52 protein-coding genes (1 of these 52 running past the window's edge) are annotated in these 57,671 nt (G+C 43.4%); 32 read left to right on the top strand and 20 right to left on the bottom strand.

Going from position 1 to position 57,671, the window contains the following annotated elements:
• The 5 genes from ureC to JMX96_RS13110 all read left to right on the top strand — a co-directional run.
• Positions 1-645, top strand: partial view of an urease subunit alpha gene (gene ureC / locus JMX96_RS13130; protein ID WP_201569570.1) — the 3' end only. Its footprint begins 1,545 nt before the window's first position; only the last 645 of its 2,190 coding nucleotides appear in the window; its start codon lies beyond the left edge, outside the window; the stop codon is at positions 643-645.
• A 161-nt stretch (positions 646-806) separates the two neighbouring features.
• A complete protein-coding gene (gene ureE / locus JMX96_RS13125) occupies positions 807-1,433 on the top strand; it encodes an urease accessory protein UreE (RefSeq protein ID WP_201569568.1) in 627 nt (208 codons plus the stop codon).
• A complete protein-coding gene (locus tag JMX96_RS13120; protein WP_227677053.1) occupies positions 1,423-2,217 on the top strand; it encodes an urease accessory protein UreF in 795 nt (264 codons plus the stop codon). The genes ureE and JMX96_RS13120 overlap by 11 nt, the downstream gene beginning before the upstream one ends.
• Positions 2,218-2,274: 57 nt before the next feature.
• Entirely contained in the window at positions 2,275-2,964 is a 690-nt protein-coding gene (ureG, locus tag JMX96_RS13115) for an urease accessory protein UreG (RefSeq protein ID WP_201569566.1), read from the top strand.
• 50 nt (positions 2,965-3,014) lie between these two features.
• Positions 3,015-3,767 (top strand): HupE/UreJ family protein, encoded by a 753-nt coding sequence (locus JMX96_RS13110; protein ID WP_201569564.1) that lies wholly within the window; start codon positions 3,015-3,017, stop codon positions 3,765-3,767.
• A 198-nt stretch (positions 3,768-3,965) separates the two neighbouring features.
• Here the strand turns inward: JMX96_RS13110 and tig are convergent, their stop codons facing one another.
• On the bottom strand, positions 3,966-5,309 hold the full coding sequence (gene tig / locus JMX96_RS13105; protein WP_160023344.1) for a trigger factor: 1,344 nt from the start codon (positions 5,307-5,309) through the stop codon (positions 3,966-3,968).
• A gap of 524 nt (positions 5,310-5,833) precedes the next feature.
• Positions 5,834-6,487, bottom strand: a complete 654-nt coding sequence (rdgB, locus tag JMX96_RS13100) for an RdgB/HAM1 family non-canonical purine NTP pyrophosphatase (RefSeq protein ID WP_201569562.1) — start codon at positions 6,485-6,487, stop codon at positions 5,834-5,836.
• A 552-nt stretch (positions 6,488-7,039) separates the two neighbouring features.
• Here rdgB and JMX96_RS13095 point away from each other — a divergent pair.
• Positions 7,040-7,669, top strand: a complete 630-nt coding sequence (locus JMX96_RS13095) for a superoxide dismutase (protein ID WP_201569560.1) — start codon at positions 7,040-7,042, stop codon at positions 7,667-7,669.
• A 135-nt stretch (positions 7,670-7,804) separates the two neighbouring features.
• Here the strand turns inward: JMX96_RS13095 and JMX96_RS13090 are convergent, their stop codons facing one another.
• From JMX96_RS13090 to JMX96_RS13075, 4 genes are all read right to left on the bottom strand, one after another.
• Entirely contained in the window at positions 7,805-8,545 is a 741-nt protein-coding gene (locus JMX96_RS13090; RefSeq protein WP_201569558.1) for an SDR family oxidoreductase, read from the bottom strand.
• Positions 8,546-8,821: 276 nt separating this feature from the next.
• Entirely contained in the window at positions 8,822-9,562 is a 741-nt protein-coding gene (locus JMX96_RS13085) for a DUF4145 domain-containing protein (RefSeq protein WP_201569556.1), read from the bottom strand.
• Between the two features lie 60 nt (positions 9,563-9,622).
• A complete protein-coding gene (locus tag JMX96_RS13080; protein WP_201569554.1) occupies positions 9,623-10,441 on the bottom strand; it encodes a DUF72 domain-containing protein in 819 nt (272 codons plus the stop codon).
• A 71-nt stretch (positions 10,442-10,512) separates the two neighbouring features.
• Positions 10,513-11,589: a polyprenyl synthetase family protein gene (locus tag JMX96_RS13075; protein WP_201569552.1), complete on the bottom strand. Its 1,077-nt coding sequence runs from the start codon at positions 11,587-11,589 to the stop codon at positions 10,513-10,515.
• A gap of 866 nt (positions 11,590-12,455) precedes the next feature.
• Here JMX96_RS13075 and fadB point away from each other — a divergent pair.
• The 4 genes from fadB (at position 12,456) to JMX96_RS13055 (ending at position 17,753) form a co-directional block, all read left to right on the top strand.
• The gene (gene fadB / locus JMX96_RS13070; protein ID WP_101205329.1) at positions 12,456-14,615 is read left to right on the top strand and encodes a fatty acid oxidation complex subunit alpha FadB; all 2,160 of its coding nucleotides are present in this window, start codon (positions 12,456-12,458) and stop codon (positions 14,613-14,615) included.
• Positions 14,616-14,851: 236 nt separating this feature from the next.
• On the top strand, positions 14,852-16,024 hold the full coding sequence (gene fadA / locus JMX96_RS13065) for an acetyl-CoA C-acyltransferase FadA (RefSeq protein WP_057761795.1): 1,173 nt from the start codon (positions 14,852-14,854) through the stop codon (positions 16,022-16,024).
• Positions 16,025-16,309: 285 nt separating this feature from the next.
• Entirely contained in the window at positions 16,310-16,885 is a 576-nt protein-coding gene (locus JMX96_RS13060; RefSeq protein ID WP_101205330.1) for an isochorismatase family protein, read from the top strand.
• Positions 16,886-17,123: 238 nt separating this feature from the next.
• On the top strand, positions 17,124-17,753 hold the full coding sequence (locus JMX96_RS13055; RefSeq protein WP_201569550.1) for an HD domain-containing protein: 630 nt from the start codon (positions 17,124-17,126) through the stop codon (positions 17,751-17,753).
• 94 nt (positions 17,754-17,847) lie between these two features.
• On the opposite strand, the gene asd is transcribed toward JMX96_RS13055, so the two are convergent.
• Entirely contained in the window at positions 17,848-18,684 is an 837-nt protein-coding gene (asd, locus tag JMX96_RS13050; protein WP_101205332.1) for an archaetidylserine decarboxylase, read from the bottom strand.
• A gap of 274 nt (positions 18,685-18,958) precedes the next feature.
• On the opposite strand from asd, the gene dtd reads away from it, so the two are divergent.
• The 3 genes from dtd (at position 18,959) to phoR (ending at position 21,378) form a co-directional block, all read left to right on the top strand.
• Positions 18,959-19,411 carry a D-aminoacyl-tRNA deacylase gene (gene dtd, locus JMX96_RS13045; RefSeq protein ID WP_201569548.1) on the top strand — a complete coding sequence of 151 codons (453 nt, stop codon included), beginning with the start codon at positions 18,959-18,961 and terminating at the stop codon, positions 19,409-19,411.
• Between the two features lie 112 nt (positions 19,412-19,523).
• A complete protein-coding gene (phoB, locus tag JMX96_RS13040) occupies positions 19,524-20,228 on the top strand; it encodes a phosphate regulon transcriptional regulator PhoB (protein ID WP_057761786.1) in 705 nt (234 codons plus the stop codon).
• Positions 20,229-20,286: 58 nt separating this feature from the next.
• Entirely contained in the window at positions 20,287-21,378 is a 1,092-nt protein-coding gene (phoR, locus tag JMX96_RS13035) for a phosphate regulon sensor histidine kinase PhoR (RefSeq protein WP_201569546.1), read from the top strand.
• A gap of 107 nt (positions 21,379-21,485) precedes the next feature.
• Here the strand turns inward: phoR and JMX96_RS13030 are convergent, their stop codons facing one another.
• A complete protein-coding gene (locus JMX96_RS13030; protein WP_201569544.1) occupies positions 21,486-22,076 on the bottom strand; it encodes a M23 family metallopeptidase in 591 nt (196 codons plus the stop codon).
• 197 nt (positions 22,077-22,273) lie between these two features.
• Between JMX96_RS13030 and JMX96_RS13025 the strand changes: the two genes are divergently transcribed.
• Positions 22,274-22,996, top strand: a complete 723-nt coding sequence (locus JMX96_RS13025) for a putative quorum-sensing-regulated virulence factor (RefSeq protein ID WP_201569542.1) — start codon at positions 22,274-22,276, stop codon at positions 22,994-22,996.
• Between the two features lie 48 nt (positions 22,997-23,044).
• Here JMX96_RS13025 and JMX96_RS13020 read toward each other — a convergent pair whose 3' ends face one another.
• Entirely contained in the window at positions 23,045-23,890 is an 846-nt protein-coding gene (locus JMX96_RS13020) for an alpha/beta fold hydrolase (RefSeq protein ID WP_227677056.1), read from the bottom strand.
• 423 nt (positions 23,891-24,313) lie between these two features.
• On the opposite strand from JMX96_RS13020, the gene JMX96_RS13015 reads away from it, so the two are divergent.
• The gene (locus JMX96_RS13015) at positions 24,314-24,997 is read left to right on the top strand and encodes a TIGR00730 family Rossman fold protein (protein ID WP_201569538.1); all 684 of its coding nucleotides are present in this window, start codon (positions 24,314-24,316) and stop codon (positions 24,995-24,997) included.
• A 131-nt stretch (positions 24,998-25,128) separates the two neighbouring features.
• On the opposite strand, the gene JMX96_RS13010 is transcribed toward JMX96_RS13015, so the two are convergent.
• Positions 25,129-26,748, bottom strand: a complete 1,620-nt coding sequence (locus tag JMX96_RS13010; protein WP_201569536.1) for an FAD-dependent oxidoreductase — start codon at positions 26,746-26,748, stop codon at positions 25,129-25,131.
• Positions 26,749-27,305: 557 nt separating this feature from the next.
• On the opposite strand from JMX96_RS13010, the gene JMX96_RS13005 reads away from it, so the two are divergent.
• On the top strand, positions 27,306-27,743 hold the full coding sequence (locus JMX96_RS13005; protein ID WP_227677052.1) for a hypothetical protein: 438 nt from the start codon (positions 27,306-27,308) through the stop codon (positions 27,741-27,743).
• Between the two features lie 154 nt (positions 27,744-27,897).
• Here the strand turns inward: JMX96_RS13005 and JMX96_RS13000 are convergent, their stop codons facing one another.
• Both JMX96_RS13000 and JMX96_RS12995 read right to left on the bottom strand, forming a co-directional pair.
• Positions 27,898-28,989: a GNAT family N-acetyltransferase gene (locus JMX96_RS13000; RefSeq protein WP_201569534.1), complete on the bottom strand. Its 1,092-nt coding sequence runs from the start codon at positions 28,987-28,989 to the stop codon at positions 27,898-27,900.
• 232 nt (positions 28,990-29,221) lie between these two features.
• Positions 29,222-29,821 carry a YceI family protein gene (locus JMX96_RS12995; RefSeq protein WP_201569532.1) on the bottom strand — a complete coding sequence of 200 codons (600 nt, stop codon included), beginning with the start codon at positions 29,819-29,821 and terminating at the stop codon, positions 29,222-29,224.
• A gap of 503 nt (positions 29,822-30,324) precedes the next feature.
• Between JMX96_RS12995 and JMX96_RS12990 the strand changes: the two genes are divergently transcribed.
• Positions 30,325-30,603, top strand: coding sequence for a type B 50S ribosomal protein L31 (locus JMX96_RS12990; RefSeq protein ID WP_057761772.1), 279 nt, complete (start codon positions 30,325-30,327; stop codon positions 30,601-30,603).
• Positions 30,604-30,714: 111 nt separating this feature from the next.
• Here JMX96_RS12990 and JMX96_RS12985 read toward each other — a convergent pair whose 3' ends face one another.
• From JMX96_RS12985 to JMX96_RS12970, 4 genes are all read right to left on the bottom strand, one after another.
• Positions 30,715-31,575 carry an SGNH/GDSL hydrolase family protein gene (locus JMX96_RS12985; protein ID WP_201569530.1) on the bottom strand — a complete coding sequence of 287 codons (861 nt, stop codon included), beginning with the start codon at positions 31,573-31,575 and terminating at the stop codon, positions 30,715-30,717.
• Positions 31,569-32,966 (bottom strand): nicotinate phosphoribosyltransferase, encoded by a 1,398-nt coding sequence (locus JMX96_RS12980; RefSeq protein ID WP_201569528.1) that lies wholly within the window; start codon positions 32,964-32,966, stop codon positions 31,569-31,571. The genes JMX96_RS12985 and JMX96_RS12980 overlap by 7 nt, the downstream gene beginning before the upstream one ends.
• A 210-nt stretch (positions 32,967-33,176) precedes the next feature.
• Positions 33,177-34,244, bottom strand: coding sequence for a bifunctional nicotinamide-nucleotide adenylyltransferase/Nudix hydroxylase (locus JMX96_RS12975; RefSeq protein ID WP_201569526.1), 1,068 nt, complete (start codon positions 34,242-34,244; stop codon positions 33,177-33,179).
• 139 nt (positions 34,245-34,383) lie between these two features.
• Positions 34,384-35,373, bottom strand: coding sequence for an alpha/beta fold hydrolase (locus tag JMX96_RS12970; RefSeq protein WP_201569524.1), 990 nt, complete (start codon positions 35,371-35,373; stop codon positions 34,384-34,386).
• Positions 35,374-35,959: 586 nt separating this feature from the next.
• Here JMX96_RS12970 and nfuA point away from each other — a divergent pair.
• Both nfuA and JMX96_RS12960 read left to right on the top strand, forming a co-directional pair.
• Entirely contained in the window at positions 35,960-36,643 is a 684-nt protein-coding gene (gene nfuA, locus JMX96_RS12965) for a Fe-S biogenesis protein NfuA (RefSeq protein ID WP_057761762.1), read from the top strand.
• A gap of 255 nt (positions 36,644-36,898) precedes the next feature.
• On the top strand, positions 36,899-38,236 hold the full coding sequence (locus JMX96_RS12960) for an O-acetylhomoserine aminocarboxypropyltransferase/cysteine synthase family protein (protein ID WP_227677051.1): 1,338 nt from the start codon (positions 36,899-36,901) through the stop codon (positions 38,234-38,236).
• Positions 38,237-38,347: 111 nt separating this feature from the next.
• Here JMX96_RS12960 and JMX96_RS12955 read toward each other — a convergent pair whose 3' ends face one another.
• Together JMX96_RS12955 and rsmI are read right to left on the bottom strand one after the other, a co-directional pair.
• Positions 38,348-39,367 carry an adenosine kinase gene (locus JMX96_RS12955; RefSeq protein WP_201569522.1) on the bottom strand — a complete coding sequence of 340 codons (1,020 nt, stop codon included), beginning with the start codon at positions 39,365-39,367 and terminating at the stop codon, positions 38,348-38,350.
• A 53-nt stretch (positions 39,368-39,420) separates the two neighbouring features.
• The gene (gene rsmI / locus JMX96_RS12950; protein ID WP_227677050.1) at positions 39,421-40,377 is read right to left on the bottom strand and encodes a 16S rRNA (cytidine(1402)-2'-O)-methyltransferase; all 957 of its coding nucleotides are present in this window, start codon (positions 40,375-40,377) and stop codon (positions 39,421-39,423) included.
• A gap of 143 nt (positions 40,378-40,520) precedes the next feature.
• Here rsmI and JMX96_RS12945 point away from each other — a divergent pair, with 143 nt between their 5' ends.
• From JMX96_RS12945 to hisC, 8 genes are all read left to right on the top strand, one after another.
• Positions 40,521-41,003 carry a YraN family protein gene (locus JMX96_RS12945; RefSeq protein ID WP_201569520.1) on the top strand — a complete coding sequence of 161 codons (483 nt, stop codon included), beginning with the start codon at positions 40,521-40,523 and terminating at the stop codon, positions 41,001-41,003.
• Positions 41,004-41,273: 270 nt separating this feature from the next.
• Positions 41,274-42,074 carry a BON domain-containing protein gene (locus tag JMX96_RS12940; protein WP_201569518.1) on the top strand — a complete coding sequence of 267 codons (801 nt, stop codon included), beginning with the start codon at positions 41,274-41,276 and terminating at the stop codon, positions 42,072-42,074.
• Positions 42,075-42,311: 237 nt separating this feature from the next.
• Positions 42,312-43,307: an alpha/beta hydrolase gene (locus tag JMX96_RS12935; protein ID WP_201569516.1), complete on the top strand. Its 996-nt coding sequence runs from the start codon at positions 42,312-42,314 to the stop codon at positions 43,305-43,307.
• 164 nt (positions 43,308-43,471) lie between these two features.
• Positions 43,472-43,723: a BolA family protein gene (locus tag JMX96_RS12930; protein WP_305080078.1), complete on the top strand. Its 252-nt coding sequence runs from the start codon at positions 43,472-43,474 to the stop codon at positions 43,721-43,723.
• Between the two features lie 111 nt (positions 43,724-43,834).
• Complete coding sequence (murA, locus tag JMX96_RS12925) at positions 43,835-45,103, top strand: UDP-N-acetylglucosamine 1-carboxyvinyltransferase (RefSeq protein WP_101205352.1); 1,269 nt, start codon at positions 43,835-43,837, stop codon at positions 45,101-45,103.
• Positions 45,104-45,197: 94 nt separating this feature from the next.
• Positions 45,198-45,890, top strand: coding sequence for an ATP phosphoribosyltransferase (gene hisG / locus JMX96_RS12920; protein ID WP_057761746.1), 693 nt, complete (start codon positions 45,198-45,200; stop codon positions 45,888-45,890).
• A 253-nt stretch (positions 45,891-46,143) separates the two neighbouring features.
• Positions 46,144-47,439, top strand: a complete 1,296-nt coding sequence (gene hisD, locus JMX96_RS12915) for a histidinol dehydrogenase (RefSeq protein ID WP_201569514.1) — start codon at positions 46,144-46,146, stop codon at positions 47,437-47,439.
• Between the two features lie 74 nt (positions 47,440-47,513).
• Positions 47,514-48,647: a histidinol-phosphate transaminase gene (hisC, locus tag JMX96_RS12910; RefSeq protein WP_201569512.1), complete on the top strand. Its 1,134-nt coding sequence runs from the start codon at positions 47,514-47,516 to the stop codon at positions 48,645-48,647.
• 153 nt (positions 48,648-48,800) lie between these two features.
• Here the strand turns inward: hisC and JMX96_RS12905 are convergent, their stop codons facing one another.
• Both JMX96_RS12905 and JMX96_RS12900 read right to left on the bottom strand, forming a co-directional pair.
• The gene (locus JMX96_RS12905; RefSeq protein ID WP_201569510.1) at positions 48,801-50,534 is read right to left on the bottom strand and encodes an anthranilate synthase component I family protein; all 1,734 of its coding nucleotides are present in this window, start codon (positions 50,532-50,534) and stop codon (positions 48,801-48,803) included.
• Positions 50,535-50,537: 3 nt separating this feature from the next.
• A complete protein-coding gene (locus JMX96_RS12900) occupies positions 50,538-51,773 on the bottom strand; it encodes a beta-ketoacyl-ACP synthase II (protein WP_102091614.1) in 1,236 nt (411 codons plus the stop codon).
• 499 nt (positions 51,774-52,272) lie between these two features.
• Here JMX96_RS12900 and JMX96_RS12895 point away from each other — a divergent pair, with 499 nt between their 5' ends.
• The 5 genes from JMX96_RS12895 to JMX96_RS12875 form a co-directional block, all read left to right on the top strand.
• A complete protein-coding gene (locus tag JMX96_RS12895; RefSeq protein ID WP_201569508.1) occupies positions 52,273-53,394 on the top strand; it encodes an EcsC family protein in 1,122 nt (373 codons plus the stop codon).
• 411 nt (positions 53,395-53,805) lie between these two features.
• Positions 53,806-54,180: a 30S ribosomal protein S12 gene (rpsL, locus tag JMX96_RS12890; RefSeq protein ID WP_011281154.1), complete on the top strand. Its 375-nt coding sequence runs from the start codon at positions 53,806-53,808 to the stop codon at positions 54,178-54,180.
• A gap of 218 nt (positions 54,181-54,398) precedes the next feature.
• Positions 54,399-54,872 (top strand): 30S ribosomal protein S7, encoded by a 474-nt coding sequence (gene rpsG / locus JMX96_RS12885; RefSeq protein ID WP_057761735.1) that lies wholly within the window; start codon positions 54,399-54,401, stop codon positions 54,870-54,872.
• A gap of 343 nt (positions 54,873-55,215) precedes the next feature.
• The gene (gene fusA / locus JMX96_RS12880; RefSeq protein WP_057761733.1) at positions 55,216-57,342 is read left to right on the top strand and encodes an elongation factor G; all 2,127 of its coding nucleotides are present in this window, start codon (positions 55,216-55,218) and stop codon (positions 57,340-57,342) included.
• Positions 57,343-57,565: 223 nt separating this feature from the next.
• Positions 57,566-57,671: GTP-binding protein (locus tag JMX96_RS12875; RefSeq protein WP_087553676.1), on the top strand; the 106-nt coding region annotated here is incomplete at its 3' end.

Below are 57,671 nucleotides of genomic sequence, written 5' to 3'. Positions count from 1 at the left end.
CGTACTTGGCAAACCGCGCACAAAATGAAAGTTCAACGTGGCCATCTAGCGCCAGATGCAACGGCGAACATTGAGGATGAGCAACAGTACATCACTTTGACAGATTATGACCAAAGCGTGGACAACGATAACTTCCGTATCAAACGCTATATCGCAAAATATACGATAAACCCTGCGATTACTCACGGTATTAGCGATATGGTTGGTTCAATCGAAGTGGGTAAATGGGCAGATATGGTGCTATGGTCGCCCAAGTTTTTTGGGGTAAAGCCTGAGTGCATCATTAAAGGTGGACTCATCGCTGCGGTGCCGATGGGCGATATCAACGCCTCTATTCCTACTCCTCAGCCTGTACATTATCGTCCTATGTTTGCGACATATCCAAAATCAGTCGCCCAAACTAGCATCACCTTTATGTCGCAAGCGGCGATCGACAAACAAGTGGATAAGCAGCTCGGGCTGACCAAAGTAATTCAGCCAGTACACGGTATTCGTAAAATTCGTAAAAGCGATATGCGCTTTAACAGCTACTGCCCAGATATGGATATCAATCCTGAGACCTATGAAGTACGTGCGGATGGTAAAACACTGACCTGTGAGCCAGCTGATGTACTACCCATGGCACAGCGTTACTTTTTATTTTAGAGCTTATGATATACGTTTATAAGAGCTCTAGGACAGTGAGCCATAAACTATGTACACCAATAGTCAGTTGGTTTCTTGAGTGAGATCGCGTCTTTATTCCTAATACTTTTACCATCAATACTATTGACAATAGTTTGAGCAACAACAGCCAGAGAATAATAATGAAAATATTTAATACCCGTTTAAGTACGCTTAGCGATATCCAAAAAGCACAATTGGCAGAACAGTATCAAGCCGATGATTATCTACTGTTAGACTTTGATACTCGTCAGCATTCCCGCTTTAGAGCGATTACTGTTTCAGGCGAGGCGATTGGTGTCGATCTGCCTCGTACAGGCGGATTAAAAGGTGATGATGTCCTTATCAATGAATCAGGGGAGTTGATGCAAGTTATCGCCAAGCCACAAGCGGTGACTAAGGTGACGGCTGCTAATGATTTTCTACTAATGAAAGGCGCTTATCATTTGGGCAATCGTCATGTGCCATTGATGTTTGACCACAGTTTTGATCAGGGTAATGCAGGCTATGCGCTATATTTTGAAAACGATCATGTGCTCGCTCAAATGCTAGAAAATCTTGGTTTACATATCGAGTCTACGTCAGTGCCATTTGAGCCTGAGACAGGCGCTTATCAAACGGGCCAAGGGCATGCGCATGGCCACTCTCACTCACATGCACATAGTGACTCTCATAGTCATAAGGAAAGTCATGACCATAGCCACAGCCACGGACATCAACATAGTTATAGTCATCATGATGCGCCTGTAGGTCATTCAAATGATGGTTAATACCGGTGCTCAGCCTACTCAATCTGCCCAACTTGGACAGCTACTGATGCTGGCATCGAGCAATTTGCCGATTGGTAGTTATACCTATTCGCAAGGTGTGGAGTCAGCTATTGAGTCAGGGGTTGTCTCTGATGAAGCCAGTACGCTTACATTTATGCAGGACTATCTAGCGCTTGCAGTGATTGGCTACGAGTTGCCCGTATTAGGGCTAATAATGTGCGCGCTCAGCCAAGGTCATGAAGCGCTAGCGGCAAATCTGGCACATGATTATCATGCTGGTCTCGAGAGTAAAGAGTTTGTACTGGAGTCGCAGCAATTGGCACAGGCAATGGTGTCTTGGCTCAACGAAGTCCTGAGTCTTGGCATACCGGCCGAAATACCTGAAGATGGGTTTTTACCGCTATTTGCTCATGTTGCTCAGCATTGGCAACTGCCACTAGCGCAGTCGATGACTACTTATGGATTTGCGCAATTAGAGAATATGGTGCTCGCCGCTGTCAAGACAGTGCCGCTAGGACAAATGGCAGGTCAGCGTATTCTGTGGCAATTGCAAAGCGATCTGGGTGCTCAGGTCGAAGCTCTAAGCGATGATGTGCAACAGGCTTTCGATGCTTTAATCACATCGATAAATACTATGGATACCTTAAATAAGAGTGAAGAGTCGGACTGTCAGCAGCTATGTCAAGACCTCTATGAATCATTTAGTATCTCTAATAACTTGCCCAATTTGGCTATTCTCTCAAGTATGCACGAGGAGCAATACAGTCGGTTGTTCCGCTCATAACTGTACCTTTATTTCTATTTATACTTATTAATATACAAACTGTTTTAGGAAATTAATATGTCTCTAACTCCGCTCAAAACAAAAAATTCTCACGCTGCATCAGACCTACAGACTGATAGCGACAGCCAGAAACCGTCTTCTGCCTTATCGTGCTTACGCCTTGGTATTGGTGGTCCAGTTGGTAGTGGTAAGACTGCTTTGACATTAAGACTATGCCAAAACCTGCGTGATACGGTCAATATGGCAGTGGTGACCAATGACATCTATACCAAAGAAGATTCAGAGTTTTTGACCCGCAATGATGCTATGCCCGCTGAGCGTATCCGCGGTGTAGAGACGGGCGGCTGTCCGCATACAGCTATTCGCGAAGATGCTTCTATTAATCTGACTGCGATTGCTGAGCTACAAGCGACTTTTGAAGGGTTGGAGTTGATTATCATTGAGTCAGGTGGCGACAATCTAGCCGCAACGTTTAGTCCAGAGCTGTCTGACTTAACCTTGTACGTCATTGATGTCTCTGCAGGCGATAAGATACCTCGTAAGGGCGGCCCTGGCATTACCAAGTCTGATTTGTTGATTATCAATAAGACCGACCTTGCACCAATGGTTGGTGCGTCGCTTGAAGTGATGGAACGCGATGCCAAAAAAATGCGTGGCGACAAACCTTTTGTATTTAGCAATATGAAAACAGGTGATGGGCTAAATGAGATTATTGCCTTTATAAAAGAACATGGCATGCTTGCCTAGAGAGCAGATGAGCTTTTACCATTAAAATATAAAGAATAAGGAAAAACCGCATGACACAGTGTACAAAGGATCTCAACACCGAAAACTCTCGCTTTTCACCAGCGTTCTCAGCTCGTCATATCGTGTCTGGTTCGGCTGTGATGATGACCTCATTAATGCTACCGTCATTGACGCAGGCGCATTCAGGTCATATTCACTCGACTACCGCGCAAGCGCCATCGTTTTTGGGTACGTTGCAAGCAGGACTGATGCATCCAGTAACTGGCCTTGATCATTTGTTTTTGGCAGTCGGCATGGGCATGTTGTTTTATGGTCTACAAAAGCAGCGCTTAGGCATGATGTCATTGACGGCAGGGTTGTCATTAGGCGCGATATTGGGCACGGCTGGCGTACTGATTGGCGGTATCGCATTTGCTGCATCATCTGGGCTAATTGAAGTGGCGATATCACTGTCGGTGGTCGTATTGGCTATGGTCTTGATGAGCCAAAAAAGTAGACAAGAGGCATTCTCTGCGCAGACTCATACAGCACGCACGCCAAGCATTCAGCAGGTGTCATTGTTTGGTTTTGGTGGTTTGGCCGTCTTTCATGGCATGGCACATGCGCTGGAAGTACCAGCAAATGCTGGCGTGAGTGGTCAGCTGGGATTTTATGCAGGGATGATGGTCACGATGCTAGCGCTATATGCAGTTGGTACGCTGATTAGTCAGCAGTTGCAGCAACGCTTTAGTGATAGCTTGTGGTTGCAGCGCGGGCTGGTACTGCTAGGATTGAGCGCCGTATTCGCACCCGTTTTGGTATAAAGCGCGCTTTATAGTACAAGTACGATGCTTGTAGATTCGATGTTTGTAGGTTCGATGTTTGTAAAGTCGATAGTTGTAGCTGATTTTATCTAGTTAACGAACGCCATAAAAAATGCGCCCCCGATCAAAAGGTCGGGGGCGCATTTTAGTTTTGATAACCGACTACAGCATATCTAAAAAGACAGCTTGTCGTATCAATTACATTGCTTGCTGCTGTTGTTGCTGAGCAGCTAGCAAGTCTTGGTAGCTAACTTCTTTGTCAGTTACTTTACCTTGTGCGATCAAGTAATCTACTACTTGGTCTTCTAGTACAACAGACTCAATGTTAGCGCGCTGCTGCTTGTCATTGGTGTAGTACTCGATAACTTCTGCTGGATCTTCGTAGTTTTCAGCGGCTTCTTTGATGAAGGTTTCTACACGCTCTTGATCTACTTCTAAGCCTTTGGTATCGATAACACGGGCAACGATGATGCCAAGACGGGCAGCACGTAGCGCTTGCTCTTCAAATAGCTCATTTGGCAGCATGTCTTTATCGAAGCTATCAGCATTCGCACCGAACTGCTGAGAAAAACGTTGCATCATCATGTTGCGTTGACGCTCGATTTCTTGCTCTAGCATCGCGTTTGGTACGTCAAACTCATTCTTTTCTAGCAATGCGTCAAAAGTCGCTTGCTTAACTTGGCTACGCGCAGCGTTTTTGATTTCGCGTTCCATGTTTTTGCGTACGTCTTCTTTCAATTTCTCAACGCCGCCTTCTTTTACGCCGAATAGCTCTAGGAACGCATCATCAATTTCAGGTAGCTTAGATTTTTCAACCAGTTTTACGTTGATTTTGAACTGAGCTTCTTTACCAGCTAGGTTCTCAGCTTGGTAATCTTCTGGGAAAGTGACGTCGATAGTTTTTTCTTCGCCAGCTTTCATGCCTTTAATACCAGCTTCAAAACCTGGAATCATTTGGTTGCTACCGATAACCAATTTGAAGTCTTCAGCAGAGCCGCCTTCGAATTTTTCGCCGTCGATAGAGCCTTCAAAGTCAAAAGTCACTTGGTTGTCTTTCGCAGCCATGCCCTTTTTCTCAACGAATTCTTCACGTTGCTTTTGTAGGTTTTCGATCATGGTGTCAACGTCTTCTTCACTGACTTGTGCAGTGTGACGCTCAACTTCGATCTCATCGATACCTTGTACGTCAACTTCTGGGAAGATTTCAACAGTGGCTTGATATACCAAGAAATCGTCTTCAAGTTTTACGTCGTCGATGTTAGGCATGCCAACAGCGCGGATGTCTTCAGATTTGATCGCTTCAAATACAGTATCACGGATGACATCGTTGATAACTTCTTGTTGAATGCCAGCACCGTACTGAGAGCGGATGTGTGACATAGGGACGTTACCTTTACGGAAACCGTCAATCTTGGCAGTTTTCGCAACTTGGCGAATACGGCCTTCAACTTTGTTTTGAATTTTTTCAACGGGCACTTTAACCGTTAGCTGGGTTTCTTTATTAGATAGCTTGTTGGTTGTGACTTGTAAATCTGTAGCCATATTAATTACACCTTTAGGATTAAGTAGTACGTTTGATTAATGAAATAGTACTTAGGGTTAAATTGTAATAGACAGACCGCGCCTCAAATTACGGGCATGTACGACGGGCTGCCGTTGAAATAAATAGGGGATAGCGATAGCGCACAACGTCAAATTTAGTGCCAGTAGCAATCGCCGCTGATACTAAAAGGTGAACCTGCTGAGGTTGTCCATGCTATCAAATATCGATAATAAACCGTTAATGCACCGCATAATAACGCTTTTTGGTGAATTATACAGCCAAATAACGGATTTCAACAAAATTTTAAAAGTAGAACAGTATAATCTATCTGTTTATTAAAGTAAAAATTATCTCTTTGATGGCATGTTTCCTTATGTTGCTTGCTCTTATATGGCTTAATTTTATATAAAAATTTAGCCATATTCATAATCAATAAATTAGATAACGGACAAGAAACAGCGATAAGGTTGCAAGCGCATTATGAGTATCAAGTGCGCTTATAGATAGAATAGCTATAAGGTACTTATAAAGGTAGCTGCGCCAATAGCTGCTGGATTGCCTGACCACGATGGCTGATACTGTTTTTATCAGCAGCGCTCAGACTAGCCGCACTGGCTTGCAAGTTAGGTAACCAAAACAGTGGATCATAGCCAAAACCGCCGTCACCATGTGGCGTATCCAAGATTTCGCCATGCCATAATCCTTGGGCGACAATCGGTAACGGATCATCAGCATGACGCACCATTGCCAGTACGCAAACGAACATACCTTTGATCGGAATATCCGGCTCTGCTGCGCGGATAGGCTGCAAGTCAGCGATGAGCTTGGCATTGTTTTTACTATCGTTGCCATGCTCACCAGCATAGCGAGCAGAGTAGATACCTGGCGCATTACCTAGTACAGGCACGCAAAGTCCTGAATCATCAGCAATCGCAGGCAGTCCACTGATACGGCTCGCATGACGGGCTTTGATAATGGCGTTTTCTACAAAGCTTAAACCATCCTCGATGGCGTCTTTGATATCGAGTTGACCTTGCGGGACAATCGTCACGTCCAAGTTCGCTTCGGCAAATAGCCGTTTAAACTCAGCCAATTTGCCTTTATTGTTGCTAGCCAATACCCATTGGTTGCCAGATGTCGGATGGGTAACAGTTAACGAGGTATCAGTGGTGCTCATAGAGTCAGTCCATTATATTAAAATGATGAAAAATTATTATTCGAGTAAGTTTTATTTATCTTCTGTAGTGCTAATTGGTAAATTATTTGTCGATTGAAGTAGTTATGCTAATAATGATAACGCATGAGTTTGGAGTGAATGCAGTTACCGCGTAATAAATAACCAATCGCTATACAGATTGTACGGGCTATAACATTTGGTAACTGATATTATTGGTCACTATTGCTATAATAGATACCAAGCTACAGTGAATTATATCTTATAGCTTGTGAATATTAAGTTAATAAAAGTCTATAAAGTCAGAGACTTGGCTTTTTGGCGAAGAATAATAGCAATAAGTAACCGCTAGGTTAATTTTGGATTCATAATGATACGTGATATTGTATTGAGCAGTACCGTGTATCAAGCGATAAAGTTCATTTCAAACAATAAACTCAGCCAATTTAGTCCGCTATTTTATAGTGTTTTTTGCGGTGTAAAAATAGCGTAAAATTCAGTTTCTATAACCAAGTTTTTATAAACTAACGGCTAAACAGCAAGGATAAAATAATTATGTCAAACATTACTTTACCAGACCTACCATATGCAAAAGACGCACTAGAGCCACATATCAGTGCCGAAACGCTAGAGTACCATCATGACAAGCACCATGCTGCTTATGTAAACAAGCTAAAAGACATGTTGCCAGGTTCTGGTCTAGAAGACAAAACATTGCCAGAAATCATCGTAGCGACTGCTAACGATGACAGCAAGCAAGGTATGTTCAACCAAGCAGCTCAAGTATGGAACCACACGTTCTACTGGAACTGCATGACGCCAACAAACGGCGGTGGCGAACCTACTGGCGATCTAAAAGCAAAAATCGAAGAAGATTTTGGTAGCTACGACAAGTTCCGTGAAGAGTTCAAAAACGCAGCATTGACTCAGTTTGGTTCAGGTTGGGCATGGCTAGTTGCTGATAAAGTCGGTGGCAAATTGTCAATCGCCAAAACGGCTAACGCTGACACCCCACTTGCACATGACCAAGTAGCGGTATTGACTTGTGATGTATGGGAACACGCGTACTATGTAGATTACCGTAACCGTCGTCCTGACTATGTTGACACGTTCCTAGACAAGCTAGTGAACTGGGACTACGCAAACGCAAAATATAAAGGTCAAGATGCTGGCGTTGAAGAGTAATCTTTAACGACTAAGTATTTGATTAAAAAAAGGACACCGTGAGGTGTCCTTTTTTTTGTGATAACTTTCTATAGTAGCTTTCTATTTTGATATTTGATTAAAACATATTTTTGATAGAGCATCGCCATTACGATATTAGGCGATACCGCCGTTTGCACCGATATTTTGTCCAGTAACCCAAGCCGCTTCTTCACTGACCAAAAACGCCACTACACGAGCGATATCAACTGGTTCACCGATACGGTTAAACGGTGACATGCTAGCAAGTCTCTCTACCGTGTCATCCGCCTTACCTTGATGAAATAGCTCAGTGTCAGTAGGGCCGGGAGATACTGCATTGACCGTGATGTTGCGCTCGCCGACCTCTTTGGCAAATATACGGGTCAGCTGATCGACTGCACCTTTGGTCGCACAGTAAGTGCCATAACTAGGTAACAGCATGCGAGTGGTTGTACTTGAGAGGTTTACCACACGGCCACCGTCATTGAGTTTAGTTGCAGCTTCACGCAATGTATTAAACGTACCTTTTACATTGATAGCAAATATACGGTCAAAGTCTTCATCGGTGGTCTCGGCAATAGGTTTATTAATCATTATACCTGCGCTATTGACCAAAATATCTGGCTTACCAAACGCGCTGATAGTGGCATCGAACATTGCTTCGACTTGTTTGGTATTGCTAACATCAGCTTGCACGGCAATGGCTTCACCGCCTGCTGATTTAATCTGGCTTACGATATCATTGGCTGCTACGTCATCATTTGCATAATTAATGACGGTTTTAGCCCCTGATTCTGCAAGTGATAAGGCTATTTGCGCGCCGATACCTTTTGATGAACCGGTTACAATCGCGACTTTATTTTTTAGTGTTGTCATCGATACTTTCTCCAATATTATGAGTGAATATCAGTACGCTTATATGGCGTTTTGACTGATGTCTCTTGATTAGTAGGATATAAGTTACCAGTGTGCCAAACCAATAAGTAGAGCGATTCTGTATGCTTGTTTTGGATAAATTTATCTATTGTGTCTATGTAGATGCAAGGTGCGTAAATAAGGATGTTCGTTGAAGAGTAGTATTTAGCTACTAAGGGTTTGTATGAGAAAAAGGACATGGTGAGGTGTCCTTTTTTGGTTAGTATTTAAAACAATTCATTTCTGCTTATCTCTTTGTTTAATATGCTCTTGCGTCTCTAAAGGAATTAAGTCTGCATATAGTTTTTCTAGTTCTTTTGGTTTAGTTATCAGCTCATCAGCAATAAAATTTAAAATACTGAACAACTTCTGAGCAATTTCAGCATTATCATCTAAATTTATTTGACCAGGATGAACAGCGTTATTCCCTATGACTCTTAACAAATCTAAAGCTTGCTGTATTGTAGGACTTAAGCCTTCTGATACCAGTTCTTTTATATCATCGTTGATTTTCTTTCCATCTTTCCCTATTTGCTTTAACAGCATTTGTAGAGCTAAACGCAAAAGGGCAGTTGCTCCTTTCGGTGAATCAATCAAAATATTAGAAGCTTCAAGGTATAGATTCTTAATATCTTCATCTAAGTCTTCGTTAGGAGGTGGAACTGTGGTTTTCTTCGGATAAACAATTTCCTCGTTCACCCACAATGTAAAATTATTACATGATGCGCAAGTTGCAATTGAGAAGCCTCTAGGTACGAACTTATAAAGACTGGATTGCAAAGGATTTTTAATACCTCTTAGAAAAACTAAAATTGCTTCTTGAGTATAATCGCGTACTTGATTTCTATAATCTAGATAGAGATTATTGATAATTCCGTTAGCTGTGCTACCTGCTTTATGCGCGTCAAACCATTTTTGAGTAGCAACAGTATTACAGTGTGGGCACTGAAACTTAATACTTTCATACCTAGGTAACATTGGTTATTCCTTGTGTTATTTATATAGGAAATCATACTCTGAGAGAAAATCATAACTTGATCACAAAACCTCAAACCCAAACTTACCCAACGTTTCTCGCAGCATCGCAATATTATAGTAAGCGTGTGCATTGACAGTGTTTTGAAAGAAGATATAGAGCGTATCAAAGTGCTGACGCTGATTGGCAATCGCTTGCGCCCAGTCCTGCATCTCAGCTTCACTATAGCGATAGTCATGACGATCAGCCGCGCTCATCGCATCCCACCAGCCCGTATTATTGCCATGCATACGTAGGTAGCCAGTGCGTTCAGTGAATATCAACCGTGACGGCGGTAATCCGCCTACCTTGGGATAATCGACGCTACACCAAATGAGACCTTGCTGCTGGAAACTATCGACCACTTGCGGTGTGTGCCAGCCGTTATGACGAAACTCAATAGCGAGTGGATAGTCTTGAAACCAACTGACGAGGTTCGCTAAATAGAGACGGTGCTCGCGAGTACGATCAAAGCCATGCGGAAACTGTAATAGTAAAGGCGCTAAAGCATTTGCTTCGATAAGTGGAGATAAAGCGTTTAGAAATGCCTGTGCGTGTTCGGCAGTGCCTTTACGTGCATGAGTAAAGTCTTGATGCAGTTTGACGGCGAACTTCAACTGACTATCCGCCTGTGTATAAGCTTTATCGACCATCCCAGCAAAGGCTTTTTGTCCGATGGGCGCATAAAATGTACTGTTGATTTCGACTGCGCCGTATTGTTTGGCGTATTCACATAAGAAGTCGGTTTTTTTGGTGCTGGTGGGATACAGCGTACCGAGCAAATCGGTATCGCTATAGCCACCAGTGCCGAGGTAAATGCGCGGGGTAGGGGAACTGTCCATGTTGACCACTCACTGCCGTTTTGGGTAATAAAATTTATTACGATATCTGCTTTCGCCTGCTATTTGACAAGCTACTTTTTACGTGACCAGAGCCATTCAATCAGTGCCAGTAGCGCATCATTAGCTGTGCCAATGTTATCTTCATTGTCGCTGAGCTCACGATTACTTAGTTCATGAGAAATGGCTGCGCGTCCCTCGTTAAATAGCGATTGCGCATAACTGGTGGCATTATCGACACCCATCAGTTTTACATAGGTAGATTTGTCTAGTTTTTCATCGCTACCCGCAGGCTTACCAAGCGTATCAGTCGTCATGGTGACGTCTAGCACATCATCTTGGACTTGAAAGGCTAGACCGATATGTTGCGCGCACTCTTGTAGTGCCATACGCTGCGGGGCCGTTGCACCAGCACAGACGCCGCCCATGAGCATCGCCGCTTCTATCAACGCCCCTGTCTTGTCACGATGGATGGCTTCTAAATCATCCTGCGCGATACTGATGCTGGCTTCGGCATTAAGGTCTAGCATTTGACCCGACACCATGCGTCTGGCGCGCGGCGCAAATATTGCTATGAGCTGACTTGCGATATTTGCATCAAACGGCGCAAAGGTTGGCATCTCTGCGGTCAATACTTCAAATGCTAGCGTCTGCAATACATCTCCTGCCAGCAGAGCCGTCGCTTCATCAAAAGCGATATGAGCAGTAGGCTGACCACGGCGAAGCTCATCATCGTCCATACACGGCAAATCATCATGTACCAACGAATAAGTATGCAGCAGCTCTACCGCCAATGCAGCACGGCGCGACATATCATAGTCTGAGTCGTTTTCTAGTAGCGTGTCCAGATCAGCATCGAGAGTATCGATATCATTATTAGGCTCGTCTGTACGTTCGTTATTGCTGCTATTAATACTGGCAAAAGCGCTGGCAACCATCAGTGGGCGTACCAGTTTGCCTTGACCCGTCATCACATAACGGCAGGCATCTACCAGTGGGCTAGGCAGCTTGGCATAAGTAAATAATACCTCGATATCTTGCGCCAATTGCTCGCGTACAGCACCATGAAACTGCTCAGTGCTTTGAAAAGAGACAAAGTTAGAAGGGATGAAGCCAGTAGAGGTAGTGCTAGAAGTAAGGGAAACAGTCATAATCCAACCATTTATCAGGGATACAGTAAAACTTATTAGGGATAAGGAAAAAACGCTATTAGTGTAGCATGATAGGTCATATCGCTTATGTGACACACGGTATCAATTGATTATTTTTTGCATTTTTCTACCGAAGTCTATTCGAAAGTAGAGCAATCTTAGCTGCAATATAACGATAAGATTTCGTTACCGATGGATGATGTCACTCTCTGGTTGAATATGTTCTGATAAAAGAGCAAGCTAGGCTGGCACGTTAATCTTATTACCGTAGAAAAATGGTACTGAATGCTGACACTGAATAGCTAGCACTGACCAAGTAGCATTTATTAAGTAGCGCTAACGGATTGTCGTTCCAAAGATGGCATGCATGAAGTCAACAACACGAAATAAATCTAAATTAACAATTCAGTATACATTTATTCACTAAAACACTTTTAGCGTAAGGTAAATGCCTGCAAGTGATTTAAGAGTGACTTGCGAGTATGGTATTAGCTTGTGACAGTTAGGGGCATAATCCCCTACACTAATTGACGTGAAAATGGTCTGATGGTGACCCTACTGGGTTTTTTCTCAGGATGTTCAATCGTCGATACCGAGTGTTAGACCAAGTCTCAGTCAATATTTTGAACATCAGTACCTGCAACAGCAGTATATAAATGAAGCGTCATATGATGTCATGCAAGAGACGCAAAATACGTGCATCATGATGAGCGCTGGATAATAAAGACATCTTCACTTGTGAGCTGGTTATATGTTTGTCTTTATAACATGACAAGCGCACAGTGCTATTACCCATTTTACTAACAGTAACTGGCTATTTATTTTAATTCAAAACGTAGCTTTCGTTATATAGAAAGGAGTTTCAAATGGTATACCAAGGAAATCGCATCACGGTGACAATGCTAGAGGATGGCATCGCCAACATGCAGTACAACGCCGAAAATGAGAGCGTGAACAAATTTGATGCCGAAACCAATAAGCAGTTTGGTGAAGCAGTTAGTGCGTTAGAAAAAGCCGACAACGTAAAAGGTCTTATCGTTACTTCAGCCAAAGGCGTGTTTATCGCTGGTGCTGACATCACAGAATTCGTCGGTTCTTTCAAAAAATCAGAAAGCGAGATCAAAGATTGGGTCGTTCATGTTAATGACGCTTTCAATCGTTTTGAAGACCTACCATTCCCTAAAGTTGCGGCTATCAATGGCGCCGCAATGGGCGGCGGTTGTGAGATGACCTTGGTTTGTGAATACCGTGTCATGAGTGACAAAGCCATCATCGGTCTGCCAGAAACTCAGCTAGGTATCTTCCCAGGTTTCGGCGGTACAGTTCGTAGTACGCGTATCATCGGTATCGATAATGCGCTTGAGCTGATCGCGACTGGTAGCCCAAAGAAAGCATTGGCAGCATTGAAACTAGGCTTGGTTGACGCGACTGTACCTGCTGACGACTTACAAGATGCAGCAATTGATCTAGTCAAAAAATGTATCTCAGGTGAGCTTGATTGGAAAGCAAAACGTGAAGAAAAACTGGCTCCAGTTAAGCTAAACCAGCTTGAGCAAGCGATGGCGTTCAACAGTGCCAAAGGTGCTATTTTCGCTAAAGCCAATCCTAAGCAATACCCAGCACCAGCAATCGCTATCGAAACGATTGAAAAGCACGTTAATTTATCACGTGACAAAGCAATCGAAGTAGAAGCTGCTGGTTTTGCAAAAGCCGCTAAGACGCCACAAGCAGAGAGCTTGGTTGGTCTATTCTTAAACGATCAGCTAGTCAAAAAACTGGCCAAAAAACACAGCAAGCAAGCACATGACATCAGCGAAGCCGCTGTACTAGGCGCTGGTATCATGGGTGGCGGTATCGCTTATCAAGCAGCCAGCAAAGGCTTGCCAATCATCATGAAAGACATCAAGTCTGAGCAATTAGACCTTGGTATGGGCGAAGCGAGCAAACTGCTTGGCAAAATGGTAGAACGCGGCAAGATGACCCCAGCAAAAATGGGTGAAACCTTAAGCCGTATCCGTCCTACTTTGAACTATGGTGATTTTGCTGAGACTGATATCGTTATCGAAGCTGTCGTAGAAAATCCAAACGTGAAGCGTGCGGTACTAAAAGAAGTAGAAGGCTTGGTAAAAGACGACTGTATCCTAGCGTCAAACACCTCGACTATCTCTATTACGTTCCTAGCAGAAGCGCTTGAGCGTCCAGAAAACTTCGTCGGTATGCATTTCTTCAACCCAGTACATCGTATGCCATTGGTCGAAGTTATTCGCGGTGAGAAGTCATCTGAAGAAGCTATCGCGACTACCGTTGCACTTGCTTCTAAAATGGGTAAAGTGCCAGTAGTAGTTAACGACTGCCCAGGTTTCTTGGTAAACCGTGTATTGTTCCCATACTTTGGCGCGTTTGACTTGCTACTTAAGCAAGGTGCTGACTTTGCTCATGTCGATAAAGTTATGGAAAAATTCGGTTGGCCAATGGGCCCTGCATACCTAATCGACGTGGTCGGTCTAGATACAGGTGTACATGGCGCAGCAGTCATGGCTGACGGTTTCCCTGATCGCATGAAGCCTGATTATAAAGGTGCTATCCAGCATCTATATGACAATGAGCGTCTAGGTCAGAAAAACGGTATCGGTTTCTATAAATACGAAATGGACAAGCGCGGCAAGCCAAAGAAAGTTGCTGACGAAGCGACTTACGAGTTGCTAAAAGCCACGACTGATAGCGAAAAGCAAACGTTTGACGATCAAGCAATCATTGATCGCACTATGATTGCCTTCTGCAACGAAACCGTTCGCTGCTTAGAAGACAACATCGTAAGCACCCCAAGCGAGGCCGACATGGCGATGATTATGGGCGTAGGTTTCCCTCCATTCCGTGGTGGCCCATGCCGTTATGTTGACCAAATGGGTCTAGATAACTACTTGGCACTATGTGAAAAATACGCACATCTTGGCAAAGCTTATGAAGCGCCACAAAAGATTCGCGACATGGCAGCCGCAGGCGAGACTTTTTACGCAACAGCGTAATAGTCAGTCATTACTAGGATGAAGTGCAGTACGTTTGCTATTTTGCATGAAAGCAATTGAGACATGAATCGTCTCCAATAGCGAACGTACGATTATAGTTGGTTCAGTTTAATGCTAGTACGAGTAAATCAAGCGCAAATATACCTATTGTATTTTGAGCGAGATTAACAAAGTAAAAGTAATAGTCGTAAATTGGGCTGACTACACTGACAATAAAAATTGAAAAGGAATATGGTATGACAACTTTAAGTCCAAAAGATGTGGTCATCGTAGATGGCGTGCGCTCGGCAATGGGCAAAACCAAAAACGGTATGTTCCGTCATGTACGTGCTGATAGCATGTCAGCGGAACTAGTACGTGCGCTAGTAGAACGTAATGACTTTGATACCAATGATATCGAAGACATTATCTGGGGCTGTGTAAACCAGACACTAGAGCAAGGCTTGAACATCGGTCGTAACATCGGTTTGCTAGCTGGTATCCCAAAGACTGCTGGTGGCCAAACGGTTAACCGTCTATGTGGTTCTTCTATGCAGGCGCTACATACTGCCGCTGCACAAATCATGACCAACCAAGGTGATGTATTCATCATCGGTGGTGTTGAGCATATGGGTCACGTAGGCATGATGCACGGTGTTGATTTGAACCCTGCTGCTTCTAAGCATTATGCAAAAGCGTCAAACATGATGGGCTTGACTGCTGAAATGCTAGGTCGTATGAACAATATCACGCGTGAAGAGCAAGACGCGTTTGGTCTTGAGTCACATCGCCGCGCATGGGCTGCAACCACTGAAGGTCGTTTTGACAATGAAATCATCGGTATCGAAGGTCATGATGCTGCTGGTCGTCTGCAACTATGTACGGTTGATGAAGTAATTCGTCCAGATGCAACGATGGAGCAAATGCAAAAGCTACGCCCAGCGTTTGATCCAAAAGGCGGTACAGTAACAGCGGCAACCTCATCTGCACTATCTGACGGTGCGTCAGCGATGCTAGTAATGAGCGCGCAAAAAGCCAAAGATCTAGGTCTAAAGCCACGTGCCCGTATCCGTAGTATGGCTGTGGCTGGTTGTGATGCTGCTATCATGGGCTATGGTCCTGTACCTGCTACCCAAAAAGCATTGAAGCGTGCTGGTATGAGCATCGATGACATGCAAACCATCGAGCTAAACGAAGCATTTGCTGCTCAAGGTCTATCGGTATTAAAAGGTCTGAACCTATCTGACAAGCAAGACATCGTTAACATCAACGGTGGTGCCATTGCTCTAGGTCATCCACTAGGATGTTCAGGTGCTCGTATCACAGTGACATTGCTAAACGCAATGGAGCAGTCAGATACTGAAATCGGCCTAGCGACAATGTGTATTGGTCTTGGCCAAGGTATCGCTACTATTATTGAGCGTGTTTAATCTTATTTATATAAACAAGATTATTTGAACAATCAATAAGTAGCTACTTGCTAATAAAAAACCTCTAGTCATAACGGCTAGAGGTTTTTTTATGGGTAAAACTGATGTTTGGTAAGCTAATAGATCACAGAGTCGAAAAACACAGTATTACGGCGATTAAAAATTATCTCCATTGACGCATTCATGAAACTATGACTAAATAAGAGAAAGATGAACCATGGCACTGTTTATGATAATTCTAAAATAGTTTTTAGTTGCAACTGTCAGCCGTACAAGGAGTGTACTATGTCTACTATGATTAATGATCGCACCTATCGAATCGCTCGTGAGAATACCCAAGCAATGATTGTCGATGTGCAAGAGCGCTTAACGCCGCATATCTATGACCACGAAAATATCGTCAAAAAAACCGTTACCTTGATTAAAGGGCTGCAAGCGCTCAATATTCCAATCATGCTCAATGAACAATATAAAAAAGGCTTGGGCGATACCTTGCCAGAGCTGCGCGACGTACTCGAAGGAGACAATGCCAAGAGTTTTGAAAAGGTTACGTTTAGTGCCTGCGATAATAATGATTCATGGCACCATCTAGCGCAGCAGAACCGTAGTACTGTGTTGCTTTTTGGTGCTGAGGCTCATGTCTGTATTATGCAGACAGCACTGGATTTATTGGACAATGGTATGCAGCCTGTCATCATTGGTGACGCAGTGGGTTCTCGTTTTCCTTATGATAAAAAACAAGCAATTCGCCGTATTCGCCGTGCAGGTGGGGTAATCAGCACTGTCGAATCAATATTATTTGAGCTGTGCCGTAGCAGCGAAGACCCTGCATTTAAAACCATTATTAACTTGATTAAGTAGGTGGTTAAGCCTTAGTTGCTTAAAGACTTGGATAAATAGGGATTCAATTTAACCATTTATCTTCTAACTTATAATAGATAGCGCTTGGTAAAATAAGCGCTATTTTTTTGATAACGGTAATAGTTTTTTAACCATTGCTAGATAGCAAACTAACTATAATACCTTGAGCAATGAAACTTAAAATCGCTAGAACTTATAAGCATTAAAACCAATAACTAGAGAAAACCAGAGAAAATCAATGTCGCAAGCCAGCTCTATATCACTCACTAATTCCAAATCTACTTCACATATCCAAATCGATGATGTCACTCATTTCTTATTGGAGTTAGATGCGCTCAAACGCGTGAATCGCCGCAGCTATGTGACACAGACCACTCGTAAAGAAAACTCTGCCGAACATTCTTGGCATTTAGCGATGGCCTGTTGGTCGATTGCTGAATTATTTGCACTAGATGTCAATCATGAAAAATTACTGAAGATGGCGTTGGTTCATGATTTGGGTGAGATTGATGCGGGGGATACTTTTTTATATGCTGATACGCGTACTGATGCACACGTCGAAGAGCGTGCCGGCATTGCCAGATTGCAACGTGAGCGAGGCAATAGCATTAGTGATTTGAGTGAGGTGTGGGAAGCGCAAGAAACAGGAAGTAGCAAAGAGAGCCAGTTGCTCAGAGTGGTCGATCGCTTATTGCCGTTTTTACTCAACCTAAATACCAACGGTAAAACGTGGATTGAACTTGGTGTTACGCGCTCGCAGGTGGCGGGGGCTCATGCATTTATCAAAGACAGCTTTCCTCCTATTCATGATTGGCTCTCACATAATATTGAGTATGCAACTCAGAAAGGATGGCTGATTGATGCGTAAATCTACATAAGTAGCAGGCATAAAAAAAGCCCAGTTAAGCATTCTAATTCACGCTTAACTGGGCTGATACTTTAAGTGCTTTTATACAAACATGTTATTGAGCGTTTGCCATTCCTAGCAATTGACCCATTTGCACGACGCTGTTGGCTTGCATACTATCTAGCCAGTCAGCCTTTGCTGCTTTTGGTAATACTACGATAGCCGTTGAGCCTAGATAAAAGCGTCCAAGCTCTTCGCCTGCTGCAAACTGCATGTCATGATCAGACTCGAATATGTCGTCGGTACGAGCAATCTTGCCAGTGGCGACGGTTTCAATACCAGCGACGATCATAGCACCAACCATTACGACAGCTGCTTTGCCATACTTTGTATCAAACATACAGACCAGACGCTCATTACGCGCAAACAAGTCTGGCACGTTAGCCGCCGTAGTATTGTTGACCGAAAACAGTGTACCAGGCACATAGCGAGTCTTAGTCAATGTGCCAGTAAATGGCATATGCACACGGTGATAGTTGCTAGGCGCCAAGTAGATAGTCGCAAAACTGCCATCAGCGAAATAACTGCCATCTTCACTATCAGCAAGTAGTTGGCCGACATCATAGTGACGACCTTTTGCCTGTAGTAGTTTGTGGTCTTCGATTTGTCCTAGCTGAGAGATAATACCGTCCGCAGGACTCACGATACCGTTTGCAGTGGCGTCGATAGTACGAGCGTCTTCTTTTAACTCGCGGGTAAAAAAGTCATTAAAACTTTCATAAGCGTTAAGGCTTTGGCGTTCGTACTCGTCTAAGCTGATATTATAAGCTTTGGCAAAGCTACGGATAAAGGTGCGTTTGACATAAGGATGGCGACTGGCGGCCAAACGTCCAGCGACTTTACTGAGCTTTTGCTGCGGCACAAGCTGTTGTAAGGTGGTAAATACATTCATAATAAGGCTACCAAAATAAGGTGTAATGTAATAGGGGCGTGTTGGAAATTCGACCATGGCACTGACAGTGGCTAAAATTGCGCCATACTACGTTGTAAATCTAGATAGGGCATGAGCATTATCGTCGTTTTACGCCTTGTCTGGAACAGTTTTAGCGATCCGCAGTACCTATTTGTGAATATCAAACACGCCCTAATAATAGTTAAGTTAATGACGGTATTTTATCATGGACAGCATATTATTGTATGGCCATAATCTGTTAAGGAATCAGTAAATGAAAGCACTCATACAACGGGTGAAGCACGCTAGTGTGGTCGTCGATCAGCAGTGTATTGGCGAGATTGAACATGGGGTGTTGGCATATATTGGCTTAGGGCATGAAGACGATTTCGCCGCTGCCCAGCGTATGATTGACAAAATATTGACCTATCGCATTTTTGAAAATGACGATGATCCGGCCAAATTTGGTAAACTGGATAAAAACGTTCAGCAGGTCGGTGGCGGGCTATTATTGGTCTCACAATTTACCTTGATGGCAAAAACAGACAAAGGTCGCCGACCAGACTTTGGTGGTGCGATGGCACCTGCTGCTGCGCAAGCATTATTTGAACAACTGGTCGACTATGCCAAAACTAAGCACCCGAACGTGGCAACCGGTCAGTTTGGTGCGGATATGCAAGTGTCGAGCGTCAATGATGGGCCGCTCAATTTTTTACTAGAAATCTGATTTTAGAGTGTCATCAAGCTGTCATAATTAATCCGTTTAATAGGTAGAGACTGGTGAGTATATATCGCCTTTTTACATGCTAGATTTTGTCCGCTAACACCGAGAATGTCCTATGTATAATGAGCAAATTTTGATTGTTGAAGATGAGCCTGCGATTCGTGAAATGGTTGTCATGACGCTAGAGATGGCTGGGTTTGATAGCTTGCAAGCGGCAGATGTGTCAGAGGCGCATCAGCAAGTGGTCGATCATAGACCGTCATTGATACTGTTAGACTGGATGTTGCCAGGTGACAAGAGCGGTGTGGATTTTTGTCGTATGCTCAAAAACGATGAGCTACTCTCTGAAATACCAGTCATTATGCTAACGGCAAAAAGTGAAGAAGACAGTAAGGTGCATGGTCTTGATGCAGGCGCAGATGATTATATGACCAAGCCTTTTTCGACTCGTGAGCTGATTTCTAGAATCAAAGCCGTACTACGCCGCAGTAGTGCTATGAGTAGCGATAAACCTATCGAAATTGGACAGTTAAGTCTAGATACCAAGAGTCAGCGCGTGACAGCTGCAGGTAAAATCGTTGATGTTGGGCCCACAGAGTACCGTCTATTGGCATTTTTTATGAGCCATCCTGAGCGCGCCTATACACGAACGCAGCTGCTCGATCAGGTATGGGGCGGCAATGTATATATCGAAGACCGAACCATCGATGTACATATCAAACGTCTACGTAAATTACTGCGACCTTATGACTGTGATACATTGATACAGACGGTACGTGGAACAGGCTACCGATTTTCTAGCCTGATTGAGCCAAGTTAATCTTGTACAAATAATGCCGCAGCAATATTGAGGCAGCGGATAGTGGTAAGGATAAGAAATGGACAAGATAGCGCCAGCACAAAGTGAGCAATCAGCTTTACTAGAGCAAATATCTACTCAAAATACAGCGGAGCAACTCAAAAAAATCGGCAGTGCACTACGAGCCTTGCGCGATGCAGTGATTTTGCTCAACAACAATGATGGTCTAGAATGGTGGAATCAGGCGGCACAAGACTTATTGCTGCTACAGCCAGAAGATAAAGGTCAGAACATTTTCGACTTTATCACTGTACCTGAGTTCCGCCAGTATTATGAAGGTACAACGATACCTAACGATGGCGTCCATATAGAATCATGGCGAGATCCTAGTCGCTACTTAAAGTGCGAACTGACCCCCTTCGGTGATGAAAAATTGCTGTTTGTATATGATGTGACTCGCCTGCGGCACTTAGAGCAAATGCGTCAGGATTTTGTGGCGAATGTCTCGCATGAGCTTAGAACACCATTAACTGTAATGATGGGCTACCTAGAAAATTTCTCTGATCAGCCAGATATGCCGCCGCAATGGCGTCGCGGTTTTGAGCTGATGACCCAGCAAACTGCCCGTATGAATAGAATCGTGAACGACTTGCTGCTACTGTCTAAGATTGAAATCGAAGAGTCACACGAGCTGCATTATATAGATATGACTAAGCTACTGACCAACATCTACGACGACGCACAAGCCTACAACCAAGCGTACAAACACATCATTCATTTGCATATAGATACGTACGATGGGCTGTACGGATCAGAGATGTACTTAAATAGTGCGCTATCCAATTTGGTAATCAATGCAATCAAATATACGCCAAAGGGTGGCAATATCACTATCAGCTGGACAAGGACGTCTGATGGTTGCCGTTTCGCGGTCGAAGATGATGGGATCGGTATTGCGTCAGAGCATATCGCCCGTTTAACAGAGCGTTTCTATCGTATCGACAAAGGTCGTAGCCGTGCAACAGGTGGTACAGGGTTGGGACTAGCGATTGTAAAACACGTGTTGCACCAGCACGAAGCGCAATTGCAAATCGATTCAGTAGAAGGGGAAGGGTCGACATTTAGTGTGGTATTCCCCTCAAACTACGTCAGATCCGTCACAGCCAATTAATACAATTTCTGGCTTATATTAGCGTTAGTTTTTCGGCTTAAGTTTTTTGATTAATCTAAACCTATCATTATTTCAAATTAGGTTAACGACATACTTTTCTGTATTCGTTAATCCTTTTGCAAAAGCGGATAAGGGTTAACCGCACTGCCATTAATATAGATACCATAATGTACATGTGTTGGTGTCCCTTTTGCATTACCGCTATCACCCACATAACCTATCACATCGCCCTGATTGACCCAGTCATTGGGGGAGATGTCAGCATAGTCTTCTAGATGAGCGTAGTAATGTCCTGCGCCACCAGGCCCTACCACCACGACTACGCGTCCACCCAAGGTGTTCTCACCAACCTTGCTTACTACGCCTTGCGTGGTCGACCGCACGGGAGTATTACGCGGCGCAAAGATGTCGATACCTTCGTGGGAGCGGCCTTGACTACGTGCCGCGCCCCAAGTGTCTGTCAGGTTTCGTTCTGGTAGTGGACTGGGTAAGCTGTTTTCTGTCGGCAGTTCTTGTTGCAATAGACTCAATTGCTGCCATTTGGCAACCACAAATGACTGTGTTTGTTGACTGATACTGGGTAGCAGTTTATCAAAGACAAATAACAGGGCTAGCAATACGACAGTCTTAATCAATAGGCTTATTAAACGACTGAAAAAAGAAGGTCTGGGAGGCTGGTTATTTCCATCTGCTAGCATTGATGTCTCATATATGTTTGATGTCATTTGAGTTTTTATTATAAAAGCTTCGTCTAATAACGTATGTATCGCATTGTTATCTATCGTTTTTACCCCCATAGATATCCTTATGGCCAAGGATATAAACAGCAAATATAGTTTTATCTACTTAACATTTCTGCTGAGCATAGACAGTTGCTACTGATGGTTAATACTTTATGAATGATGCTTTTAAGCCTGCTGATATTTCTGTAACGCGCGAAACAGCACTGGTTATCGATACCGAAACAGATCAGGGCAGTGATCCCAGACCTATCCAAGTTGCTACTATCAATGTAGCAACTGGTTTTGAGTGGATGAAATACTTTAACAGTGGACGATCTATTTCACCTATTGTCATAAAGGTGCATGGTATTACCGATGATGACGTGGCTGGACTTGAGCGCTTTGAGTTGGAGCAGTTTGAATTGCCAGAGTACTTGATTGGTCATAACGTACGTTTCGATTGGCGAGTGATTGGCAGTCCTTCTGCTAAGCTGATTTGTACAGTGAGACTTGCGCGGGCAGCTTTTCCAGAATGGCGTGCTTACGGTCAGTCTAAGTGTATCGAGCAGCTGTTGGGTAAGGGTGAAGCGAGTGCAATGACAATTGCCGCTCATGACGCGCTTGGCGATGCTCGAATGTGCTATTTGCTGTATCAGGCATGCTGCGAGCGTCTAGAGATTGCGCCGACAGACTTTGCAGCGGCACATGCTATCTCTAATAAAGCGACCCCTGTGAGCAAGATGCCTTTTGGCAAGCATAAAGGCAAGCCGATCAAAGATGTGCCCGTCAGCTATGTTAAATGGATGATAGGCAATATTCATAACATGCAGCCGTCGCTGTATTCGGCACTGACTAAACGTTTACAGCTGGAAGAAGCAGAAAACGCAGAAAATTAACCTGAGTTGTTACGTAGCTAACATATAAGGGGCTACATGGCGATAAGCTTATGACTGTTCGTGCAACCATGTCACTGCCATTTGCCATAGCTGCGGCGCTTTGATATTGGTCTTACTGCTAAAATAGCGCATATGACCGATATGATTTAGTCCAAAATCCTCAGGGTCCAAGAAACGCTTTTCGACAGGCATTTTTGTAAATACCCTTATCATATCGTCCATGTTTTCACTGTTGGCGATATCATCATCGCTAAAGCCAAGCCACAATGCTGGCATGCTGAGCTCATCATAGAAATGCGTATGTATGCTTTTGCCAAATGCGGTCTTGATATAGCCTTCGCCATTGCACCATTCACGCCATTGACGAGCCACACCGCGTGGCAGTGGCTCACCCATACCGATTTTGTCTGACGGCGTATAGCCTAGTGTTAAATTAGTGAATGGAATAAACGCATCCATAAAGCCCATGGCTTTGAGCTTATATGGCATGCCCATATTTTTGATACGTCCTGACGAGCAAGCGACATTGAACACTGAGCTAATCGCCTGATAGTTGGGCATCAGGCCAATGAGCTGACCGCCCGCGCTATGACCGATGAGATGATAAGAGGCATCAGGAAACTCATCTTGTAAGGCATCAAGTACAGCTGGCATGTCATGGCGACCCCAACTGATCAAGGAAGCGCTACATTTTGCCAGATCGGTCGATAGTGACTCACCAATTCCTTCGTTATCAAAGGTCAGTACCCCAAAGCCGCTTTCTGCTAGATAGGTCGCAAAATTATGATAAAAGTGACGCTTAATACCTGTGGCTGGTGCCATCATGATTGCTTTTTTTGTCGCATCTTTAGGGCGATAGACAGTGGCTGCCAATGCTTGGTTGCGATCGGTCATGATGCTTAATGAGTAAATATCAATCTTGCTCGCATCATGCACATTACTTTTATTAGTGAGATTGCTATTAGCCACAGAGCTTGATGGCTCGGCAGTAGGAGAGGCGTTATGATTATCCATGGGTATACCTTAGTATTTTTATTAGTAGATAATGAATATCAGGCTATGATGAACAATAAATGCGCATCTTGAAAGTGTAGTCGTTGCGTAGTGATAAATCGTTGTGACTATGTGGTAGCATTGCTTATGTTAAGATAAATGCTGGCAAGACAGTTGCTCAAATATGACTTCCAAGTTTTGTATGGCTTGGCTGAGTTTGTCTTATGAATCATGTGCATGACAATATAAATGATAGGTGTCGGTATGCAGCCTTCACTAATAACAAGCACTCAATAAAAACTGACAGGTAATTAAGGAAGCTATATGCAAATGAAAATCAACGATGATACTTATGACGTAATCACGAGTAAAGACATTACAAATATTGAAAAAGCAGTCGACAAGTCTACCTTATCAATGCCACTCGTGGCTGTGTATTGCGGTTCACGCTTGGGCACTGGTGACGTGTATGAACAGGCGGCGCGCGAGCTCGGCAGTGCATTAGCAAATAATGGTATGGGGCTAGTATATGGTGGCGCTAGTATCGGTTTAATGGGCGCAGTTGCAGATGAAGTAATCAATGGCGGCGCGCAAGCAGTGGGCGTGATTCCGACCTTTATGCTCAAGCACGAAATCGCTCACGAGCAGCTGACTCGGTTGCATTTGACTGACACTATGCACACGCGTAAGACAGTTATGGCAGAGTATGCCGATGCCTTTATCACGCTACCGGGCGGGCTAGGAACATTAGAAGAAATTATGGAAATCGCTACGTGGCGTCAATTGTACCAGCACGAAAAACCAATGATCATTTTGAACATCAATGGTTTTTATGACCGTATGATTGAGCATTTGAAATATACCACTGAGCAAGGCTTTATGAAGCAGGAAGATTTAGATCGTCTAGTGGTGTGTAATACCATCATCGAAGCGATCGATATGCTACAGACAGTAGTGACCATAGATGATGCTGTGGATACAGAGAAAATGGCTGGTAGTAATAGTTAAGCCGTATAGCTATTCATACACAGCAAATGTTTAAATATTAAAAGCTATTGCAAAAAAGGAGCAGACAACCAAATCTCGGTAGTCTGCTCCTTTTTTATATGTATTAATAACTTATCAGCAAATCATGTCTATTAGGCATCAGCAGGCGTGAGATCGTCCAATGCTACTTCACGAATACTATGATTAACATGAGCCATTGCTATCGGGAATCCACGCTGTTCAGCGAGCTCACGTGCAACCTCATCGACAGCGAGGCTATCGTTATGGACAAGGTACGACCATTCATGAGCATAGCGACGACGATTCAGAGGTGTATCGTTCTCTATCAAACCTAGATCTGTCAGCTCATTAACGATTTGATCAGCGGCAATTAAGGTCGAAGATGCTTTGACGTTTTCTGCACGTGCATAGCGTATATTAGAGTACAAGCTCACGTCAGCGACACGTAGAGTATCATCCTGCCCAGGAATCTGCTGCCCACCATATAGTGCGTTACCAACAGTACGTGCGCTGTTAAATGTTGGTACAAACTCCGCCACATATTCGATCGCTTGCTGACTACGCGCTTGTAGGGGCGCTTTATCCCAACCATCTTCAATATAGTGCACATATTGCTGTGGCAGTTTGGGCTGCGAACTGTCTTCACTCGATGCGACAAGACCATCATCAAACAAAGTAATGGCTTTACTCATACCATGAATCTGAAAGTATCCGCCAGGGTAGGGAGTAAGCTGTGCCATGCCTTCTGGCGTACCTCGTTGACCATAGACGATAATCTCTGGTATCTGTCCACCAGCATCGCCCCAATGGGTCACATAAGACGATTTGAACTCGACCATACGCGTGACTTCGACACCAACCATATCGTCGATGACACCCGTACGGAATCCGCAAGCATTGACTAGGTAATCAACTTCAATAGACTCAGGCTGAGAGTCATGTTCTTGACTATCGATTTGTTGATAGTCGATACGCCATTTGGTGACATGATGGTCAGCGTTGGTACAGTTCTCACAATCTACCGGCACGACTTTTTGTACGGCAGTTTCGGTAAATACGTGCGCATTGTCGTACTCTTCGAGCGCAAGCTTGGCAGAAGCGGCTAAACGAAAAATATTCCAGCCATATTCTTGAACGACAATTAACGGAAATTTAACCTTGTTCAAATCTAAGTATCTAGCGACTGGAATCATCCACTCATCAACCGTACTTGGTACAGCGACTTGCTCACGTTCAGACAGCTCAATCAATTGCTCATGGCTATAAAGTTGGTAGTAATCTTCAGGCTCACCCAATACTTTATTATTAGCATCTTGCTCGATCAGTTCTTGATAAGCATCAGTCAGAATATCTAAACGCGGTAGTAAGTCTTCAGGCAGCCCCTCGTCACGTGTCGGTACGGCAAACACAGTAGGACGAACGTCAATAGTATGCGGATATAAGCGTAAAATATCGATACATTGCTTAAGCAGCGCTACGCAATCCTCATCCGGTATTTCACGATATAAATTACCACCTGCGTGCAAATGACACATAGGTGGACCATCAATGAGGGATTTTTTCTTCTCAAATAAGTAGGTCTCTAATCCTAACGCAGCAAGTCGAATCGCAATCGTCGATCCCGCAGTACCGCCGCCCAAAATGCCAACACGCTTTTTAGGTTGAGTGTTTTTTGCCCCGTAAGATAATACCCCAGAATGAGCATCACGATTAAAGGATTGAGCGTAGTTTTTATCAAAAGACTGAGTCATTGTCGTCGTTGTATCCTTAATAGCATCTGTATTAGGCCGTGCTCGGTATATGTATCAAATGTTTTATATTTCCTGATATGCGTGCGAAGGTAATTAAGTTCAACACACAAATCTGAACTTCAATAGTCATCTTTTCTATTGTTTAGCCATTCTTCATCTCTATAGGTTTATTTTACGAAGAACTACAGAAAATATGATGGGAAATACGTAAGAAGATGCATGAGTTTTGTCAACGAGTCGCTATATGTGTGAAGTTTTTCAGACAAACGAGCCTGTCTAAAAATAGAGTAAACGAGAGAAGTGGCAAACCTGTGAAATCGAAAATAAGTTCGTTTTATTGTTTTGTAAAATTCGACCACTTTTGTAAGCGTGTATATTAATTACCAAGATAATATAAAGTCATATGCTATATTTATTTTGCTTAACAAAAAGCGTAGGTTCTGTTTTGATGACTGTTCAAAATTACAAATATCAGAATTAACAAAAGGGACAGTCGACAAAGTAAACGACAACAAGCTTATCGCTATGAAAAATACGACTAAAATTACAAGGAAGTTATGATGAAAAATATGATGATGTTATCTGCACTAACAGCTGTATTGGCACTAACTGGCTGTACTACTTTAAAAAACGTAGTCGGTAATGATATGTCGGGTACGCATGAAGTACAGGCAACGAGCAATAATACAGCGCCAGTCACTAGCAAGAATGGGGTGTTGGTGGATGCTACCAACCATATGACGTTATATACGTTTGATAAAGATTCTATGAACAAGTCAGATTGCGGTGCAGCCTGCCAAGTTGTTTGGCCAATTTTCAAAGCACCCAGTGATGCCAAAGCCTCAGGTCAGTTCGCTGCATTTAAGCGTGAAGATGGCAAATACCAGTGGGCAATGAACGGTAAGCCTTTATACTTCTATGCTAATGACACAAAAGTTGGTGACAAAGACGGTGATGATAAACTTGGCGTTTGGCACGTTATCCCAAGTAAATAGCAGGTGTTAGATATAAACTGAATCGAAAATGTTAAGATAAAAAAGCAGCCTGTCCTCAATCATAGATGTAGGCTGCTTTTTATTTGCTTGGGGTTACTCTTTATTGTATCAACAGTAGCGTTCATATATTCTCTAGTATTAGATGCAATCTGTACTATGTCACATTTGCTAAAGGCTCAACCTGAATGGTCTCTAACACTTCTTCTTTGCTAGGCTCTTTTCTATATAAAGGAAAAAAGTCTGAGAGCAGATCACTTTCCGTGAACCAGATATCAGCTACTAATTCTGTATATTTCACTGCATTAACAACGAGTCTATAAGTCTTAAATAGTAACTCTTGCGAGCTAAAGCCTTTCTTATACTCATATAAAGAATCTAAATTGGAGCCAACGCCGCCACCAAGATGTAGCACTTCATAACGGTTCTCTCGTCCCCAGTTGCGAGCGACATGAGTGATAAGTTTAGAAGGTTGTAGGTGCGTATAGGCGTTCAGCGTGCCGCCAAGATGGAACTGCATAATGCCAGACTCTTGACAGAGCGTATATATAGAAGACCCAATTGGTTTGTCGTCTTGATAGGCAGTTATCAACAGTATTTTTTCTTGAAGGTTTTCAAGCAAATTAAAGAAATAATCATCATCAAAGAAGTAATAATTACTGGCCTTGACGTGTCGCATTGTCTCTTTATAAATGTCTGAAAACACCATAGCGTTCTGTCGGGTCAAGAACTCTGTTTTTGTCACAACATCCATTTTCATGGCTTTTTTGATACCGCGGCGATGTCGATTTTGTGTCTCGCTCCAATGCTCTTCTTCTGACTTACTTAAATCAGACATCAAGGTCAGCCCGTGAGTCAGTGCTTTGCCAACTGTGGGTATCCATTCTTTATTAATAATCGGATGCAACCGCATAAACAAAGACACGCAGCCTCTCTCGCAAAGAAAAGCTCTTATCTCATCCAGTATGATGTCTAACTCGGCATCGGTGAGGGTTTTGTCCATCAACGGCCCCCCGTAACCATAAGTGGAAGTAGCATCCCAGTGCTCTGAGTCAATGTCTCTAATTATAATGGGTAACAATATTTCCTTGTTTTTATAGTGAGCGATAATGCCTTGAGGTTTGCCCTTATCGATAACAGCTGAGGCCGCAATCCAACCAGATAAGTGATATATATCAAAATGATGATTTGATACCTTTTTATCCCACTCAGCATCTATCGCTATGTAATCAACTTGTACTGTATCCACGTTGCTGCTCCCTCAGTGTTGCGTTATATATTCGTAAATCCGTATATATGAATATAACAACAAAGTATGAAGCCTTCAAGTATATAAAAACCTTTTATGTAAAATAATGAATATATGAGATAAGAGCGTAGAAGGGTCTATAGGAAATAAAAAAGCAGCCTGCCTCTATAAACGAGGGTAGGCTACTTTTCTTGTTTTTGTTGGAGGCTGTTAGAGAGCTACAAGCCTACAGTTATTTCTTTTCTACCAGCTCACCATCGATTTGGATAGGGACGTTGGTAGTGATACCGTCAGCGTAAGCGGTCATCCCATAAGCGGCGCGATCAAGTGTACCAGTGGCACGGAAACCAACGACTGGCTCTTTAGTAAGAGGGCTATTAGCGATTTTGTTTAACGTGACATTTAAGGTTAGTGGTTTGGTTTGACCTAATAGGGTGAAGTTACCCGTTACTTTGGCCTGTTGTGGATTGATGAATTTGACCTGAGTAGATTTGAAAGTCATGGTTGGATACTTTGCAACGTTGAAAAACTCATCCGTTTTTAAATGCTTGTCACGAGCATCCCAATTGGTATCGATACTGTCAGTCGCAATGGTAAAGTTCATACTGGTTTTATCGGGTGCTTTAATATCATAATTCACCATACCTTTGACATCATTGAAGTGGCCCATGGTGGTTGAAAACCCTAAGTGACTGACAGAAAATCCAACACGAGTATGCGAGTTATCTAGCTGCCATTGAGTCGGTAGGGCGGCACTTGCCACGGTAGTAACTGCTAATGCTGAGCCAATAAATAGTGCTTTGGTGGCCGTGCTTATTTTAGTATTTATCATTAAATGATCCTTATTTAATCTAATTAAGTTATGGGTGGTTGAGAAGTAAATGAGTTGCTAGTAGCGATGTTTAAATGAAGTTTGTATCGCGTAGCTGTACCCTTTAAGCATACTATGTATAATTAAGAGCTAAGGTTGTATTTAGTTAGATTATCTACAATAGTAGATATCATTGATTAATTTAACTAACTTTATTACTGTACTAAAATCAATCATCTATCTCAATACTCTCGACCTTTCAGTGACAACTTATCACATATCTCTATTACAACTGCTCCTTGCGTCTTACGTCAAAAACCGTTAAAATCGCGGTTTAATTTTCCCGCTGGGGAAAGGCTAAGCGAACAGAAGGGTGGTGTTGGGTGCTGGAATAAGCCAGTGACGCAGTTGCCATACTTGTAATGTCCTTAGTGCCTCAGTTACGTATGTCATTATTTGTTTGATACATCATTGATGATGCTGTATTTAGACGTCGTACATACATCGGACCTAGAGAGTATATTATGCGTAAAGATATCCACCCTAATTACCAAGAAGTTTTATTCCACGACACTAACGCTGACGTGTTCTTTTTGACTCGCTCAACTGCTAAAACTAAAGCGACTCGTGAATACGAAGGTAAAGAATACCCATACTACCCACTTGATATCTCAAGTGCGTCGCATCCATTCTATACTGGCGAGCAACGTAAAACTTCTACTGAAGGTCGTGTTGCAAGCTTCAACAAACGCTTTGGCGCATTTGGCGGCCGTAGCAAGAAAGCTGCAGACGCTGCTGAATAATTTGCACTTATGGTGTAAATATATTTTGCTAAGCAATAAAAAACCGCTGATTATTCAGCGGTTTTTTTTGGTTTAATTTTCTATTATCTAAAAATAAAGCTAATAGGCTGTTTAGCGCTCAAAATCAGTAGTAGACGAGTCCAATATCTGAATAGAGTCTAGTAACTGAATAATGGTTTCTACGATTTGCTGCGCCCAATAGCCGTACATCAGACTGCTAGGATGAAATCCATCACTGGCAAACATCACATTGATATCGATAGCCGAGCCATTTGCATGCTCTTCTAGCATTCTTGTAAAGTCAGTTGCCATATAGGTGACACCAGCATGAGCCGCACAGACCTGCTGCAATATCCCATCAAGTACCGATGCTTTTGCACCCACAAAGTTATTGAGCGGGGCAGGGATTGCAGGCATTTGCGCCATCGGCGGCAAACTTAAAAAAACCAATTCTCGTACGCCAAATTTGCGCTGTGCAATATTGATAATGTCTTCAATTTGCTGTTGCCATTTATGCACAGAGACATTGGACGTCGTGTCATTGACCCCTACGCTCAGTAACATCACATCGATAGGCTGCTCAGGAGCAGGTAAGACATATAACCTGCGTAGAATATCAAAGCTGGTATGACCTGTTGTCGCTTGCAGTGACCAATTGAGTCGAGTAAAGTTTGCTTGGATAGCTTCGTTTTGTTCCAGTATCGGTATGAGCTTACCGACCAACGCTTCCTGCTGCGTTTGGCTACCCACGCCTGCTGCTGCTGAATCGCCAACGATCATGAGGTTAAATGTCTTAGCGTCTTGCATAGGTAATTCATTGTTCGCTTGAGGCAGCTCAATCATGCCGTGCCTTTCGCCATGTGGTTCAGGCAAGCGAACCGTATCACGCTTGATTTTTCGACCTTGGTAAAGGTAGACAGGGGCTAGTAAAACGTCCTTTGCGACCGATGTCAGCTTACTAGTATCTACCATCCTGCACGTTCCCTGATAGTCGTAAGACTGTCTTCAATTAACAACTCACCATCGACGTAGACATCACGTAATAGATTATCAGTTGGGTCGCTCATCTCATTTTCTTTTATGGTTGTTAGCTGGCCACTGTCGTCTTTTACCAGTGCCAATCGTCCTTTTTTCGAGCGCTTCGAGCGGCTGGTGACAGGATCTTTATAAATATCTTTCCATGCGCCATCGATACAGATAGCGCTAGATTTCATCGCCCAACTCATGGTGTCGCGGTTGACTTGCTGCAATAGACCACCGCCCATACCAAACGTCACGTTTTCTATGCTAAAGCCTGCTTTGATTACCACATCAATAATTTTACTTAAGCTTTGCGAGCTGATGCCATCACCTTGGATGATGCGTACGTAGTCGGGTAGCACTTTATAGCCCTTGCTGTTTACCGTAGTACCGAACTTCACTGCCAAGCGCTCCAACGCTTCGCGGACGACTTTAGCAGGCTCTCCACTATCTGGACGAATGACCAAGGTACCGCCCATATTTTTGACTTCGTCTTTTAAGGCATCGCCCCAGATATTGTCGATGGCATTCCATAAATCATAACTATCTGAAACTACCGAAAAGGCTTTGTCTTCACCGCCAAACTGCTCGATCATATTGTGAAAAGCAGCAGTCTCGCCATCACGTCCCCAAGCTGTCATCGTACTGTGCTCGGCCGCTGGAATAGAGAATGCAGGCATATCATCACCCATCTGATACCAGCGACTAGCAGCAATAAGCGCTGTCATCGAGTCCGTACCAGCAAAGTTGACCAAATGCGCTAAGCTACCAAGTGCAACCGTTTCTTGGCTCGATGCCCCGCGCGCGCCAAAGTCATGCAAGCGAAAAGGCAGGGAATCTGTATTGTCCGCTGATTTCTCTAACGCTTGACGGATAATGTCTTTGCAATAGTGAGAGACACTAGCGACCGTGGAGGGATACCAAATCGCACGCAATAGCGCTGTTTCGATATAGCTGGGTAGCCAGTAAAACTCAGGATCGGTATTGATCACTTGGCAGACTACATTGGACACTGGCACGATACTGCCTTCTGCTACGGCTTGGATACGCAATGGCAAATAGCCGTCGTGTTTTTCGAGCAAATGCTCCCAACCAGCACGATTGAAGGTTAGGCCATGCGCCTGAATGACCTTTTCGGCTTCATCAATATCTTGATGAGTGATAGGCGTACTTAAGTACTCTTTAATAAAGGCTTGTAGACCAAAGAACACCACATCGTAGTCACCTTTGCGCGCCTCAATGTAGCTTGACAAATACTCACTACCGCTCGGGTATTGCACCCAATGTGAGGTCTTATAGCTGTCACTATTTAAGATTAAATTGTTTAGATTGCTGGTATACATCACAGAACTCCTCTGCTTTGAAATGCCGCAGCTGTCTTAATAAAAGAACAGTGGCGGCGGTTGATTGCCGTCTATCGGCGTTGGTATCAAATTATTAGTGCGATATTTAGTGATAGTTGTTTTGATGATAATTTACTCAAGTAGCTATTAAAAAAAGCTGCTAAAAAAGACTACTAAAGAAAGCTACTAGAAAAAACGATTAGCAGCGAACTATAAGCCAACCATTTTAGTAATAATTGCATAGTGATCTTCAAACATCATTTTTGCATCGAGCTCAGCTAAGGGTAGCCAAAATGCTTTGGTCGCATCATCGCCGCCTTTTACTTTTGGCAGACCTTTTGGATCGTTTTTGAGCTGAAAATAAAACGCTTGAGTAATGGTGCGACCACGCGCTGAGCGATATGGATCGTCAAAGGTGTGCTGGCTATGGCAGGAGCCGCGCAATACTGGCTCAGGCACCTTGAGGCGAGTCTCTTCACGTAGCTCACGGATACAAGCATCAAACAGCGTCTCTTTTGGATTTAGAAATCCACCCGGCAGCGCCCACAGTCCGCGTCCTGGCATACTGCGTCGCTCAACCAGTAGGATATGGCCCGACTGTACAATCAATGCATCGGCTGTCATAAAAGTAGGCGGGTACGGTGCTGATTCCCACTGTCTTTTATACTTATCAATAAAGTCTGCTTCTTCATGCAGTTGATGATAGTCTTCAGTTTGTTTGAATGCATCGAGGACGTTGCGTGTCGACTCAGGCGTACGCTCAGGTGTCGGCGTAGCACCCATCAGATAGCTGTCGCGAATAGGCGTGGCTGATAAGTTATGATAATTGGGCACTGACACAGAATCCCAGTTGGGGAATAGTGATAAATAGTACGATGAGCTGTCTTTTGAATGACCAATCAAGCCAATATCTGTCTGCAAGTCACCAGTGACAGATTTTACACCTGCTTGCACATACTGTAGCCAGCGAGTGTCATTGTAGAGTGCGTCATCTAAGCCAACACAGTGAATGCGTGCGGCTTCTTCTTCAGAGTAGGCGCCTTTGATCATTGCGGCACGCTCAGCGACGCTAAACGGATTGCGTAAGCTACGTGGCAGGTTGGCTGAGCCGATCAGCATAATCACTTCGTCTGAGCGTTTTAGTGCCTCATCGATGACGGCTTTGTGGCCAGCATGAAACGGCTGAAAGCGACCGATAAAGACTAGATAACGATAGTGTTTACTGCTTTTTTGATCTAGGTTTTGCTTATCTGACCGTTGCTCTGATAATTCACTCATAGACGCCAACTTCCTACGACTTATTTTTATTGATTAAAAATTAATGACGCTAATACTGACACAGCCTATGACTTTCTGACAAGTATAAAGATGTTTAGGGGTGTGTCATTATCGAAATCGTCCAAACGACATCTCTGCTTTAACTGGCATGCTTCTCTATCCATGCTGTCACCGTTGGCCAAATCTCTGTGGCTGCGTTACGACTGATCATAATGCGACTGTGCGTATAGTCATCTAAATCGCCATTACTAAGCGCGTACTCTCGAAAGACATTGGACGAGTTATTAAAGCCATCAAAAAACAAACGACATCCGCGAGTAGGGGAGATGAAGTTGTCACCTTTTGCGCTAATAGAATAAATAGGAATAGTAATCTGTGGCATATGCTGTCGATAGTCAATAAATTCATCGCCAGCATTCTTTTGCTGGTAAGTGATTTCGTTTATTTCATCTGTATTCGCTCTACCTTTATCAAAATTAGCCTTTTTCAAAAAACTACTTTTAAAGTTTTTACACAAATTCCAATCGTACCACTGGGTCATCGTATAGTAGCTTTCGTTAAAAGGGCCTACCTTGAACTGCTTAGCGGGTATAAAGCCGACCAGTCGAGTAAGTACCTTGGCGGTAAGGATTTTCGCGTGGCTGGTTGAGTCTTGCGCCGCACCAAAAGCTTGGCAGGCAAACATACTGATGCTATTAACCTTATCGATATAGCTCTGGTTTTGGACAAGAAACATGGTCAAGCCAACACCGCCACCACTATGAGTAACGCAATGTAGATTATCGAGTTTTAATTCTTTAAAGAAATAACGAAAAGTCGCCTCATAGTCGTAAGTGGCGACAGTCTCAAAGTTGAATTTTTCTTTCGGTAGGGAGCTATTACCATGCCCGCGCCACTCCATGATGTAGCAATGATGACCAAGCCCCGCAAAATATTCGGCGATTTTGAGGCAAGTTTGCTTGTCAGAAAACGTACCATGCGTCAAAAATATGTTTTGCGGTGTGATGTTAGGTAGGCAGTTTTCTGATGTGTTAGCTATCGTATCTTCTTCTGAATCATCAACTACTTTCCAAACGGCAATTTTCTCATCGTCCTTGGTAGTTACTAGGTGCAACGTCCGTGTCATCATAAAATGATCCTATCCAAAAAATACGTAATCTTTATACAAGTCGATATTTATACAAGTTGATACTTATAATACAAGGCGATTAAAAGCTACCATGCTCATAACGCTACTGCGCAAAATCATTCAAATTATCAATACTACGTCAAAACCAGACGACTTGCTCGGACTAGATGTGAACAGTATGGCATATCGAAAACGCTAAGTGCGCTTGATAAATGGTACCGCTGTCTTTATATAGAGAATAACTTGGCAGCCTACACAATCATTTAGTGTGTTTATCTGTCATGGTTTAAATATGAAGTTGCTTTACCACCTGTTAGCATCATTAAAAAAACCAATGACGACCATTTGTAATAGCCTCAGTTCAATTCACAGTAGCGTAGTCGGAATTGATGCGTGATTCAGGTATAATGACTGCTATAGATGGATTAAACTTTATACTCATTTCGACCAATATCATACAATAATAAATACCAATCATTGCCAGTCTGCATGCCCTATATAAATAGTAAATATTTTAAAAATCCAAATTCACGACACAGTAGCCATAATAGATATAGCGTTTGTGTCATAACGCATAGGAAACATTATGAGTGAGCAAAACCAAGCTGATAACCAACTAGACCAAACTGCTGGCTATGAATCAGCCCTAGATACCGAGCAAGTCGAAGCGAAAAGCAACATCACTATCACTGAGTCAGCTCAAGGCTACTTGGCAGATTTGTTATCTAAGCAAGATACCGATGGTATCGGTGTGCGTATTTTCGTTGAGCATCCTGGTACACCGCGTGCAGAGTGCTGCATGGCTTATAACCAGCCGGGCGAAGAAGATAGCGCCGACTTGCGTTTTACGTATGAAAACTTCTCTGCCTTTATTGAGGCGGCGTCAGTACCTTATCTAGAAGATGCGGTCATCGATTATAATAAAGACCGTTTTGGTGGTCAGCTGACTTTCCGCGCGCCAAACTCTAAAGTACCTAAAGTAGGCGCTGATGCTAGTGTCGAAGAGCGTATCAACTATGTATTGCAGTCAGAGATCAACCCTGGCTTGGCAGCACATGGCGGTGACGTACAGTTACTTGAGCTGATTGATGAAGAAGGCATTGGTTTAACCGCTGTATTGAAATTTGGCGGTGGTTGCCAAGGGTGTTCAGCGGTTGATATGACTCTACGTCAAGGCGTTGAAGTACAGTTGAAACAGCAAATTCCAGAATTGACCCAAGTGGTTGATGAAACTGACCATACTCGTACAGAGAATGCTTACTATAAATAAAATAAAAAACAGTTAAAAGCAAAGTGGCTGCTATAAAGGTGGCCATTATCTCTAGTATAGATATGCCTGTTTGGTTTGCTGCTTATGAATATTTGTCATGAAGAGATGAGTATTTTGCTATTCTTTTAATAAAGAAGCTGAGTTATGATGAACTCAGCTTTTTTTATTGCTATGATTTAGCAGACAGTTTTTTAAGGTGACTTTGGGCGATACGTCGTCAACAAATCATCTTTTATCAAAATAAAGGAATGTACTATGAGTGATGGATCAGCAGACCAGCAGACAGCCCAACAATTAGAAACCCCTCAACCAGAAACCCCTCAACGTCTTGAGACCTTAGCGATTCATGCCGGCTATAGTGTAGAGCCAACGACCAAAGCAGTCGCCGTGCCTATTTATCATACCAGTTCATATGCGTTTGATAATACTCAGCATGGTGCAGATCTGTTTGATTTAAAAGTCGCAGGCAACATCTATACTCGTATCATGAATCCGACCAACGCGGTGCTAGAAGAGCGTGTGGCTGCGTTAGAAGGCGGCATCGGTGCGCTTGCCGTAGCCTCTGGTATGGCTGCCATTACTTATGCGATTCAGACTATTTGTGAAGCAGGCGACAATATCGTCGCTGTATCAACGCTATATGGCGGTACTTACAATTTGTTTGCCCATGCCTTGCCGCGTCAAGGTATCGAAGTGCGCTTCTTTGATCATAAAGACCCAGAAGCCATTCGTGACTTGATTGATGACAAGACCAAAATGGTATTTGCCGAAAGTATCGGTAACCCACTAGGTAATATTGTGGATATTCAAGCGCTCAGTGATGTCGCTCACGAATACGGCGTACCTGTCGTGATTGATAATACGGTGGCGACGCCTGCGATATGCCGTCCATTTGAGTTTGGTGCAGATATCGTGATTCACTCATTGACCAAGTATATGAGTGGAACAGGTACATCAATTGGTGGTGCGATTGTCGATAGTGGCAAGTTTGCTTGGGGCGATTATCCTGAACGTTTCCCGCTGTTGAACACGCCAGATCATAGCTATCATGGGGTAAATTTCGTCAAAGACGTAGGTGCTCCAGCTTTTATTGCCCGTGCTCGCGTTGCGCCATTACGTAACACTGGGGCAGCACTTAGCCCGCTCAATGCTTTTGGTATCTTGCAAGGTATGGAGACGCTAAGTCTACGTATGGAGCGTCACGTGCAAAATGCACAAGCCGTCGCAGAATATCTGCGTGACCATGATAAAGTTGCTTGGGTTAAATACGCAGGTCTGTCTGACCATCCTGAGCACGAGCTTGCCAAAAAATACATGAAAGGTACGCCTTCTGCTATTTTGACCTTTGGGGTGAAAGGTGGACTGGAAGCAGGAGCGCGCTTTATCGATGCGCTGCAACTGATTACTCGTCTGGTAAATATCGGTGATGCGAAATCATTGGCCTGTCATCCAGCGACGACCACCCATCGTCAGTTAAATGGGCAAGAGCTTGAGCAAGCTGGCGTTAGTGAGGATATGGTACGTTTATCTATTGGTATCGAGCATATTGAAGATATCAAAGCCGATCTCGCGCAAGCACTAGCTTCTGCTTAATAACAAGCGCTTATTAAATTGAGCAAACTGTTTAAGCAAGTCTGATATAAAAAAAGCCCATATCGACCTGATATGGGCTTTTTGTTTGCGTCAAATATAAACATTTAGTAATTAAGCAGACAGTACACGCTGCGCGATATCTCGATAATCCTGCGAAGCAAGACGCGGTCCAAACTGCTGAATAACTTGTGCTGATATTTCGCTGGCAAGACGACCGCATTCTGGCAGACTATACTGCTGCGATAATGCATATAAGAAAGCACCAGCGTAGTTATCGCCTGCACCATTGGTATCGATGACGTTGGCCACTGCTGGGGTTGCAACGTCATGGACTTCAACCTCTGCTTCGTCAGTAGGCTGGTGAGCGATTACCGCACCGTTGGCACCATCAGTGACGACGGCAATTTGGCAATATTCAAGCAGGGCACGCGCTGCTGCTTTGACTTGTTTTTTATCCGTAAACAGTCTAGCTTCTTCGCTATTACAGAATATTACTGCGACTTTATTGCCGAGCATATTAAGCAAGCCATCTTTGGCAAATTTTACTACCGCAGGGTCAGCAAAGCTCACTGCGATTTTTGCATTATGAATACCGGCTTGCTGACGTAATTGAGTCATTGCTGGTTGAATGCTCTCAGACATCGCTAGATAGCCTTCGATATATAGCCAATCTGCTTGAGTTAATGCGTCAAAATCAACATTGTCAGCGACAATCTCACTTGAAGTGCCAAGATAGGTCTGCATGGTGCGTTCGCCATCTTCGGTAACGGCAACCACACAGGAGCCAGTCACACCGCCTTCATGAATAGATTTGTCTGAGGTTGCGACACCTGCTTCGTGCAAGTCTCTAAGATAAAACGCCCCTTGATCATCATCACCGACGCGGCAAGCATAAAAAGGCTTACCGCCTAAGCTGGCAAAGGTAAACATAGTATTGGCTGCAGATCCACCGCCTGCTTGTTTTGATGGCTCAATCTCAGCCAGTTTAAAATAAGCCAGTAGTTGCTGCTGCTCTTCAATACCAGCCAGCGTCATATTACCTTTGGTCAGCTCGGTCTCTTCTAGTGCCGCATCTGACAGCACATACTCGTGATCAACCAACGCATTACCTATTGCCATTACATCGTACATTGCTTATCTCTCCTCAATTCATTTATAAATGATTATCTTTTTATTATTAAAAACTAGTCAGCTTGCAACTCTAGTAGACGCTGATAAAGCGCATTTTTTTTCACACCAGTGATATCAGAGGCCAGTGCGGCCGCTTTCTTGACTGATAAATCCTCTAGCAAACGCTGTAGCAATTTATCATGCGTACTGATGTCGTCAGTATCCTTTGCCACACCGACGCCAGCGACGACCACGACTATCTCGCCACGTTGCTGGTTGTCATCTGCTTTGACAAACTCGACCAATTCGCCAAGGGTACTCTTATGTACCGTTTCAAAGGTTTTAGTCAATTCCCGACAAAAAGTCACCGCGCGGTCTGTACCAAATATCGTTGCCATGTCTTCTAGACTAGCTACGATGCGATGCGGCGCTTCATAAAAGATTAAAGTTTCGGTACGTGCGATTAGATCGCTCAGCTGTTTTTGACGACCATGCGTTTTGGCTGGCAAGAACCCAATAAAGCTAAATCGATCAGAGGGTAACCCTGCTACTGACAATGCGCCAATGGCAGCAGAAGCCCCAACGATAGGTGATACGGTCACGCCAGCTTCATGCGCGGCTTGTACCAGTTGATAGCCTGGATCGCTGACTAGAGGTGTACCAGCATCGCTAATCAAGGCAACTGAATGACCTTGCTCAATCATTTCAATAATTTTGGGCGTTTGAATGGCGCTATTGTGTTCGTGATAAGCCCATAGCTTATTGTGACCTTTTTGCTTTGTCGTCGTGTCATCATTTTCGATACTGCTTTTGGCAGGACGAGTCTCTGAGTCTTTTGTCTCGTCACCTTTGCTGCCTTTGGTATCGATGCCAAAATGTGACAGTAGTTTACCTGAGGTGCGGGTGTCTTCGCAGGCAATGATGGCGACCTGCTTTAAGACATCAATTGCATGCGTTGTCATGTCGGACATATTGCCAATCGGCGTGGCAACGATATAGAGACAAGCTGGCATCGCAGTGGGGGTAGACATGAAAACCTCGGGTCGTTAAAAAGACGTTAGAAAATAATAGTGCGCTAGTATGTACAGTCGTTATCTATGGTTTTTCAGTCAAATAACGAATGAGGCAATCGATAGATTTTGAGAGTAGAATGCGCAGAAGTGGCTAGTTTAGCATGTTGTGCTATGATAATTCTCAAATGTTAATCAGACCAATTAACCTTATGCCGAACCATAAGCCTTTAATCTTAACCTCACCAAAACAACGCCAAGGTAGTCGGTTTGAGCAGCAGGCGTGTGAGTATTTACAAGCGCAAGGGTTGAGGCTGGTTGCGCAAAATTGGCAACAGCCAAAAGTAGGTGAGTTGGATCTGGTCATGATTGAGATAGGTTCAGCATGGTCAACACTGGTATTTATTGAAGTTCGCCAGCGCAAGTTCTCGAATTATGGCGATGCAGCACTCAGCGTGACAGCAAGCAAACAGCGCAAAGTGATTAAAGCGGCACAATGTTTTTTGCAGCAGCATCCTGAGTATGCTCATTATGATTGCCGGTTTGATGTCATTGCTTACAACACGATGAGTATGTCAAATTCAAGAAATGAGCAGTTAGACCATCAACCAGAATGGATTCAAAATGCTTTTATAGCCAGTGCTTAGTAATAAAATAAGTGAGATAGATGCTGCCAAATGAAGCATATAACTATATCTGACAAGTAAGGTTCGTTACTAAAAAGCTAACCGCTGATGGCCAAAATTAAGTAAAGTAGCGGTTATAGTCAACTCTCTATAAATCAGATACAGTATTATCTTACAGCTACGTTTAGCTCATCACTACTAGAGCGTGTTTTCTTCAAAATAAAGACACGACCTAGATTAAGATTTGTTCAATTTATAAAATTGTCACAACCATGTTCTAAGAGGTAAATAATGACACGGATGCATTTGCGCACTGCTATTTTTGGTTCATCACGCCGTATTACGACTGGCATTATGATTGCTGCCTGCGTTGTCAGTACAGGTTGTGCCACCAACTATCTGACCAACAGTACAGAAGGAACTTATGGTGTACCAATGACTGAGCGCACGATTCCGCAGCGTCTGCTCGATCGTAGTATTGAACATACTGCCAAAATAAATGTATACGGGCTAAAAGAAGACTTGCAGCAAACCAGTCGTATGGGTATCGATAGTTTCAATAGCGAAGTGCTGCTAACAGGTGAAGTGCCAACTGAAACGCTTAAAGCAGAAGTAGAAAAAGTCGTTAGCTCTATGCCAGATGTACGCCGTGTCTACAATGAGATGGAAGTGAGTGCTTCAAAAGGGTATAGCTCAACAGTTCATGATGGCTATATCACTTCAAAGCTACTGGCGAAAATAGCCGCTAGCGATGGTGTGAGTGCGTCACAAATTAAAGCCGTTACCAATAATGGTGTGGTCTATATTATGGGCCGTATGACACCCACTCAGCAGAGTCATCTGATTGATATCGCTAATGGTACTGTTGGAGTCATTGAGTTGGTATTGCTGACAACTGTCGTTGACGATAGAGGTGTCAAAATAAATAATGATGACATCATGTATGAGAGTAATTTGGCCAATCCTGCAGTAGCGCCAGCTGCCCAAGATACTACTATCAGCACGGCAACGCCTATTGTCATAACAGAAGAAGAGGCCACTACTGCGCAGCCGTCTTCAAGCCCCTATATCGACCTTTATCAGAACCAGTAAGCATCCTTAGTTCGCCATGCAATAAAGGACGTTAATCACAATAAGCCTAAATAGTGATAACAGTAAAGGCACGAGAAATCTTCAGCCAGTGAGTACTATATCAATAGTAAAACGTAGCAGAGTCAGCGCATTAGTCAACGATACTAATATCAAAAACGTCATTGGCTAATGGATGAACCATTATCGCTGTTAGCCTGTTACTACTGATTGATAAATAAATATAATAGGATACTGGTCATGAAGGATTCACAGGCAAATATACAACCAAATGAAGAAACAAGCGTCATTGGTAATATAGGCATACACAATAAACCTGCTCATAAGAAAACGCGAACATTGAGATTTGGTGGTGCGGCAATATTGGCATTGGGCAGTATCGCATTAGCCACGCAAAACGCACAGGCATTATCGCCATTGGCTATCGTCAATGGGATTACTTCTAGTGGTGGCGTTGGGGTTAGCAAAGACATTTTATACGGTGACGAGCCCTCACAAGATCTAGATATTTATTACCCAAAGCCTTTGACACAGGCAATGAAAGCCCAGAGCGCTATTGAGGATACCTATCCGATGGTGGTATTTGTCCATGGTGGTTCATGGGAGAGCGGCAATAAAGAACAATATGCCTTTGTCGGTCAGAGCTTAGCCAAAGCAGGGTATGTCACCGCAGTGATTAATTACCGTAAAGCACCTGAACACGTCTATCCTGACTATGTCAAAGATGCAGCTCAGGCAATTGCTTGGAGTATTGAAAATGCGACCAGTCTCCATGCAGATCCGTCACGCCTAGCGGTAATGGGGCATTCTGCTGGCGCGTTTAATGCCGTTGCAGCCGTTGCCAACGAAGACTTTTTGGCGCCTTATGGTATTAAGCCAACAGATATTGCAACCGTTATCGGAATTGCGGGTCCTTATAGCTATGATTTCCGCAAGTTCAGTAGTGCAACAGCGTTTGGCCCCAATGCCACACCTGATGAGGTGATGCCAGATCGTCAGATTAAAGGAGCACAGCCACCGTATTTATTATTAACGGCGGAAAAAGACAAAATTGTACATGTGACTAATACAATCAAAATGACAGAAGCGTTTAAAAAAGCAGGCGTCACCGTTGAAACGGGCGAAATCGAGGGGGCCAGTCATGCAACCAGTATTGGTGCGATGGCACCGCCGCTGCGCTGGGTCAATGATGTGCGTGCGCAAGTGTTGACCTACTTGGATAAAACGCTCAAATAGCTTATCACTATGCATATCGACGACTTTTGACCATTTAATTGATAGCCCTGTCTCAATGCTTAAACACACTTGAGTAAGACAGTACTGTAAGATATGCAAACTCTTGTTATAATGTCATCACTTTAAATCTATACCCTATTCTAAACTTTAAGGCAGACTATTTTATGAGCATGAACGCTGACGATTTGATCGAATTTTTACAGACTCACTTCCCAGACGCTTTTATTCAAGCTGCCAACCAAGGTAATAAGTTTGACGTACGCGTGGTCGATGCCAGCTTTGAAGGCAAACGCGCGGTTCAACGTCAGCAAGCAGTATATGCGTTAGTCAATGATAAGATTGCGAGTGGCGATATTCACGCACTCAATATCCAAGCGCTGACGCCTGCTGAGTGGGACGTTCAATCAAAAGGCTAATCAAATAGCTGTCTATATGACTAGATATTACTGAATCGGCCATATGCATGGTTGAAAGTTGTAGTTCTGGTTTTCATAATTTTCTATACTCATCGCTAGGTTGTCACCTTTATGGATCAATTTTTAATCACTGGTAGTAGTCGTATCGCAGGGGAAGTCACCATCTCAGGCGCCAAAAATGCCGCTTTGCCGTTACTCGCAGCTATGATATTGGCTGAGACTCCAACGACACTGCATAACGTGCCGTCACTACAAGACGTGCGAACGTTGATTGAATTGATCGGTGGCATGGGTATCAAAATCCAGAAGCAAGATGATACTGTCACTTGCGATACCAAGAGTATCGATAACTTTTATGCCCCGTATGATTTGGTAAAAACCATGCGCGCGTCAATCTTGGTGCTAGGGCCGTTACTGGCACGTTTTGGCGAAGCCGAAGTCTCATTGCCAGGTGGCTGTGCGATTGGTTCACGCCCTGTTGACCAGCATCTAAAAGCGTTTGAAGCGATGGGTGCCGAAATCAGTGTGGAAAATGGCTATGTAAAAGCTCAAGCGCCAAAAGGTGGCAAGCTATTAGGCTGTAATTTCTCATTTGATATGATCACTGTTGGCGGTACTGAAAACGTCATCATGGCAGCAGCATTGGCCAAAGGCACAACTGTCTTAGGTAACTGTGCGTTAGAGCCAGAAGTGGTTGATTTGGCCAATATGTTGGTTGCAATGGGTGCCAAAATAAGCGGTATCGGTACGTCAACGATGACCATCGAAGGGGTAGAGCGTCTGCATGGCTGCGAGTATTCAGTCGTACCTGATCGTATTGAGACAGGCTCATACCTTGCTGGTGCCTTGATGACACGTGGCGATGTATTGACCAAAAAAACATCTGCTCTATTACTGACGCCAGTGTTAGAGAAGTTCGAAGATATGGGTGCGGTTATTACTACAGGTGATGACTGGATTCGTGCGCAAATGAAAGGCCGTCCAAAGGCGGTTGATATCCGTACTCAGCCACATCCTGGTTTCCCAACGGATATGCAAGCTCAGCTAATGGCGATTGCTTGCTTAGCGGACGGTACGAGTACTTTTATTGAAAATATTTTCGAAAACCGCTATATGCATGTACCAGAGCTCAATCGTTTGGGCGCGTCTATTCAGGTTGATGGTCACACTGCGGTAGTACGAGGTGTGGAAAACTTTACTGCAGCCCCAGTCATGGCGACAGATTTACGCGCGTCTATGTCATTGGTAATGGCAGCGGCGACTGCTGAAGGCGAGAGCTTAATTGACCGTATCTACCACATCGATCGTGGTTATGAGCATGTTGAAGACAAGCTGCGTAGCTTAGGCGTGAATATCGAGCGTATTAATACCAACGCTTAATATTGATTAACTCAATATCAACTGTTACCCATATTACGTTATAAATTAAAAATTCCCCTTTGAGTAGGGGACTGCACATGGACACGATGTCACTATGACTGAGACAAGCAAATCTTTACCAGCCAGCGGTTTATTAAACGAAGTAAACGATGAGTTTTCAGGTCTAACCTTGGCTTTATCAAAAGGCCGCATTCTAGAAGAGACCATGCCACTGTTACGTGCAGCTGGCGTTGATCTTTTAGAAGATCCTGAAGCGTCACGTAAGCTTATTTTCCCGACCTCAAATCCAAATGTGCGTGTATTGATTTTGCGTGCCAGCGACGTGCCGACCTATGTCGAACATGGCGCTGCTGACTTTGGGGTGGCGGGTAAAGATGTGCTGCTTGAGCATGGTGCCAATCATGTTTATGAATTACTCGATTTGCAGATTGCTCAGTGCAAACTGATGACTGCGGGTGTGAAAGATGCACCGCTACCAAATCGTCGTCTGCGTATTGCGACCAAATATGTCAATGTCGCTCGTGCTTATTTTGCAAGCCAAGGTCAGCAGGTTGATGTCATCAAGCTTTACGGTTCGATGGAGCTTGCGCCGTTGGTTGGCTTGGGCGATCTGATTGTCGATGTGGTCGATACAGGCAATACATTGCGTGCCAATGGACTTGAGGCACGCGATCATATTTGCGATGTTTCCTCACGTTTGATTGTCAATCAAGTTAGCTATAAGCGCAAATTTGCACTACTAGAACCAATCTTAGATAGCTTTAAAAATAGTATCGCCAATGGCTAATTATCCAGTGCAAGTCATTGGTAATATAAAGCATGGTTATACAAATTTTTAAACCAGTTTAGCAGGCTATGAGTGACGTAGCGTGCTAAACTGGTTTTGTTGTCTTAGCTTGAGAAAACATAAAATCACCGTAAAATGCAGACAAGAAGACATCGAATAAGTCGCAATATTTTGAAAAAAGATAAACCTACTTTACTCAGTTCCAAACCGTTCATTTTTAGCACTACTTTATGCTCAGATATAGGATTAGGTCATGCGCCAGTTAAGTACCCAAGATGCCGATTTTGATAGTCAATTAACACAATTGCTTGCCTTTGAAACAGTCAATGATGCTGAACTATTACATACCGTCGATAATATCATCGCCCAAGTACGTGCTGATGGTGATAGCGTCGTATTGGCATTGACTCAGCAGTTTGACCAGCATCCAGCAACGTCGATGCAAGAGTTAGAGCTGTCTAAAGAAGCGCTTGCTGAAGCGTTTGCCAATCTTGATAAAAAAGTAAAGACAGCGTTGACCACAGCAGCGACTCGGGTACAGACATTCCATGAGCGCCAAGTACAAGAAACATGGCAGTATGAGGATGAGCTAGGCAACCGATTGGGTCAAAAAGTCACGCCACTTGATCGCGTTGGGATTTATGTACCAGGCGGTCTGGCATCTTATCCTTCTTCGGTGTTGATGAATGCTATTCCTGCTAAGGTGGCTGGCGTCACTGAAGTCATCATGGTCGTACCAGCGCCTAAAGGCGTGCTCAATTCGTTAGTATTGGCAGCGGCTCATCTGGCCCAAGTCGATCGCGTCTTCACTATTGGTGGCGCTCAAGCAGTAGCAGCTTTAGCTTACGGCACTGAAACGATTCCAGCCGTGGACAAAATCACAGGACCAGGTAACAAATATGTCGCAGCTGCCAAGCGTGCGGTATTTGGTCAAGTTGGTATCGATATGATTGCTGGACCTTCAGAAGTATTGGTATATGCAGAAGGCGAAGCACAAGATAGAGCAGATTGGCTAGCGATGGATCTATTGTCTCAAGCTGAGCATGATCGTATTGCACAAGCTATCTTTGTGACGACTAGCGAAGAGCAGCTCACCGAAGTAGCACTTGAGATAGAAAAAGCACTGGCTGAGCTGCCAAAAGCAGATATCGCGCGTGACTCATTGCAGAACCGCGGTGCGCTGATTTTAGTAAAAGATCGTAGCGAAGGTATGGCACTTATCAATCGTATCGCCCCTGAGCATTTAGAGTTATCTGTTGATAATCCTGACGCACTGTTAAACGATATTCGTCATGCCGGTGCTATCTTTATGGGTCGTCATACGCCTGAAGCTATTGGGGACTACTGTGCAGGACCGAACCATGTACTGCCAACATCAGGTACGGCGCGCTTTTCTTCGCCGTTAGGTGTGTACGATTTTCAAAAGAAATCATCCATCATTTATTGTAGTGAATCTGGCAGCAAGCCTCTGGCTGAGACAGCTGATATTTTAGCGCAGCGTGAGGACTTAGAAGCCCATGCGCGTTCAGCTCGTTATCGTTATCAGTAGTTGATTTTGAATTTTTAGCTTTTACTTTTGATATTTATTTTTAATAGTCTTTTTGGCTAATAGTAGGATAATTTATGAGTGAGTCAAAGATAGACACCAGACTGTGGTCGTCTAAAGCGCGCAACTTGTCACCTTATGTTCCAGGGGAGCAGCCGCAACACGACAATCTATGCAAACTAAATACCAATGAAAACCCATTTCCACCCTCGCCAAAAGTAGGGGAGGCTATTGCCAAGGTTTTGGAACAGCAAGCTGATGAGTTACGTTTGTATCCTGCTCCTGAATCTAATGACCTACGTGCTGCATTAGCACAGTCATATAACCTCGATATCAATCAAGTATTTGTCGGTAATGGCTCAGACGAAGTCTTGGCATTAGTATTTGCGAGCTTCTTTTTAAAAGAGCGTCCGCTACTATCACCTGATATTGGTTATAGTTTTTATCCAGTATATGCGCAGACGTTCGGTGTAGAGCTTGTACAGATTCCTCTAGAGGAAGATTTTAGCATTGACCCTGATGCTTATCGTCAGCCTTGTAGCGGTATTATCATCGCTAATCCTAATGCACCAACAGGCTTACTGCTGTCGCTTGCTGATATCCGTAAACTTGCGAGTGAGCATTCTAATGCTGTCATTGTTATTGATGAAGCGTATATCGATTTTGCTCAGATAGACGAGAGCAATGCAGATGCTTCAGTCTCAGCGGTGAGCTTAATCAATGAGTGTGATAACGTTATCGTGACCCAAACCTTTTCAAAGTCACGCTCGCTTGCTGGATTGCGTGTTGGTATGGCCTTTGGTAATGCATCATTGATTGAAGCACTAACACGTATGAAAAATAGCTTTAACAGCTATCCATTGGATAAGTTGGCTCAGGCTGGGGCGACTGCGAGTGTGTTAGATACTGAGTATTTTGAGCAAACCCGTCAGCAAGTCATTGATTTACGTATGTCGCTAACAGCAGAGTTGACGACATTGGGCTATAAGGTCCTACCGTCACATGCCAACTTCGTATTCGCTCGTCCAAAAGATGGCAATGCTAGCGTTGTCGCGAGTGCGTTACGCGAGCAGGGCATTATCGTTCGGCATTTTGATAAGCCGCGTATTGCAGAGTACTTACGTATTACTATCGGTACAGCAGAGCAGAACAACCGTTTGATTGATGCGCTAAAAGCCTTGCAGGTCGATGCTAGCGTTGTTGCTGAATAAAATTATATTGATAGCTTAATGTAGAATGTGAATAGGTTGGTCCCTTTACTCATCACATAAAGCACTATCGATAAGTCTTAAAAAAAGCCTGCTAACGTAACGTTGGCAGGCTTTTTTAATTTCAAATTAGTAATGACATTTCACTTTGGCAGGCTACATATTCTGAGCCAAGACTGATAATAAGTTACCTACTTTATCTAAGCATTCTTGGTATTCAGCATCACAATCAGACGCGACCGTAATACCGCCACCTGCCCACAGGTTAACGTGTCTTTCTTTATTACAGTCATCATTCGACAAAGCGTTGGCTTGCAATGTACGAATGAGTACATTCCATTGACCACTACCATCAAAATTCATATAACCCATAGTGCCGCAATAAGCACCACGTGGAGTAGATTCCAATTCAGCGATGATTTCGACAGCGCGTTTTTTTGGTGTGCCAGTGATAGAACCAGCGGGCAGACTACCAAACAATACAGCCAATGGATGAGTATCAGTTTTTAGCTCAGCGGTAATAGTACTCACCATATGATGGACGTTGCTAAAGCTCTCAATCGCAAATAACTGTGGTACTTTCACAGTGCCAATTTTGGCGTATTTGCCCAAATCATTACGCAGTAAATCGACAATCATGACATTTTCGGCACGGTCTTTTTCGCTATCGACCAGTTGCTGCTTATAGCGCTCATCTTGCTCATTAGTAACACCTCGCGGCATAGTTCCCTTGATAGGCTTAGTGCGAATAGAGTGTTTGCCAGTGTCGTTTTCTCTAGTGAATGTAAAAAACAACTCAGGTGAGCAGCTTAACAATTCAAAATGATTGCTATCTGCGTTGAAGCTGCTGCTTTTATTTAGGTAATCACCATCATCGCCATCAACGCTCACATATCCTGCAAAAGGCGCTTTTGTATTGCGATATAGCGCAGGCAAATAGTCAATAAGCGAAAAGGCTGATTGAACATCGTTATTTTCGCGCGCTAAACTGCCAGACCATTTCTGTGTCAGGTTTATCTGATAGCAGTCACCTTGTTGTAGATAGTCTTGTGTGCGATTAAATGCTTGTTGATAATCAAGCTTACTCCATCGCGGACTTAAAACTAGAGGAGTGATGTTTGATACATCTTTAAACTGTGGTTGATTGAGATGTTTATCAGACAGTTTTTGATCCAGTTCATCTAGGTAAGAGGTAAGAGTATTTATAAGAATATCGTTTGTCTCATGATCGGTATTCTCAGAAGCATCATCGTTAGTTAGATGAGTTTTTAACGTCCAACCTATATCAGCATGTGCCGTAGGTGTTAGATAAATATCATAATGTGCCAACGAAGCACACGGCTGCATTGCCAATTCAATCCTATCGGCAGGGCTTAGTTCGAGAGCTGCAATATCATAACCAATAAAACCGATTAGCCCATGATGATAACTGGGTTTTGGGCTTTCTTCGTTATTGATATATGAGGTGTCATGATTAACTTCTTGAGCGTTACTATAAGCGATTAGCTCATCTTGCCACTCTAGATAGCTCATATAAGCTGTCATGCTAGCATAGCTATTATCATCGCTATTTACATCAGTACTGCGACGCACGCCATTGCCACGGCAACTTTTAATCACCTTATAAATATTGGGTAAGTCACTAGAAGCTTGCTCATCATTGGGATATACAGACCAGCAGACTTTTGGGAGTAAGCCGATTACTGGTCGACCATCGTTATTAAGCCAAACAAGTTGCCAGTTTGCTTTAATATCTTGAGCGAGCAAGTGACGCTGTAGCTGCGGCATCAGCTCTGCAGCAGACAAATCACCAAAACGCCAGCTAGGTTTGCTAGCTGGCGATGGTGCAGAATCTGTCTGCTCAGTTGTATTGTGATTCGATACAGGCATGGGTTAAGCGTCAAACTTTTTGATAATCAGCGTAGCGTTAGTACCACCAAAGCCAAAGCTATTACTCATCAAGGTTTCAAGGTTTGCTTCACGCATTTCGGTGACGATATCGAAACCTTCAGCAGCAGGATCTAAGTTGTCAACATTGATACTTGGAGCGATAAAGCCGTCCTGTAGCATTAGTAGACAATAAATCAGCTCTTGTGCACCAACAGCACCCAAGCTATGGCCTGTCATTGATTTGGTTGAGCTGATAGCAGGTACTTTACTGACGTCATTATCAAATACTTTAGCAATCGCTTTAAGCTCAGTAATATCGCCCAGTGGTGTGCTAGTACCATGGCTGTTGATGTAATCGACACTTTCTAGACCCGCTTCAGCTAAAGCTTGTTGCATACAGCGAACTGCACCTTCACCGCTTGGCGCAACCATTTCTGCACCATCTGAGCTGGCACCATAGCCAACGATTTCAGCCAAAATATTGGCACCGCGTGCTTGAGCATGCTCCAGACTCTCTACAACAACCATCGCGCCACCAGCAGCAATCACAAAACCGTCACGGTCTTTGTCATAGGCTCTTGAAGCAAGTTTTGGTGTGTCGTTATACTGAGTACTGACTGCACCCATGGCATCAAACATACAAGACTGTGTCCAGTGTTCAGCTTCACTACCACCAGCCAATATCACATCGGCTTTACCCAATTGGATAAGCTCAGCAGCATGACCGATACAGTGTGTTGAAGTCGCGCAAGCAGAGGCGAGCGAGTAGGAGACGCCTTGTATTTTTAGACCGGTTGCTAAAGCGGCTGATACCGAGCTGCCCATTGTCTTTGGTACTGCCATTGCGCCGACACCGCGTAAACCTTTTTCGCGCATAGCATCGATAGCATTGACGATATTTTCTGTTGATGCGCCGCCCGAGCTTGCCACTACACCCACTCGTGGGTTGTTATTGATAGTATCAAGCGATAGTCCTGAGTGCTCAATCGCATTTAGCGCACTGACGTAAGCATAGAGACTGGCGTCACTAAAGAACCTTTTCAGCTTACGGTCGATACCACTGGTATCAAGTTCTGATTGATTGATACTACCGCTCACGTGTGATTTAAACTCGTGCTCAGCATAAGAATCGTTAAATGTGATGCCAGACTGACCTTCTTTGAGGGCAGTGGTGACAGTATCTAAATCATGTCCAATACAAGAGACAATCCCTGCTCCAGTAATAACGACGCGGCGCATATGCTATTCCTTATAAGTAACGACTTGCTAGCAGTTGGTTGCAATAATCGTGGTAAATCTATATATGATGTTTAACTATGAGTTAATTCGAGCATTATAATGAAAAAATAGTCTATGTAGATAACGATAGCATGAATTTAGGTAACGAAATTCTGTTAACGGTCTATCAGAGGCAATATAAATTCAGTGTACAATTATGCTCTCAGTTATGGCACATGATAACGTATCAAGCACTGGAAATCTTTGGACAAGTGTAAAATAACGACAAAATAACACTTATGACTAAGTTTTGAGTAAAGAGATGAGAAGTAAGACTAGCTACTGACTATGGACGGAATTATACTTTAGATACAAAATTTGTGATTCTAATAACATTGTTCGCACTGACACCAGTTACGATAACTGGCTAAAATAATAGATTCATTATTATTAATAATTAACTATCATATTAAAATACAATTATATTAAAAAACCAACTCATCATATTAAGGACATCACGATGGCAAAGCGTAGTACTCTTTCTAAAAGCATCAATACCATTGGCTCTTTTACTCGAAACAACCTAGAGCGTGTAGGGGCTATGATTGATAGCGTAAATGCCAAAACAGGCAAGCCGCGTCAATATAAAGCTGTCGACCTAGGCGATGAAGACTACCAACAAGATTTGTTTCGTGAGCAAACACTAAAGGCTACGCAGCAACTTTTAGGACCACGCTTTGCTACTTATGGTAAATACGCCAAGAAAGTCGTGCCGAATAGCTTTTTTCAATCGACAGTTGATGGCGCATTTGCCCAAGTGGCCAACCTCGCTGCCAACTGGAGTCAACTCGACTTGCCTAATGAGCATCGCTTTGCCAATATTGCCACTTTAGATGACGAAGAGCGTTATGCGCTAGCTACTGATATTGCTAATCAAAACCGCGCGCTTGCAATGATGGGTGGTTTGACAGGTTTAGCAGGTCTACCAGGTTTGCTCGCTGATACACTATGGCTATTACTGGTTTCATTACGTACGGTTTATCAGATTGCTGCTGTATATAATAAGCCGCTGACAGGTAAGCAAGGCGTCAAGATGGCGTACGAACTACTATCAAACGCTGATTTGAGCAAGATGCAAGAAAAACAAGCGCTACTAGCTGGTCTAGGTATTGGTAAAGGTTTGCTCGATAATGCTCAAAGCAATGGACTGCATAGTGAACTTAAAAATCTCGGTCTGAAAAATAAAAATGTAAATTTCTATGCTGAGCAAATAGACAAAGTCGCCAGTCAAGTAGGTATTGATTTAGATCAGATTAATTTATCATGGGTTCGTCGTTTTATTCCTGTCACTGCAGTAGCGATCGGTATGCACTATAACAGCCAATTGATCGACGAAGTTATTGGTGTTGCTCAAGCGACCTTTGCGCCAGAGGCAAAACTGGCCAATCGTGCTATTACTGATGACAGCAGCAGTGAGGCTAAAGTAGAAAAGGCTAGTACTGATGAGGCGAAAAAAGACACTGAGCGCAAAGAAGAAAGCAGTGATTCAGAAAAAGTCACTGATAAAGAAGAAGCTAATAAAGAAGAAACTAGCAGTGAAAAAGACTCAGACAAGCAAACGTCTGATAAAAAAGCCAAGTAATAGATATATTATTTGCTAGTTGGGTTATAGCTTTATAAGCGCAATGGTATTTATCTTAGTTTGATTGAGCAACACGACTTGAAAATTAGGATAAATACCACCACTTAGTTACTATCAAGTACCATTTCAATGTTAAACATCTTTTCTTAATGATGCTTGAGCTCACTTTGTTTACTTTATTTCTTACGCTATTTTTCGGCGAAAAATCTATAAAGTGATACAATGAGAGGCTGAATGCATATCTATCAAATGTTGTAAAGCGAAACCATTCATAAGTGGTTGAAATAGCAGCAACAACTCTTTATAATACACTGTCCTAAAAATGGGTGCCCCGAAATCTGCAATTATTGTCAGATAGATGGTGCATTGGCCCATTTTTTTGTTTTATACCAAACGGGAGAAGGATGCCTTATGGCAACAACTAACCAATTGATTCGTAAAGGTCGCAAAACCATCAAGGAAAAGTCAAAAGTTCCTGCGTTGGAAGCGTGCCCACAGCGTCGCGGTGTATGTACTCGTGTATATACTACCACGCCAAAAAAACCTAACTCTGCCATGCGTAAAGTATGTCGTGTACGTTTGACTTCAGGCTATGAAGTATCAAGCTACATCGGCGGCGAAGGTCATAACCTACAAGAGCACAGTGTTGTTCTAATCCGTGGTGGTCGTGTAAAAGATCTACCAGGTGTACGTTATCACACTGTTCGCGGTGCATTAGATTGCGCAGGCGTTAAAGACCGTAAGCAAGGTCGCTCTAAGTACGGTGCTAAGAAGCCTAAAGTTTAATAACTAAACGTTATTAGATAAGCTTTTTGCACTACCCAATAACTGTGCATGGGTTTGGTGTCAGTAGTAATATCGCTTTTATATAAATATATATCTGTGATTTGCTCTTAAAACATACCACCATGCAGTAAGGCTAACTGATAACTCACTGCTATATCCTAATGGTAAGTAGTCGATGTTGTGAATGTTAGACACTCCTGAAGATAAGGAAATTTATTATGCCAAGACGTCGCGTCGTTGCTGCCCGTGAGATCCTACCGGATCCTAAGTTTGGTAGCCAAACTGTTGCAAAATTCATCAACCATGTAATGAGTGATGGTAAGAAATCTACTGCTGAGCGTATCGTTTACGGTGCACTTGAGACAGTAAGTGAGAAGCGTAAAGTTGAAGATCCAGTATCTTTCTTCGAAGAAGTGCTAGAAAATGTACGCCCAATGGTAGAAGTAAAAGCTCGCCGCGTTGGCGGTGCAACCTATCAAGTACCAATGGAAGTACGCCCCTCCCGTCGTACTGCATTGGCTATGCGTTGGTTAGCTGAAGCTGCTGCTAAGCGTTCTGAAAAATCAATGGCTTTGCGTTTAGCTGGCGAATTGAATGATGCTGCTGATGGCAAAGGCGCTGCTATGAAAAAGCGTGACGAAGTTCACCGCATGGCAGATGCTAACAAAGCATTCTCTCATTACCGTTTCTAAGCTACTTTTTAATAATAGCTTGAGATTAGAGGCTCATGCCATTTAATCTTACATTGTTGTTTATTCTATTGATTGCCGCCATCATCATTCGGTCATATATAAATGTTATTTATTGACGACTGAGGTGGCGGACATCTATCCAGATGTCTCTCTTAACAAATACAGTTTTTGCTGGAGAGCATCCCAAATTTGATGCCGCACTATTCTTAGTATTTGCTCTTTTTTTGTCCGTATTAGGCTCAATAATCAGTAAGTAATATTACGAAGCTGAACGCTTTGTCATAGAGTATGAGGTAGAGACACAATACATTATTATATACACGACTTTTCCTAGGAAAACACTATGGCTCGTAAAACTCCCCTAAAACGCTATCGCAATATTGGTATTTCAGCGCACATCGATGCTGGTAAGACAACCACTACAGAGCGTGTTTTATTCTATACCGGTGTTAGCCACAAAATTGGCGAAGTACATGATGGCGCAGCCACTATGGACTGGATGGAGCAAGAACAAGAGCGTGGTATTACTATTACCTCAGCGGCAACAACTTGTTTTTGGTCAGGTATGGCTAAACAGTTTGACGAACACCGTATCAACATCATCGATACCCCAGGTCACGTTGACTTCACGATCGAAGTTGAACGTTCTATGCGTGTACTTGATGGCGCTTGCATGGTTTACTGTGCAGTAGGCGGCGTTCAGCCACAGTCTGAGACCGTATGGCGTCAGGCGAACAAATATAAAGTACCACGTCTTGCATTTGTAAACAAAATGGATCGTGTTGGTGCTGATTTCTATCGTGTTATCGAACAGATCAAAACTCGTTTGGGTGGTAACCCTGTACCATTGGTTATCCCAATTGGTAAAGAAGATGACTTCGAAGGCGTTGTTGATCTAGTGACCATGAAAGCTATCTATTGGGACGAAGCGTCTCAAGGTATGCAGTATGATGAGCGCGAAATCCCAACTGAACTACAAGAAAAAGCAGCAGAATACCGCGAGCACCTTGTAGAAAGCGCTGCTGAAGCAAACGAAGAGTTGATGAACGAATACCTAGAAAACGGTGAATTGACTGTAGAACAAATTCATGGTGCTATTCGTCAGTTAACTATCGATAACGAAATCATCCCGCTTCTTTGTGGTACTGCCTTTAAGAACAAAGGTGTACAGAAGATGCTAGATGCCGTTATTCAGTATCTACCTGCACCAATCGATGTACCTGCTATTAAAGGTATTCTTGATGACAAAGACGAAAGCGAAGGCAGCCGTGAAGCATCAGATGAAGCACCTTTCTCAGCACTAGCGTTCAAAATCATGAATGACAAATTCGTTGGTAACTTAACCTTCGTACGTGTTTATTCTGGTGTAATGAAGCAGGGTAGCAGTGTTTATAACCCAGTTAAGATGAAGCGTGAGCGTGTTGGCCGTATCGTACAGATGATGGCAAACTCTCAAGAAGAGCTTGCAGAAATTCGTACTGGTGATATCGCAGCTCTCGTCGGCATGAAAGATGTGACTACTGGTGATACGCTATGTGATGAAGACAACGTGATCACTCTTGAGCGTATGGAATTCCCAGATCCAGTTATCTCTCTAGCTGTTGAGCCAAAGACTAAAGCTGACCAAGAAAAAATGTCAATCGCTCTTGGCCGTTTGGCAAAAGAAGATCCATCGTTCCGTGTACACACTGACGAAGAATCTGGTCAGACGATCATCAGTGGTATGGGTGAGCTACATCTAGAGATTCTTGTTGACCGTATGAAGCGTGAATTCAACGTTGAAGCAAACATCGGTGCACCTCAGGTTGCTTATCGTGAGACGATTCGTAACACTGTTGAACAAGAAGGCAAATTCGTACGTCAAACAGGTGGTCGTGGTAAGTTTGGTCACGTATGGTTACGTCTTGAGCCACTTGATCCAGCTGGCGACACTGAATATGAATTCGCTGAAGAAGTTGTTGGTGGTACTGTACCAAAAGAATTCCACGGTGCTGTTGATAAAGGTATCCAAGAGCGCATGAAAAACGGCGTACTTGCAGGCTACCCAGTAGTTGGCGTAAAAGCGACCTTGTATGATGGTTCTTATCATGACGTTGACTCTGATGAATTGTCATTTAAGATGGCTGGTTCTATGGCCTTCAGAAAAGGTTTCTTAGCAGCTGATCCAGCGCTACTTGAGCCAGTAATGAAAGTAGAAGTTGAAACACCTGAAGATTACATGGGCGACATCATGGGCGATCTTAACCGTCGTCGTGGTTTGGTACAGGGTATGGAAGATCTACCTGGCGGTACTAAACAGATTCGTGCTGAAGTACCATTAGCGGAAATGTTTGGTTATGCCACTCAAATGCGCTCAATGTCCCAAGGCCGTGCAACTTACTCAATGGAATTCCAAAAGTACGCTGAAATTCCAAAATCAGTTGCTGCTGAAATCATCTCTAAGTTCAACTCTAAAGATGATGACGAGTAAATAAAGCTTACTAAAGGTGACAATATAGAGTGTGTCTGTGTATTGTCACTAAAGAATACGCCAATAACTTGTTAAAAGACTTGTTATTGGCCGCGATTTTCTTATAATATCTGCACATTAGTATGTGCAACCTTTTAACAATTATCTTAATGTGGTCAAAATCGTCTTAATAATCATATTTATATGAGTTAAGTCTTGAACCCCAAAAAAAGAGGAAATACCCATGGCAAAGGCCAAGTTTGAACGTAACAAGCCACACGTCAACGTCGGTACAATCGGACACGTTGACCATGGTAAAACAACCCTTACCGCTGCAATCGCAACCGTAG

It is taken from the genome of Psychrobacter sp. JCM 18900 (genome assembly GCF_904846625.1).
In the GTDB taxonomy this organism is placed as follows: Bacteria; Pseudomonadota; Gammaproteobacteria; order Pseudomonadales; family Moraxellaceae; genus Psychrobacter.
The sequence above is the reverse complement of the archived record's forward strand: the minus strand, read 5'-3'. Positions and strand labels throughout refer to the sequence as shown.

What these genes read in the sequence shown, in the direction of transcription:
- JMX96_RS13015 (WP_201569538.1), top strand. Translation starts at nt 24,314, where the DNA reads ATGCAAATGAAAATCAACGATGATACTTATGACGTAATCACGAGTAAA.
- tig (WP_160023344.1), bottom strand. Translation starts at nt 5,309, where the DNA reads ATGGCTACAGATTTACAAGTCACAACCAACAAGCTATCTAATAAAGAA.
- JMX96_RS12980 (WP_201569528.1), bottom strand. Translation starts at nt 32,966, where the DNA reads ATGTATACCAGCAATCTAAACAATTTAATCTTAAATAGTGACAGCTAT.
- hisC (WP_201569512.1), top strand. Translation starts at nt 47,514, where the DNA reads ATGAGTGAGTCAAAGATAGACACCAGACTGTGGTCGTCTAAAGCGCGC.
- JMX96_RS13030 (WP_201569544.1), bottom strand. Translation starts at nt 22,076, where the DNA reads ATGCTAGCAGATGGAAATAACCAGCCTCCCAGACCTTCTTTTTTCAGT.
- rpsG (WP_057761735.1), top strand. Translation starts at nt 54,399, where the DNA reads ATGCCAAGACGTCGCGTCGTTGCTGCCCGTGAGATCCTACCGGATCCT.
- ureE (WP_201569568.1), top strand. Translation starts at nt 807, where the DNA reads ATGAAAATATTTAATACCCGTTTAAGTACGCTTAGCGATATCCAAAAA.
- JMX96_RS12930 (WP_305080078.1), top strand. Translation starts at nt 43,472, where the DNA reads ATGAGCATGAACGCTGACGATTTGATCGAATTTTTACAGACTCACTTC.
- JMX96_RS12975 (WP_201569526.1), bottom strand. Translation starts at nt 34,244, where the DNA reads ATGAGTGAATTATCAGAGCAACGGTCAGATAAGCAAAACCTAGATCAA.
- JMX96_RS13095 (WP_201569560.1), top strand. Translation starts at nt 7,040, where the DNA reads ATGTCAAACATTACTTTACCAGACCTACCATATGCAAAAGACGCACTA.
- fadB (WP_101205329.1), top strand. Translation starts at nt 12,456, where the DNA reads ATGGTATACCAAGGAAATCGCATCACGGTGACAATGCTAGAGGATGGC.
- phoB (WP_057761786.1), top strand. Translation starts at nt 19,524, where the DNA reads ATGTATAATGAGCAAATTTTGATTGTTGAAGATGAGCCTGCGATTCGT.
- JMX96_RS12945 (WP_201569520.1), top strand. Translation starts at nt 40,521, where the DNA reads ATGTTGTGCTATGATAATTCTCAAATGTTAATCAGACCAATTAACCTT.
- JMX96_RS13025 (WP_201569542.1), top strand. Translation starts at nt 22,274, where the DNA reads ATGAATGATGCTTTTAAGCCTGCTGATATTTCTGTAACGCGCGAAACA.
- JMX96_RS13055 (WP_201569550.1), top strand. Translation starts at nt 17,124, where the DNA reads ATGTCGCAAGCCAGCTCTATATCACTCACTAATTCCAAATCTACTTCA.
- JMX96_RS13005 (WP_227677052.1), top strand. Translation starts at nt 27,306, where the DNA reads ATGATGAAAAATATGATGATGTTATCTGCACTAACAGCTGTATTGGCA.
- hisG (WP_057761746.1), top strand. Translation starts at nt 45,198, where the DNA reads ATGACTGAGACAAGCAAATCTTTACCAGCCAGCGGTTTATTAAACGAA.
- JMX96_RS13075 (WP_201569552.1), bottom strand. Translation starts at nt 11,589, where the DNA reads ATGACTGTTTCCCTTACTTCTAGCACTACCTCTACTGGCTTCATCCCT.
- JMX96_RS12995 (WP_201569532.1), bottom strand. Translation starts at nt 29,821, where the DNA reads ATGATAAATACTAAAATAAGCACGGCCACCAAAGCACTATTTATTGGC.
- phoR (WP_201569546.1), top strand. Translation starts at nt 20,287, where the DNA reads ATGGACAAGATAGCGCCAGCACAAAGTGAGCAATCAGCTTTACTAGAG.
- JMX96_RS12940 (WP_201569518.1), top strand. Translation starts at nt 41,274, where the DNA reads ATGACACGGATGCATTTGCGCACTGCTATTTTTGGTTCATCACGCCGT.
- rsmI (WP_227677050.1), bottom strand. Translation starts at nt 40,377, where the DNA reads ATGTCTACCCCCACTGCGATGCCAGCTTGTCTCTATATCGTTGCCACG.
- ureG (WP_201569566.1), top strand. Translation starts at nt 2,275, where the DNA reads ATGTCTCTAACTCCGCTCAAAACAAAAAATTCTCACGCTGCATCAGAC.
- JMX96_RS12960 (WP_227677051.1), top strand. Translation starts at nt 36,899, where the DNA reads ATGAGTGATGGATCAGCAGACCAGCAGACAGCCCAACAATTAGAAACC.
- JMX96_RS13020 (WP_227677056.1), bottom strand. Translation starts at nt 23,890, where the DNA reads ATGACCGATCGCAACCAAGCATTGGCAGCCACTGTCTATCGCCCTAAA.
- JMX96_RS12955 (WP_201569522.1), bottom strand. Translation starts at nt 39,367, where the DNA reads ATGTACGATGTAATGGCAATAGGTAATGCGTTGGTTGATCACGAGTAT.
- JMX96_RS13090 (WP_201569558.1), bottom strand. Translation starts at nt 8,545, where the DNA reads ATGACAACACTAAAAAATAAAGTCGCGATTGTAACCGGTTCATCAAAA.
- asd (WP_101205332.1), bottom strand. Translation starts at nt 18,684, where the DNA reads ATGAATGTATTTACCACCTTACAACAGCTTGTGCCGCAGCAAAAGCTC.
- rdgB (WP_201569562.1), bottom strand. Translation starts at nt 6,487, where the DNA reads ATGAGCACCACTGATACCTCGTTAACTGTTACCCATCCGACATCTGGC.
- JMX96_RS12905 (WP_201569510.1), bottom strand. Translation starts at nt 50,534, where the DNA reads ATGCCTGTATCGAATCACAATACAACTGAGCAGACAGATTCTGCACCA.
- JMX96_RS12935 (WP_201569516.1), top strand. Translation starts at nt 42,312, where the DNA reads ATGAAGGATTCACAGGCAAATATACAACCAAATGAAGAAACAAGCGTC.
- JMX96_RS13085 (WP_201569556.1), bottom strand. Translation starts at nt 9,562, where the DNA reads ATGTTACCTAGGTATGAAAGTATTAAGTTTCAGTGCCCACACTGTAAT.
- JMX96_RS12970 (WP_201569524.1), bottom strand. Translation starts at nt 35,373, where the DNA reads ATGATGACACGGACGTTGCACCTAGTAACTACCAAGGACGATGAGAAA.
- nfuA (WP_057761762.1), top strand. Translation starts at nt 35,960, where the DNA reads ATGAGTGAGCAAAACCAAGCTGATAACCAACTAGACCAAACTGCTGGC.
- hisD (WP_201569514.1), top strand. Translation starts at nt 46,144, where the DNA reads ATGCGCCAGTTAAGTACCCAAGATGCCGATTTTGATAGTCAATTAACA.
- JMX96_RS12900 (WP_102091614.1), bottom strand. Translation starts at nt 51,773, where the DNA reads ATGCGCCGCGTCGTTATTACTGGAGCAGGGATTGTCTCTTGTATTGGA.
- JMX96_RS12985 (WP_201569530.1), bottom strand. Translation starts at nt 31,575, where the DNA reads ATGGTAGATACTAGTAAGCTGACATCGGTCGCAAAGGACGTTTTACTA.
- rpsL (WP_011281154.1), top strand. Translation starts at nt 53,806, where the DNA reads ATGGCAACAACTAACCAATTGATTCGTAAAGGTCGCAAAACCATCAAG.
- fusA (WP_057761733.1), top strand. Translation starts at nt 55,216, where the DNA reads ATGGCTCGTAAAACTCCCCTAAAACGCTATCGCAATATTGGTATTTCA.
- JMX96_RS12895 (WP_201569508.1), top strand. Translation starts at nt 52,273, where the DNA reads ATGGCAAAGCGTAGTACTCTTTCTAAAAGCATCAATACCATTGGCTCT.
- JMX96_RS13060 (WP_101205330.1), top strand. Translation starts at nt 16,310, where the DNA reads ATGTCTACTATGATTAATGATCGCACCTATCGAATCGCTCGTGAGAAT.
- JMX96_RS12990 (WP_057761772.1), top strand. Translation starts at nt 30,325, where the DNA reads ATGCGTAAAGATATCCACCCTAATTACCAAGAAGTTTTATTCCACGAC.
- fadA (WP_057761795.1), top strand. Translation starts at nt 14,852, where the DNA reads ATGACAACTTTAAGTCCAAAAGATGTGGTCATCGTAGATGGCGTGCGC.
- JMX96_RS13010 (WP_201569536.1), bottom strand. Translation starts at nt 26,748, where the DNA reads ATGACTCAGTCTTTTGATAAAAACTACGCTCAATCCTTTAATCGTGAT.
- JMX96_RS13110 (WP_201569564.1), top strand. Translation starts at nt 3,015, where the DNA reads ATGACACAGTGTACAAAGGATCTCAACACCGAAAACTCTCGCTTTTCA.
- murA (WP_101205352.1), top strand. Translation starts at nt 43,835, where the DNA reads ATGGATCAATTTTTAATCACTGGTAGTAGTCGTATCGCAGGGGAAGTC.
- dtd (WP_201569548.1), top strand. Translation starts at nt 18,959, where the DNA reads ATGAAAGCACTCATACAACGGGTGAAGCACGCTAGTGTGGTCGTCGAT.
- JMX96_RS13080 (WP_201569554.1), bottom strand. Translation starts at nt 10,441, where the DNA reads ATGGACAGTTCCCCTACCCCGCGCATTTACCTCGGCACTGGTGGCTAT.
- JMX96_RS13120 (WP_227677053.1), top strand. Translation starts at nt 1,423, where the DNA reads ATGATGGTTAATACCGGTGCTCAGCCTACTCAATCTGCCCAACTTGGA.